This window comes from Nonomuraea sp. NPDC050202 (assembly GCF_040656115.1).
GTDB lineage: Bacteria > Actinomycetota > Actinomycetes > Streptosporangiales > Streptosporangiaceae > Nonomuraea.
Genome location: NZ_JBFALF010000052.1, coordinates 1 through 55024 on the forward strand (window position 1 = coordinate 1; position 55024 = coordinate 55024).

Sequence of the window (55024 nt, forward strand, 5' to 3'; positions counted from 1 at the left end):
CGGATTACTGGACGCCCCTTCACGGCCGGCATGGCGGGCCTGGTCGAGGGGCGATGTGGAGGGCTGCGAGCGCCACGCCGAGACCTTGTCCGGCCTTTCCCGGGATCACCTGCTCTTCCTGTGTCACTCCGTGAAGCAGTCCTATGAGAAGGCGTTGTCCCACTACGACGCCCTCGCCGCGGCCGGCCGCGCGCCGAGGGCACTGGACGAGCCGGTCGTCGCGGCCTGGCTGCACCTGGGCCGCCCCGATCGGGCCGTCGAGCACGTACGGCAGCGCCATGACGCCCGGCCACGGGCCGCCGAGCAGACGCTGCGCGTGCTCGACTCGAGGCTGACCCGCCCGCTGGAGGTGCGACTCGACGGCACCACCACGCTTCCGTTCGCCGACCACGAGCTCGCGCCCTACCTCCCGGCCGTGGCGGCGACCATCGACGGCATCGACGTCCTGGCGCACCTCGACACCGGCGGCACGTTCGTCGTCATGGGACCACGAAGCGCCGCAGAGACAGGCGTGGTGACCACCACGAGCGCCACCGGCTCTCACGGGCTGCAGCGCGCCGAGCTACGTCACGGCACCATCGCCGAGCTGCGCCTGGGCGCCGCGTCGCTGACCAACGTGCCGGTCGAGGTGCTTTCCACCCTCGTCGGCCCCCAGGACCTGGTGATCATCGGCACCAACGTCCTGGAACAGTTCCTGTCCACCCTCGACCACCCCGGCAACCGCCTCATCCTCTCCCCGAGACATCACCCTGACGCCGCCACCGAGCACTCCCGCCTCCTCGCGGACAGCCCCGTGGCGGCGGAGTTCGGCTTCTACCTCTGGGCGGATCACTTCATGTTCGCGCGCGGCGGCTTCGGCCCTCGCGACGACCTCACCTTCTTCATCGACTCGGGCCTGGTCCACGTGGACGACGCCGTGGAGCCGCCACGGCAAGCCTGCCTGCTGGCCACGCCCCGCCACTACCGCGCCTGGGGCGTCCCGCGCCACCTGACCAGCCGCCCGCACTTCGACAGCTCCGAGCCGGTGTCACTCGGCCCCCTCACCCGGCAGGACCCGCTCGTGGCCGTCGCGAAGTCCCGGACGACGCCGTGGCAGTCCTTCGGCGGCGTACGCATCGACGGCCTGCTGTCGCACGACTTCCTCAAGGCGTACGCATGGACGCTGGACTTCGACAGGGGACGGTACGTGTTCCGATCAGCGCCCGGCGCGGGCGAATAGGCAAGCCAAGTACGAAAAGGGGTGAGCGATGGAGCAGGGCGCGCTCAAGAACGGCCTGCCGTACAACACGGCGGGCGCGGGAAAGCCGCTGCCGCTGCGGTGGTCCAGCACGGAGCACGTCAACCCCACGGGATAGGCGCTCACCATCGAGCGCGGACGAGGGGAGCCCCCGGGCGGCATCTTCCTGGCGTACGCGGTCAACCGGGCGCCTGGGATGGCCGCGGGCACGACCACGGCCGACATCGCCGCGCAGCACGCCGTGGGGCTGAGCATTCTGCCCACCAAGATCGGAGCCGAAAGCGGGATCCGACAACTCACGCTGGACACCGACACGAGCACCGACAACAACACGCGTGTTGGGCGACAGGAGAGTGTCCGCGGCCACGACACCGCGTGTCAGCAACAGAGTGTGATGATCGACTCGAGCGTCGACGGATCATCCCGCTGCCTGCGTCGCTCCCACCCAGTCCTGGTTACTTCCTTGGCGCTGAGTGAAGGTTCGGATCGTTGGTGGACCTTCTCGGTCTCGGGCTCGCCGGGCCGGCTCTCGCGCTCCCTTGATGACGAGGGGAGCGTTGGTGCAGACTGCTGTGCGCAACCACCACAACAAGCTGTTCGGGGATCCCCACGGGCAGTCGCCGCCATGCGTGTCGAAGCTCGGCCTCATCGCAAGCCTCGCAGCCGATTCCGATGCGGTCTACCGCGCCACGCTCCGCACCGGAGGGTGATGAGCAGGCCAGACGCTCCTGACGGTGCACGATCCGAAGGGTTAAGTACGAACAAAGTAGCGCCGGTGAACCGTGGTTTCGAACCAGTCGACATCCAGTCGGTGTCCTGCAAGCATGAACGCGAGTTCCAGGAAGGCTCCCTGCCGTTCCTCATAAGGATGCGGTGGGAACAGCGGCAAGTCCCCCAACTGGTCGTCGAGACCGTGGGGATCCTCACCTCCAGCCAATCGCGGACCACCGCTGTCGACCACGGTCAGGATCCGGCCGTCGAACGCCCGCCTGAGGCTGAGCCGCGTATTCAGGTTGGCGAACAGGTTGAGGACTTCGAGCCCATCGGCTGAGATCTGCTCAATCTTCCTTTTGCCGTGCCAGCCCATGTCGCTCCATCACGACGACACGGTCACGTGGAGGTGACGGTGATGCGCAGTACACCGCCCTGGTCGAGAAGGTCGCCGGTCATCGGGGTCTGGTCGACCTGGGTACCGGTGACGTACAGGGTGATGATCGTGCCGTTGTAGGTGACGGCCAGCACGGTGCGCCAGCCGTCCTCGGTCGCCGGCTTGACCCACGCTGAGTACGTCAGCGCGTTTTCAAGCGCAGCGTTTCGGCGTGCGGCACGGTGACCCAGCTGCTGGTGCCGTTGAAGGACAGGGCCTTGCCGTGCTTGCCGGTCGTCGTCCAGGTGGTGTCGGTGGCGGCTCCGGTGTTGTTCTGCCCGGAGGCGCCCACGGTCGCGCCCGTGCCCTCTTCCATGCCGTAGGCGGCCACCAGGCCCGGGTTCGTCGGCTGGGCCGTGACGATGGCCGAGACCTCGTTCGAGGACGGGCTGAGGTTGCCGGCCGCGTCGGCGGCGCGGACCCGGTAGTAGTACGTCCCCGCCGCGAGACCCGCGTCGGTGAACGTAGTGGTCGGTGACGAGCCGACCTGGTTCGCGCTTGGGTCCGGCGCGCCGACGGTCCGATGACCGCCGGCGTGATTTCCTGAGTACCCACCATGCGAGCACTTGGCAAGTCCTGGAGGAATGGAAACACGTCCAGGCTCTCGCCCGGCCCGCGACATGCAGACGCTACTCCCCCGGCTGGCCGAGCATCACGGTGACAGGCCCCCCTGAGGCGGCGCGAGGGCCGCGTCGGGCAGGCCGAGGTGCTGGCGGAGCGCGGCGCGACCGGCCGTGGTGAGCGTGATGATCCGGCTCGGGCCGGTCTCGGACAGCCATCCGGCGGTGACCATGTGGCGGTAGAGCGCCGCGCCGAGGGCTCCGGCGAGATGAAGGCGCTGTTCGGTCCAGTCGAGGCAGGTACGGATGTGCGGATGCCAGCCGGGAGGCGGTGTGCCCTTCGCGATGTCGGCCGTGACCAGCCAGGCGATCCCCCGGTCCGTGAGCCTGGGATCGTCCTGCCAGGTCAGCAGGCCGCTGGCGGTCATCCCGTCGGTGATCGCGACCGCCAGCGACCCGGCCAGATGGTCGTAGCAGACCCGGGCGTGGGCCAGCGCGCGCCGGCGGTTGGCGTCGGTCAGCGACCGCACCGGTGAGGGGCACCGGGGAGCGCGGGCGGCGAGGTTCTCGATCAGCTCGGCGGTGTCGGAGCCGGCGAGCCGCAGGTAGCGATGGCGGCCTCGGCGCTCCTCGGTCAGCAGGCCGCCCTCGACGAGCAGGTTGAGGTGCCCGGTGGCGGTCGAGACCGCCACGCCCGCGTATCGGGCCAGTTCGGTGACCGTCCAGGCGTGGCCGTCCAGCAGGGCCAGGCAGAACGCGGCACGGCTACGCTCGGCCAGCAATCCGGCCAGTGCGGCCACGTCCGGATGACCGTCGGGCATGTCTCGGCTGCTCACCCGCCCATCCTCGCAGAGCGACAGTTCGGGCTTGACCGAAACGTCCGGCACCTACGGTTGCCGACCATGACCCTTGAAACGGACCGCACCGCGGAAGAGCACCTGGTGATCGCCCCGAGCATCCTCTACTTCGGGACGCCGGTCGCCCTGCTGACCACCGAGAACGACGACGCCACGGTCAACCTCTCGCCGATGTCGTCCGCCTGGGCTCTGGGCCAGGTCGTGGTGCTCGGGCTGCTCCGGACAGGACAGACCGCGCACAACCTGTTCGCCCGTCCCGAGGTGGTGATCAACCTGCCCGCGCCGCATCAGTGGCAGGCCGTCGAGCGCCTGGCCCGTCTCACCGGCCGCGATCCGGTGCCGCTCGAGAAGCAGGAGCTCTACCGGTACGAGAACGCCAAGTTCGAAGCCGCCGGCCTGCGTCCCGAGCCCTCCGACATGGTCCGGCCGCCGCGGGTGGCGGAGTGCCCGCTGCAGCTGGAGGCCCGGGCCGAGCGCGTCAGGACGGACGCGACCGGCCGGTTCCTCATCGTCGAGACGCACGTGCTGCGGGTGCACGCCGCTCCGTCCATCGTCGTTCCCGGAACCGACCATGTGGACCCGGCCGCCTGGAGTCCGCTGATCTTCAACTTCCGGCACTACCACGGCCTCGGCTCCGAACTCGGTCACAGCTTCCGTTCGGAGACGGCGGACCCGGCGGCGCGCCGGCGGTGAGGGCGATGGCGCCGGTTCGCGCGCCCGGGCGCACCGGCCCCTCTTGGGGATCGAGCGGCAGCGCACTGCGGAGGAGGTTATGTCGTAGGGGACGCTGTGGTCGAAGTGGATGACGGACGTCGCCAGGGCGCCTCAGCGCCGAAGAGGATCGCGGCCGACCACGTGGGCGACCGCGGCGTCGACGCTGCGCCGGGCGTAGCGCTCCAGGGAACGTACGGAGGCGCGCCGGGAGCGGGCCAACAGGGCTGGGGTGTTGGTGCCGTCCCCGGCTTCGTGCGTCAGCGCGGAGTGGCGCAGTTGACGCAGCGTCCATCCGCCGCGTGCCTCGAGTTCGGCTGGGTCGGTGATGCCCGGATGGGCGAGTGGCCGGGTGAGGGCCTCGAAGAGCTCGGCGGCTCGCCGATAGGACAGGCGGGCGCGCCCGGTAACCGGGCATGGGTCACGCGTGGGGGACGTGAGTGGGCACCCGGCGGTCAGTGAGGAACACGGGCCCGCGGGTGCGGCCCACGGTTGACGGTGTCGGCGTCGACCAGGCGGGCCCGTGGCGCGAACGCCTCGGCGAGCACGTCGGCCGACGCTTCGTCGAACGCGGCGAACACCATAGTGGGGGTACGGCGCCCAGCGCGCGTCGCGCCCGGCGGTCCCCAGAATGAATCCGATCGGGTGGTGAGAGATCGTCGGCTGGGACAGCTCGAAGGCAGGGGTGAGCTCGGGCCCGCGCACCTTGTGGCCGGGATGCGATCACTCACAGCAGCTGCGGCCGGACCGGATCATCGACTGCCTTGACCGCGACCGCGATGGGTCGGCGGCCAGCAGGTGGTCGTCGCCCGGGGAGGCAGAGACGCACCTCACACTTGGCTGCCGTCACAGGCCTCCGGGCTGATGTGTCTCAGAGGGGCGACAGTGAACAACGACAAGGAGCCCACGATGGATGCTCGTCTGAACCTTTTCGGCAACCCGGTCGCAGGCAAGTCCCTGAAGCACCTCGTCGCGGCGGGCAAGGCGCTGGCGGACTCGACGCTACCGGCCGCGACACGCGAGCTGGTGCTGCTCCGCGCCAGCCAGATCAACGGCTGTGCCGTCTGCATCGACATGCACACCAAGGACGCCACGCACGCCGGGGAGACCTCCACCCGCCTCAACCTGGTCGCCGCCTGGCGCGAGGCCACGGTCTTCACCGAGGCCGAACGCGCCGCCCTGGAGCTGGCAGAGCAGGGCACCCGCATCGCCGACGCCGCCGGTGGCGTCAGCGACGAGGCATGGGCCAACGCCGCCAAGCACTACGACGAGGACCAACTTGCCGCCCTGGTCGCGTTCATTGCCCTCATCAACGCCCTCAACCGCTTCAACGTCATCACCCAGCAGCCCGCCGGTGACTACCAGCCCGGCCAGCACAGATAACGAGCAAGACACGGTCGTGCTGCTGCCTGGCGTCAGTAGCACGACCCGGGCACCCATCGCCGCTCCTGTTTCAGAACCGGACTCACCCCACGACCCTGATGGAAAAGGATCTCATGAACCTCGCGCTGTGGATCTGCGCCGGACTGCTGGCCGTTGTCCTCCTCACCGGTGGCGTCGGCAAGCTGATCGTACCCCGGGAGAAGATGGCCGCCATGCGCGGCGCGGGATGGACCGCGGACTTCAGCGTAGGATTCCTGAAGTTCCTCGGGGCCGTCGAGGTCCTGGGAGCGGTGGGACTCGTCCTGCCCGCCGTGACCGGCATCGTGCCCGTTCTGGTGCCGGTGGCGGCGGTCGGCGTGGTGGTGCTGATGATCGGCGCGATGGTCACGCACGTGCGCCGTGGTGAGGTCATGTCGGCCGCGGGGAATCTGGTCTATCTTGCCCTGGCCGCCTTCGTGGCGTGGGGGCGCTTCGGCCCTGAGTCCTTCATCGGCTGACCGCTACGGCGGGCGGCAGAGGCGGTACCGGATCAGATCAATCCCGCCGGTCCGTGGCGGAAGTGATCAGCAACCGGACCATCCGGCATCAGTGCAAGTCAGGCAACGGCCTTCTGGGCACGCATCCTGCAGGAGAACCCGCTCATGAACGTCATGAACGACGGCGCCCGCCGGGCTCTGGTGGTCGGGCTCGGCATCAGTGGGATCGCGGCAGCGCTACGGCTGCGGCAGATCGGCTGGACGCCGATCATCATCGAGCGAGCCACCGGGCGGCGGAACGGTGGGTACTTCATCGCGCTGTTCGGCGCTGGCCGTGCCGCCGCCCAGCGCCTGGGCATCCTGGACAGGATCACCGATCGCGGTGCGGACGGCGTCAGCTATGACATCGACCGGGTGGGCAGGCGCCGGCCCGGACTGGGCTTCAAGGACTTCCCCGGCCGGCCATGGATGATGACACGGGGAGACGTAGAAGCAGCCGGTTTCGCCGCGCTGCCGTCCGATGTCGAGATCCGGTACGCCACCGTGCCGACCCGTATCGAGCAGGACGCCGACGGGGTGACCGTCACGCTGGCTGACACCGACGGCGGGGTCTCGGTGACCGAACGCTTCGATCTGGTCGTCGGCGCGGACGGACTGCGCTCCACGGTGCGACGGCTGGCGTTCGGGCCGCACGAGCAGTATCTGCGCCGGCTGAACTACATGGCGGTCGCCTTCCACATGCCCGGCGCGCTCCCGGGTTACGACCAGCGCGATTCGGTCATCCTGGCCGAACCTCAGCGGTCGATGTGGACCTTTCCGTTCAAGGACGGTCCGCCGACCGTGTTGCTCAGTTACCACACTGACGATGCGCAGGCAGAGTTCACCCGGCCCAAGGCCGATCGGGTGCGCGAGGTGTTCGGCCCGGAGCCAACCGGCCCCGCTCTGGGCGCGGCGCTGGACGCGCTGGAGTCGGCCGAGGATGTGCTGTTCGACTCCGTCGAGCAGGTGCACATGGACACCTGGCATCGCGGCCGGGTGGTACTCGTCGGTGACGCGGCCTGGTGCGTAACCCTGTATGCGGGGATGGGCGCCTCGACCGCGATGGCCGGAGCCGACCTGCTGGGCACCATGCTGGCCCGCCATCCTGGCAGCGTGACCGAGGCGCTGACGGGCTGGGAGCAGCAGTTGCGCCCCTTCATCAAGTACCTGCAGGGCAACGGAATGCACATGCGCAGCCTGTTCGTCCCGGCCACCCGCTTGGAACTCGCACGGCGCAGGATAATGCTGCGAGTGAGCAAGATGCCGCTGACCTCCCGATTGTTTCTTCGGTGGCGGGCCAGGAGCAAGGTGGCCCGGATGAAAGACGGAGACTTCGCTCACCCTGACTCGGCTGTGCCCGTCCGCGTCCATGCGTGACGGCACGATCGGTGGCCTAGCCTTCAGCAGCGCGGGCGAAACGCCCAATACCGGCCGCGCCGCCCGGGGACCGGGACCTACTAGCCGCCATGAACGGATGTTCGAGCAGGTGGGCGCGGGCTGCCACGCGAGGCTGAGGGTGTCGAAGCGCCAGACGGGCAGCCAGATGGGCCAGCCAGAGTCTCGATACGCGAGTTAGGAAGGATCTCATGCCGGAACCAATGAATGAGACAGACGCTGTCGGATACCGGCCGCTGCTGTTTTCCATCGCCTACGGAATGACCGGGTCCGTGGGCGACGCCGAGGACATCGTGCAGGACGCGTTCCTCGCCCTGACCCGGGCGCATCAGGAAAAGACCGTGATCGTCGACCCGAAGGCGTACCTGACCACGGTGGTGACGAGGCTCGGCATCAACTACCTGCGTTCGGCGCGGGTGCGGCGGGAGACCTACGTGGGCGACTGGCTACCCGAGCCGATCGTCATGCCCGCCGACAGCGCAGGACCGGCCGAGCACGCCGAGCTGGCCGACTCTCTGTCGATGGCGTTCCTGGTGCTGCTGGAGGCACTCTCGCCGGCGGAGCGGGCGGTGTTCATGCTGCGGGAGGTGTTTGGATACGGCTACTCGGATGTGGCGCGGATCACCGGCAAGACCGAGGTGAACTGCCGGCAGATCTTCGCCCGCGCCCGGCAGCGCATCGCCGCCGGAGGGCAGGTGGCCGCCAGCGCGCCGCCCCCCGGGCGACGGGCGGAAGGCCAGGAACTCGCCCGCAGGTTCTTCGAGGCCGCCGCGGGCGGCGACATGGACGCGCTGCTCGGCATGCTCGCGCCCGACGTGGTGCTGCACGGGGACGGTGGCGGCAAGGTGCAGGCCTTCGGAAAGCGGCTGGCCGGGCGACTGCCCGTCATGCGGCTCATCCTCGGTGTTTTCCGCCGGGCCGGGATCCTGGGGGTTTCCCTCCGGCCGGCCTGGGTCAACGGCTGGCCGGGCGCCGTCAAGTTCGACGCCGAAGGCCGCGTGATCGGCGTGATCCAGCTGGACATCGCCGACGGCATGGTCCACACGATCCACTCGGTAGCCAACCCCGACAAGCTCACCCATATCAGAATGAATTCAGCGTGAGCCCGGCACACGTGTGCCTTGCTCGAATTCGGCTTCGAAGCCCGCTGGTCCGCATGCGGCCCGCAGCGCCGTGGTGATCCGGTCCACGTCTCCGCGCTCGGCCGTCGGCAGCGGGGCGCCTGCCGAGGCACGGGCCGCGGCCGCCGCACCGAGCAGCCGGGCCGCCCGGGCGGGGTCTCCGGCGAGGGCCCGCGCCCCGGCGATCCCCTCCAGCGCCAGGGCGATCGCCCGTGGGTCGCCGGTGTCCCCGGCCGCGGCATCGGCCAAACCGGGCAACGACTCCCGGAACGTCTGCCGCGCACACCCGACCGTCACACACCTCAACCGCCGAAACCGCAGCCGCGCCGTAGTGGGACAGCAGGTGGTAGGGGGTCTCGACGGCCTCCTCCGGCTCTTCGACTGGCCGTTCCAGCGCGAGCTGGGCTTTGAACGGGGTCCGGCTCGCGCTGGAACGGCAACTTCAGGCGGTCGTGATGGAGCCGGCGTAGTGCTCGGCGATCTCGTCGCTGGTGGTCAGCCATACACCCTCGTGGCCGGCGATGTAGGCCAGCGCCTGGTCGAGGTACTTGGTGCGGAACGCCTGGCCGATGACGAAGGGGTGCAGTGCCAGGGCCATGACCCGGCCGCTGTCGGCGGACTCGGCGTAGAGCTGGTCGAACTGGTCGGTGACCATCTGCACGAAGTCGGCGCCGCTCATGCCGTGCATGGTGAAGATGCCCAAGTCGTTGAGCTCCAGCGAGTACGGCACGCTCAGCATGCCTGGCACGTTCAGCCGGTACGGCTGGTCGTCGTTGGTCCAGTCCAGCACGTAGTCCAGGCCGAGCTCGGCGAGCAGGGACGGCGTCTGGAACGTCTCGCTGAGCGCCGGGCCCAGCCACCCGTGCGGCCGCCGCCCAGTCGCCTTCTCGATTGTCTCCACCACCTCGGTCAGGTACGCGCGCTCGTCGTCGACGTCTGCCTGCAGGGTGGAGTTGTTCTTGCCGTGCGCCAGCCAGGCCCAGTCGCGGGCGTTGCCCGCCTCGACGATCTGCGGGTACCGCTCGCACACGTCAGCGTTGAGCAGCACGCTCGCGCGGATGCCGTGCCGGTCGAGGACCTCCATCACCCGCCAGATCGCCACGCGCGGCCCGTAGTCGCGCCAGCCGTAGTTGAGCGGATCCGGCACCAGGGCCGCGGTCGCCTCGTTGAGGCTGGTGGAGGGCCGATCGATCGTGAAGTGCTCGACGTTCAGACCCACGTAGAAGGCCACACGGGCCCCACCCGGCCACCGGATCGGCTCACGCCCGACGATGGGGCTGTAGCCGAACAGCGTGTTCTCCATGAGGTGTCCTCTCATCAGGCTGCGATGACCCCGTCTTGGGTCCTGTCCGGTTCGACGATAGGGATCACCGGTGTTCGCCGGGAGGGCCGCAAGCGTCACCGAGAGGGCCGAACGCGCCATCGTCACGGCGCTACGTGCTGAGGGACTCATGGCAGTGCGCAGGCTGTGGTGGTGTCGCGGCTGGCCAGATGGCCAGCCGGCCGTCGATCAACCTGGGCGAGGTGCTCCTCGCCCCTGCTTGTCGGCCAGGGCATTCCTCAAGCGGTGTCGGCAGGGCAAGGCCCCGTGCGCCCTCTGTTGAGGCGTTCGTCAGGACAGGGCGCCCAGCGCCGCGAGCGCGGCGGCGAGTTGCGGGTCCGCCTGTCCTTCCTCCTTCAGGGCGTCGCTCAGCGTCTCTTCGTAGGTGCGGCTCGCCTCGGCGTATTTGGCCCGGCCCGTGTCGGTGATGACGGCGTAGACCCCGCGTTTGTCGTCTGCGCACAGGTCGCGGTAGGCGAAGTCCGCCGCGTTCAGCCGTGCCACCAGGCGGGTGACAGAGCTCTGGTTGAGCCCGACCTTGTCGGCCAGTTCCTGCATGCGCAACTCGCTGGTGGGCGAGGCGACCAGGTGGCCGAGTGCCCGGTACTCCGACAGACCGATGCCGTGCCTGCGCTGGAGCACGGCGGCGAGCTTGTTCTCCACGCGGGCGGTCAGGAGCAGGATGCGCTGCCAGGTTGCGGCGACGTCCGCGACGGGTGGCACGTGCACCGGCGTGGGAGCTGGGTGGGCCATGGCACTCCTCGTTCCTGCGACCTTCCCGATCCATGGTGGGACCGGCTTGACAGAAGAATACATGTACATGCATCATTCTGGCGATATCACTTGCACATACATACAAATAAGGAGTGGTCATGGCCTGGATCTACCTGCTCATCGCTGCTGCGTTCGAAGTCGTCTTCGCTTTGGCCACCAACGCCACTGACGGCTTCACCCAGTTGTGGCCGTCCCTGCTCACCGCGGCTGCGGCGGCCGGCGGGATCTTCTTCCTCAGCCTGGCCCTGAAGACCTTGGACGTCGGCGTCGGCTACACCATCTGGACCGGCATCGGATCCGTCGGCACCGTCGTCCTCGGCACCGTGATCTTCGACGAGGAAATCACCCTGGGGAAGGCCCTGGCCTTCGTCCTGATCATCGGCGGCGTGCTGGGACTCAAGCTCGCCGACCGCCTGTCCGCACGCAAGCCGTCCGCCGCCTGACCACCACCTGCACCACTGGAAGGAACGTCATCATGGCCTGGATCTACCTCTCCATCGCGATCGTCTTCGAAATCGCCTTCGCCCTCGGTACCAATGCCACCCAGGGCTTCACCCGCCTGTGGCCCTCGGTCTTCACACTCCTGGCCGCCGCCGGCGGCATCTTCACCCTCAGCCTGGCCCTGAAGACCTTGGACGTCGGCGTCGGCTACACCATCTGGACCGGCATCGGCTCCATCGGCACGGTCATCCTCGGCGCCCTCATCTACAAGGAGAAAATCACCCCGGCCAAGCTCGCCTCGTTCGCTGCGATCATCGGCGGCGTCGCTCTCCTCAAGATCACCACAGGGATCTGATCCGCGATGCAGAACGCCACCAGGCCCGCCTGGCTCACCGAACGCCTCACCCAAACCGTCGCCCTGGCCACCGCCGAGGTCAAAGCCGGCGGCATCCCGTTCGCCGGGCTCGTCGTCGACGACACAGGAACCGTGCTCGGATCCGGCGTCAACCGGGTCAGAGCGCACCGCGACCCGACCGCGCACGCCGAGATCGTCGCCCTGCGCGAGGCGACCCAAACTCACGGGCCCCACGCCCTCGCGGGAGCCACGCTGCTCGCCTCGGGCGAACCATGCCCGCTGTGCTACCTGACCGCCCTGTGGTCCGGCATCGGGTGGATCGCCTTCGCCGCCGACCGGCACGCCGCCGCGACAGCCGGCTTCGACTACGCCTCCTCCTACGACCTGTTCGCCGTCCCCGTCGAGCAGTGGCCGCTGTCCCCGCTGCACCTGCCCGTCGAGGACGCGCAAGAGCCGTTCCGCGCCTGGCTCGCCCGCTGATCAGGAGCCTGCCCATGACCGTACGCATCAGAGCCTGGTCCGACTACGTCTGCCCGTTCTGCCTGCTGGCCAAGCAACCGCTCGCCGAGGCCATCGCCGGTCGCGACGTCGCCGTCGAATGGATGCCGTTCGAGCTACGCCCCGAACCCACCCGAACCCTGCGCCCCGAGGGCGACTACCTGCGCGGCGTCTGGTCGCGGGTGGTCTACCCGATGGCCAGGAGAATGGGCGTCACCATCCGGCTGCCGGACATCTCACCGCAGCCGTACACACGCCTGGCCTTCGAGGGCTACCAGTTCGCCAAAGAGCACGGCCTGGCCGACGCCTACAACGACCGCATGCTGCGCGCCTTCTTCGAAGACGGGCTCGACATCGGCGACCTGGACGTCCTGGAGCAGCTCGCCACCGAGCTCGGGCTGCCCGCCACCGCGTACCGCGCCGCGCTGGAATGCGGCCAGTACACCCAGGCCCACCGAACGGCACTGGCCGAGGCCGCCGCGCACCGCATCACCGCCGTCCCCACAATCCTCGTCGAGGACATCAGGATCGAGGGCATGCCCACGCCAGGCGCGCTGTGCGAGGCCATCGACCAGGCCACAGCAGAGCGAGGCGAGCAGTCCCTCCCAGACCTGACCTGCTCGATCGACGGTTGCTGAACGGCCAGGCCAGCCGCCTGGCACGCGGCAGAGCAGATCGATGAACGATGGCCTTCGGCGGAGCCGTCATGCGCATCGCCGACCTGTTCCGGGTGACTGCGTGCTGTGGGCCGAGGTCCGACCGCCGCACCGGACGTCGTCGCCCGCTATCGGACGGGCGCAGTGCGGGCGTGGGGTCACGTCCCGTGGACGTGGCCCCACGGGCCCCTTCGGACTCTGACCTTGGCGCAGGCCCGCATGAGGCTTCCCGCAGACCGCCTGCGCGTCGGACGCCGGTCGTCTCCGGCAGGTTGAAGATCGAGTCCGTTACCCTGGCCGACAGCTCGCCCAAGTAGCCGGTCAGTGGCCGACGCCCCTGCTGCTCCAGTACCTTGGCGGCCGCACGCCTGGACTAGGTCGGACCGCTTGCGCGAATCGCCGCCGGGCCGTGGCCGTACCAGCGGTGGACGGCGCGCCGCAGCGATCTGGAGTCGGTGAAGCCGACCCGCGTGGCGATGGACTCCACGCTGAGCGAGGTCTCCCGCAGCAGGTGCTCCACCCGGCGCTGCCTGAGCTTCTCCAGCTCTGCTCGCCAGGTCGTGCCCTCCTCGCGCAGGCGCCGCTGAAGGGTCCGGGGGCTCATCGCCAGACGGGAAGCCACCTCATCAAGACCCGGCGGGCTCTGGGCGACCGCGGACTCGAGGGTGGCATGGAACCGGTCCAGCCACTTCCACACCGGTCGGGCGACCACCGTGGAAAGACGCGCATGGTCCTCCAAGATCGCGGCCAGCGCAGGGTCGGCGCGTGGCAGGGAAACGTCAGTGTCCGCCTCGGCGAAAGTGATCGACGGATGATCGGCCTCGAACTCGACCTCCGTGGTGTTATACAGCTCGGCGACGTGCCGAGCGGCTGTGGACGCGCGCTGTGGCAACCGCACGCGTACCGGCGCCAGCCGTCGCCCGGTTGCCGAACTCGCCACTACGAGCAGCATGTGCGGCACCAATTCGCCGATCAACGGATACTGCGGGTGATCCCGGTAGGGTCCCTGATACGTGACCGTCACCCCGTCGTCATCACGGATGGTGAGAAACCGGTCGGCGGGATCGGCGATGGCCGTGAGATGGCGGCCGGCGGCGTCCAGCGCGTCGCCGAGGGTGCCGGAGACGCGGAACAGGTAGTCCCACACGCCCAGCGCGCCCGGCCGCCACAGCTCCATGACCCGCTCGCTGCCCCCCGCCTCCCATGCCACTCCGGCCACCAGCTCCCAGACCCGCAGGCAGGTGGCGGTGGGGATACGGATCCCGTTCTGATTCAGCACGGCCAGGCCTGGGACGCCGGCCAGGCGTGACCGGTCCAGGCCTGCCGCGAGGCCGGCACGAACCAGCAGGCGGGTCAGGTGTGGCGAGACGGTGCCTTTTGCACCGTCCACTTCCATGCCGTCCTGCATCGCGTTGCTCACCATCGGAATGTCCTCCGGGAGGAGAATGCCCCTGTAGTCGACGTGTCGCTGCCCCAAGCGATCACTGGATCCTCCCTCCTGCGCGCGGAGGGGCTGAGCAGGGCCAGGTCGAGCGAAGTCGATGTCCTTCATCCGGGCCGTTCCTCCCTTTGGTGCGCCCTCGGACAAACAACGCTGAGGTCAGCGGCATCTTGCTGACGGGCAGCATCACACTGCGCAGCGCGAGTTCGAGCCGGGTGGCCGCGACGAACAGGCTGCGCATTCGAACCTGAGTGCCATGCAGCTCATCGATCGACAGGCCCAGTTGCCGCTCCCATCGCATCAAGGCTCCGGTCACGTGGTCTCCATGGCGGGCCGGCATGGTGCTCAGCAGGTCGGCGCCTGCCACCCCGGTCGATGGCGTATCTGGCGCCGTCAGAACCGCCATCGGTCAGCCGGCCCAGCATGCCCAGACGGCGGGCGGCGGCACTGCCCACGCCGACCGCAGGGGCGAGCAGAGTAGGGAAGGTGAGGTGGGCCACCTGCTCAGCGCCGGTGAGGACGACCTTGGCACGAGCAGGGCACAGCCCCCATGACCAGCCGGACGCTGCCGGCCAGGATGTTCTGGCATCCGACGGCCCCCTCGTCGGACCCGCTCCAAGAAGCTCGGGCACGTGTTGATGAGCGTCACGCACACGTCCCGGCGCTGAGTCAGGCGATTGCCCGCCGGCCCGCCGGCGTATTCACCGACGATCACAACCACGTTGGTAGTCCTGGTCATGATGTGCCCTTCGTCTCCAGGGTTCGAACATAAGACACAGCCCCAGCGCAGGTTGTGACAGGATGTGAGGCAGACCACTCCTCATCGATCGATCCATGCCCAGGCTCTCGCCTGCCCCCTCTCCGAGGTCTGCGGCGTCGGCCCGGTCCTTGCGCTGCGACTGCTGGTCGAAGTCGGTGACCCACAGCGCTTTCGGACCGAAGCGCAGTTGCATACTGTGCACGTCACCCAGGTACGCTGCCATCCACCGGCCAAGGCCTACCTGGCCAAGAAGACGGCCGAGAACAAGAGCAAACGGGAAGCCCGGCGGAGCCACAAGCGTCAACTCGCCAACGTGATCATCCGCCACATGTGGCGCGACGATGCCCACCGTCCGCGCCGGTTCATCGACGGCAAACTCGTCGAACGCCCGGCAGAATCACCCGTCCCCCACAGCCGCTTGGGTATTCATGATCCACAGATCTCGACCATTGCTCGAAGAGGAGGGACGGTTCGGCGGCGTCTTCAGGTCGTTCAGCGTTTCCCCGGCGCGTACCAGAGTCTGCCGGGCAGTTCGCCGCCCCTGATCACCTGCACGCGCCACGGCTCCAGCCGTAGCACGTGCAGCTTCGGGTCGCCCGGGTCGCGCCAGAAGTTGCCCAGGTTGTAGCCGGCCCCCTGCGGGCTTGTACGTCGGTAGAGGTCCCACACGTGGCGCTTGGTCTCCAGGTCGTCAGCCCAGGTGGCGACGGTGTCGATGCTCACCGCGTTCTGCCTCGGTGTCCAGTAGGAGAACGTGCTGTGCGGGTTGCCTGCCAGGTGGGCGGCCTTGACCGGTGTCTTGTAGGTGGCGAGCCAGCCAAGCGGCAGGCCGTCGACGCTCTCCCAGACGGGGATCAGCACTCGTGCTCGGGGTCGTCCCTTCTGGTCGACCGTGGTCATGGTCGCGTACACGATGTCGCCGATGTAGCTGTCGAACTGGTCCTTGATCTCGGCGAACGACGTCACGTAGTTGGTCATCGGTCTCTCCTTGCTGCTAAACGGTTGCGGCGGCGGACTTTGGGCTGGTTCGGGCACCACCAGCGGACCACCGGCGCGGTTCCGGCGGAGAGGCTGACCATGACCTGAGCCGCCCACCGGAGCGGATCCGGCCCTGGCTGATGAGGCCGGGCGATCCGCCCGGCCTGGGCAATGTCCGTGGGCTCCCTGCTGCGCAGGAGCCGGCGCTGGTGGATCCGTCGGCCTTGGTCAGATGCGCTCCAGGACGACCACGGGGATCTGCCTGCGGCTTCGGGCCTCGTAGGTCCGGTAGACCGGCGCGAGCCTGGTCATCATGTGCCAGAGCCGTTCCCGCTCCGGCCCTTCGGCGGTACGCGCTCGGGCGGTGAACCGCTCGCCGAGGATCTGCACGCCGACCTCGGGGTTGGCCACCACGTTGAGGTACCAGGCGGGATGCGTGTGGGTCACGGCCGAGCCGGACGCGATCAGGACGTAGCGGCCGTCCTCCTCGCCGAAGAACAGTCCCGTGCGCAGCCACCGTCCAGACTTCCTGCCCTTGACGGTGAGGACGAGGTTGGTCATCCCTCCTTCCAGGTAGCCGTCACGGCCGTCCGTGGCCAGGTAGCGGCGGACGTGCTCGGCGACCGAGCGGTCGGGGCTGTCGGTGGCGTCGTCCCACATGGTGGTCTCCCTCGGTGATGTCCTGGCGAATCCGGCGTCGACCGCGAGCTCACGCGCGGCGCGGTGTCCGAAGCGTGGAGCCGGGCGCCGCAGAGCGGTGGGAGGTCGAGAAATCATTTGAGCGCTCTTCGTTGAACAGGTGCGGAATCTGCACTGGTTGCAGTTCCTTGAGCTGGGTCGTGGTGTGACGCCGTTCGAAAGGCGCCGGGGCCGGAGTCGAGGGATGAAATTCTTGCTGATCCCACTCAGACCAGCTGTCCTTCTCGGCGCGAACCGTCGAGCTGGGGAGTGGTTTCCTCGGGATGCGCCGCAGCCGCGTTGGCGGGGGCCACGTGGCGGAGCATGGTGAGGGCGAGGATCGTGAGTGCGGTGACCAGAATCGCTCCGACGACGGCGACGACGTTGAGGCCGGACGCGAAGGCGTCGCGGGCGGGTGTGATGATCTGGTCGGCCATTGATCCGGGCAGGTCACGGGTGGCTTCCAGGGCTCGGGCGAGGGTGTCGCGGCTGGCGTCGGCCACCTCGGCCGGGGCGTCGGCGGGCAGTTCGCCGGCGATGCTGTTGCGGTAGACGGTGGTGCCGAGGCTGCCCAGGGCTGCGATGCCGACCGCGAGGCCCAGGTCACTGCTGGTCTGTTGCAGGGCGGAGGCTGCGCCGGCCTTCTCGGAGGGCGCGGAGCCGACGATGAGCGAGACGCTCAGACCCATGACGGGGCCGATGCCGGTGTAGATGAAGCTGAAGCCGATGACGACATGGGCCAGCCCGGTGTTGCCGGCGTCGGCCTGGGTGAGAATGACGTAGCCGATGGCAGACAGGATCAGTCCGATGGCGGTGACGGTGCCGGGACGGATCCGGCGGGCCGCGATCGGGGCGAGCATCGATGAGGCGATCAGGAGCCCGGCGGCGGGCAGCAGCCACAGGCCCGCCTTCAGCGGCGAGAGCCCGGCGACCATCTGCAGGTACTGGGTGACGAAGAGGTAGATGCCGCCCATGGCGACGGCGGCGAAGAGCATCACGCCGAGGGCGATGCTGAAGGCCCGGCTGCGGAACAGGCTCAGGTCCAGCATCGGGTTGTCGAGCCGCAGCTGGCGGCGGGTGAAGACGATGCCGAAGGCCAGGCCGACGACCAGGGCGATCAGGGGCGTGCTCTGCACACCGTGCTTGGCGATCTCCTTGACGCCGTAGATGGCGGGCAGGATCGCGGCGAGGGACAGGACGACGCTGAGCAGATCGATCCGCCCGGCGTTCTTGTCCTTGTACTCGGGCAGCAGCAGCGGGCCGCTGATCAGCAGCAGAGCCATCACGGGGACGGCGAGCAGGAAGACCGAGCCCCACCAGAACATCTCCAACATGGCTCCGCCGACGACCGGGCCGAGCGCGATGCCGACGGAGAAGCTGGCGGCCCAGATCCCGATGGCGGTGCCACGCTGCTTGGGGTCCTGGAACATGTTGCTGATCAGGGCGAGCGTGGAGGGCATGAGGGTCGCGCCGGCGATGCCGAGCAGGGCCCGGGCGGCGATCAGCATCTCGGGGCTGCCGGCATAGGCGGCGAGCAGTGAGGCGGCGCCGAAGGCCAGAGCACCGCTGAGCAGCAGCTTGCGCCGGCCGATCCGGTCGCCCAGGGTGCCTGCGGTGACCAGGAAGCCGGCGATCATGAAGGCGTAGATATCGATGATCCACAGCATTTGGGTGCTGCTGGGTGCGAGGGCCGCGCCCAGGTGCGGCACCGCCAGATGCAGGAGGGTCACGTCCAGCGACAGCAGGATGCTGGGCAGGGCGAGCATCGCGAGCCCGGTCCACTCCCGCCGGCCGGCTCGCGCGCTGCCGACGGTACTACTCGAAGTCATGGTCTGACCTTTCGGTTCGTCTGTTCATGGAGGTCGCCGCCCCGCGCACGGGCGGGGCGGCGGCTGGGCAAGCGGGGGCGTGGCTCAGTGCGCGCCGCTGAGGCCTTGGGCGAACCCGCCGTCGACCGGGAACTCGACGTTGGTGGTGAAGGTCGCGTCCGCTGCCAGGAAAAGCGCGGCCGCGGCGACCTCCTCGACGGTGCCGTTGCGCTTCAGCGGAGTGGTCTCGCTGCCCTGCCGCTCGAACTCGCGGCGCTCTTCCTCGCTCAGCCCGGCGACGCCCATGGTCGGGGTCTTGATGTAGCCGGGGGCGACGCAGTTGACGCGGATCTTGCGTGGCAGGAACTCGGCCGCCAGGACGTGGGAGATGGCGCGCACCGCTTCCTTGGAGCCGGAGTAGGCGCTCAAGCCGGGGAAGATCAGGTCGTTGGCGACGGTGGTGAAGACGATCGCCCCGCCGTCGTTGATCAATGGCGACAGGTTCTGCACCGTGAAGAAGGCGCCCTTGGCGTTGACGGCGAAGTGCCGGTCCCAGGAGTCCTCGGTGACCTCCTCCAGCGTCTGCACCTCGGCGATGCCATGGTTGACGAACAGGTAGTCGATTCGGCCGAGCCTGTCGTGTACGGTCCCGGCCAGGGCGCGGATGTCGGCCATGCTCGCCGCGTCGGAGCGTACGACGTGCGCGGAGTCCGGCTTCAGCGCAGTACGCGCTTGCTCGATCTTCTTCTCGTTGCGGCCAGTGAGCACGACCTCGGCCCCGCCCTCCAGGAGCGCTTCGACGATGGCCAGGCCCATCCCGTGGGTACCGCCCGTGACGACGGCCTTCTTGCCTGCGAACCTGCTCATGGTGACTCCCTGCTCAGATGGTGCGGGTGGTGTGCCGGTTCCCACCGGCACACCAGAGCGTGCGGGACCGCGCTCGCGGTCTTCTCTCGGTCCGCTTGCGGTGCGCTGACAAGCCAGGCATGGGCCACGTGGCCGTACGGTGATTCCATGCGTTTCGGGGTGTTGGGTCCGCTTGCCGTCTGGTCGGCGGACGGTGAACCGGTGGTGGTGCCGGAGTCGAAGGTGCGCGCGCTTCTCGCGGCTCTGCTGACAGCCCGGGGACAGGTGGTCTCCGCCGACCGGCTCGTGGACGAACTGTGGGGTGACGCGCCACCGGCGAACCCCACGGGTGCCCTGCAGACCCTGGTGTCGCGGCTGCGGCGGGTGCTCGCCCGGTCCGGGGGGCAGGGCCTGGTGGTGCATCGGGCCCTCGGCTACGTCCTCGACGTGGCGGACGAGGCCGTGGACGCGGGCCGGTTCAGCACGCTCACCACACGGGCCCGTACCGCCGCCGACCCTCGCGAGCGCGCCGAGCTGCTCACCGAGGCGCTGGCGTTGTGGCGCGGCCCCGCCTACGCCGACTTCATCGACGAGGACTTCGCGCGCGCGGCCATCACACGCCTGGAGGAGCAACGCCTGCTGGCCATCGAGGAGCAGGCCGAGGCCCGCCTGGAGTTGAGCGAGCACGGTCTTCTCGCCGGGGAGCTCGGCGACCTGACCGGCCGCCACCCGCTCCGGGAACGGCTGCGCGCGGCCCATATGCGGGCCCTGTACGGCGCGGGCCGGGCGAGCGAGGCGCTGGACAGCTACCAGGATCTACGCCGCCGCCTGGAGGAGGAACTGGGCCTCGAACCGGGCCCCGAACTGGCCGCCCTGCAACAGGAGATCCTGCGGCAGGCCCCGGCCCTGCGGGCGGGCTCGGCAGCCGTCTCCACCCCGCGCCGCCACACCAACCTGCCCACCCCCGCCACCGCCCTGGTCGGACGGTCGGACTCGCTGGACGAGGTCCGCGGCCTGATCGCAGCGGGTCGCCTGGTCACGTTGACCGGACCTGGCGGAGTCGGCAAGACACGCCTGGCGGTGGAGGTGGCTTCCGGCCTGACCGGATCGCACCCGGACGGCGTCTGGCTGGTGGAGCTGGCCGCGCAGACCTCCGCCACCACGGACGACGAACTGGCCGAGGTCGTGGCCGCGACGCTGGAGGTCCGGGACGACGCCGGCCGCTCCCGCCCGTCGCGCACGCTGCTCGACCGCCTGTCCGACGTGCTTCGCACCCAGCGCCTGCTGCTGGTCCTGGACAACTGCGAGCACATCGTCGAGGCCGCCGCCGGCCTGGCCCAGGCGCTGCTGCGGAACGCGCCAGGCGTACGGATCCTCGCCACCAGCCAGGAACCACTGAACGTCTCGGGCGAGCAGGTCTGGCCGGTGCCCCCGCTTGGACTACCCGCGGACTCGTCCGATCAGGCGGTGTTGCGGGCGTCGAGCGCGGTGCGGCTGTTTCTCGACCGCGCTGCGGCGGCCTCGCCCGGCTTCGCCCTCACCGACGGCAACGCCCGTGCGATCGCCTCCATCTGCCGCCGGCTCGACGGGCTTCCGCTGGCCCTGGAGTTGGCGTCGACTCGGGTCCGGGTCCTCGACGTGAATGAGCTCGCCGAACGTCTCGACGATCGGTTCCGGCTGCTCACCGGTGGCCATCGGGGCGCTCCGGCACGACAGCAGACCCTGCGCGCGATGATCGACTGGAGCTGGGAGCTGCTCACCTCGGCCGAGCAGGCGGTGCTGCGCCGGCTCGCCATCCACTCCGATGGCTGCACCTTGGAGGCGGCAGAGGCGGTCTGCGCCGGTGCCGGTGTGAAGCCCGCCGAAGTCCTGGATCTGCTGACCCGACTGGTCGACCGTTCCCTCGTGCTGGTCGCCCACGAGGCCGACGGCACCCGGTACCGGCTGCTCGAGTCGGTGTCGGCGTACCTTCTAGAGCGGCTGCGGGAAACCGAGTATGCGCGGGTACGGCATGCTCACGCGTCCTATTACGTGACGTTCGCCGAGCGAGCCGACTCCTTCTTGCGCGGCGCCGATCAGCGGTACTGGCTGCGGCGCCTGGACGCCGAGACCGCCAACATCCGCAGCGCGCTCGACAGCGCCGCCGCCGACGGCGACGGTCGCCTGATGCGCAGGCTCGTCCACGCGACGGCCTGGTACTGGTTCCTGCGCGGCCGCCTTACCGAGGCCAAACGCTACCTCGCCCTGGCCCTCGCCCTGCCCGAGAACCCTCCCGGAGGCAGCGAGAGTGTGGCGGATCCCGCGGCCGGCCGGGTGCCGGATCGGCCGGGGACCGTGGCCTGGCACACCGGGATGAGCCTGCTGTCCGGCGCCCCGGACGGACCCGCGCGCCACAGCCAGGCCGTCCTTGAGCTGTACGAGGGCATCCGTGACCCGCACGAGCGGGTCATCGCGGGCTGGCTGCTCGCCCATGCGGTCACCAGGTTCGGCGACTTCGCGGTGGGCACCGAACTGCTGAACCGGATGCTGATGGAGTCCCGTGCGCTCGGCGACCGCTGGGGACTCGCCGCAGGCCTCAGCATTCGGGGCATGCAGACGTACGTGTGCGGCGATCTGAAGGGTTCCCGGCGCGACGGCGAGGAGAGTCTCGAGCTCTTCCGCGAGGCCGGTGACCGGTGGGGACAACTGCAGGCCACGGCCGTGCTGGGACGGCTCGCGGAGATCGAGGGCGACTATCCGCAGGCCGCCCGCCTGCACCGGGAGGGGCTGCGGATGGCCGAGGAGCTGGGGCTGTGGACCGACGCCTCGATGCGCTGGTCCGAGCTCGGCAGGATCGCCCTGCTCACCGGTGACGACGCCAGGGCCGAGGAGTTCCACGAGCGGGCCAGGCGCCTTGCCGTCGAGCAGGCAGACCAGCCGGCCGAGGAGTTCGCCGAGCTCGGGCTCGCCCTGGGGGCGCGTCGGCAGGGTCGGCTCGACCGGGCGGAGTCGTATCTGCGCCGCTGGCTGGAGTGGAACCGGCAGTTCGACGCGGAGTACGGGTCGGCGCTGATCCTGGCCGAGCTCGGCTTCGTCGCGGAGCTGCGCGGGGATGCGGAGACGGCGCTGGCGCTGCACCTGGAAGGGCTGGCCGCGGCCCGGGACACCGGCGATCCGCGGGCGTTCGCCCTGGCCCTGGAGGGACTCGCCGGGGCGAGCGCTCTCGCCGGGCACCCCCTGCGGGCTGCGCGCCTGCTCGGTGCGGCGTCCGCGGCCCGCGCCTCGGTGGACGCGCCGCTGCCGGCTGCCGAACGCGGTGACGTGGACCGGATCAGCACGGCGCTAAGCGCGGCGCTGGGGGAAGCGGGTTTCGAAGCCGGGTTCGAGCAGGGCTACTACGCGGATGAGACGATCACCGTCGCTGGTGACCATCTGGACCTGAACACCTTTATCTTGACGCGCGAGCCGTACGAGCCGTAGGCCCCGGGCGGTTTCACCGGCTGGGCTGCGGAGGGCCGGGACTTCGGAGAAGCCGCCCGGGACCTCGCTCGCGAACCGCTCCGCGTAGCCGAGCTTCTGGAACGTGTCGTCCTCGCCCCACACCAGCAGCTTCGGCACGTCCGAGGCAAGCATGGCCGGCACGAGGTCGAGGGTGTAGCGGTTGTCGGCAGAGCCGGCCAGCGCCATCCAGGACCGCGCCCAGGATCGCGCCCTTGATGGAGCCGCCGTTGTCGGCCGCGCGGGTGCTGATCGTCACCCAGACGCCGAACCCGGCAGCGATCGCGGCGTTGATGACAGCAACCGTCTCATCCAGCCACGGCAGGAAGAACGCGGTGACGATCTGGACGACGCTGGAGATGAAGCCCAGTCGCGGCGCCGGCTCGCCCGTCAGCTCACTGTTGGGGTAGGTCATGACGTGGTTGGCCGCGGACCAAGCTGTGGGCTGATACCACGTCCGATCTGCGATATGACGGTCCGGACCGATTGTCTGTCTCGCGACGCGTCCGGCTCCAGGCAAGCCGGACGCGAAGCTGAGGAGACGTCAGGAGATGGCGAGCGTGCCGTCCGCGTTACGGGCGCACGTGACGACCGTGCGGGGCGCCGCGGCGAAGGCGCCGGTCAGGCACTGACCGAGGACCGTGTGGCCCGCGGCGTTGGGGTGCCACGACTCCTGGCAGGTCTGGAAGTAGGTGACGCAGGTGTTCGCCGCCCGCTGGATACCGATCTTGTCCCAGCCGGACAGGCTGGTGATGAACGTGCCGGACGGCCCGTCCTGTACCCGGACCGGCGTCGCGAGCGCGCCCGCCGGGCTGCCGGGGTTCTCGCAGAGCCTGGCCCCGTCGAAAGCCCTCTGGACGTCCAGTACGCGCAGGTCGGCCGCCGGGCGTTCGGCTGCCAGCGTGCTATGCGCGTTCCTGACCAGGGAGCCGAGGTTCTGGGAGAACACGTGCCCGGGGGCGAGGCTCGCACGGTGGATCGGGCATCCGGCGGCGTAGCGCTCGGCGCCGAGGGCGCGGAACTTGTCGCGGGTGTCGGTGCGGCCGTCCTCGTCGTGGTACTGCGGGGCGATGTCGGGCGGCAGCGGGTTGGTGTAGGTCTGCAGAATCACCTGGTGGGTGCCGTCGGCGTCGATCTGGGCGAGGGTGTCGAGGATCTGGCGCAGGGCCGCGGTGGTCTCGGTGGTGGCGGCGGCGACCTCGGTGTCGGTGGCCAGGTCCGAGGCGGTGCAGGGCTTCTGTGGCACTTCGCCCTTCAGATAGGCCCAGAACTCCCACCAGCCTGTCCAGGCGTCGGCGATGAAGCGGTTGGCGCACAGCGTGGCCACGTCGCCGAAGGTGAACTGGGTGTTGTTGGAGCCGAGGCCGACGAGGACGACGTCGATGTCGTGCGTCCGGGCGAGGGCGCGCAGCTGATCGAGTTGCGAGGCGACGGCGCGGCCCTCGGCCCGGGCGCTTGCGGGGGTGGCGATGTCGGCGGGCTGGGCGCCGGAGCACGCGAGGTTGAAACGTTGCTGAATGCCCGGGAGCGATGCCGTGAACACCGAGGCGTTCGCCGACCGGTGACAGAAGTAGGCGTTGCTGTTGGGCGCCGACCAGCCGGGGAAGGCCTGTGCCGTACCGGAGGCGTCGACGACGGGCTGGTAGTCCCCCGCGCCCTCCCCGCTGACGAAGCTGTCGCCGAGCGCGACGGCGGCGGTGGGCAGAGCCGCCTGCGCCGGTCCACCCTGCGCGGCCTGGATGCCCGCCGCGCTCACCAGGAGCATGACCATCACGGCGGCACGCCGGAGGAACCTCATAACCACCTCATTTCCTACTAAATAAGTACGAAATACGCATGTGTGGATCACAACATGCCGCACCGGCGGCGTCAACATGCCGGCCTGACGACGCTCCGGTGGACTGCTCGCCCTCCGGCGGCCCGATGCCTTCGTGTTCACGTGCTTCGGCTGGGTGCGGCCTCAAGCGTCCCAGCGCTGGTTGGCGCCGCCCCAGCAGGTGTACTGCTGGAGACGGGCGCTGTCTGCCGTCGACTGGCCGGACACGTCGAGGCACTTGCCCGAGTGCCGGGCGACGATCTCGACGTAGCTCGTGCCGGACACGGCGCGGAGTTGCCACTGCTGGTTGGTGCCGCTGCCGCACGTGTACTGGATGACGGCCGCGTTGTTCGCGGTGGAGGCGTTGTTCACGTCGAGGCACTTGCCGGAGTGCTGCGCCACGAGGTTGTGGTAGCCATTGCCAAGATCGCGCAGTTGCCACTGCTGGTTGACGGCCCCGGTGCAGGTGTACTGGATGATCTCGGCGGCGTTCCCGGTCGAACCCTGCAGGACGTCGACGCACTTGCCGGAGTTCTGGTTGACGATCTGGGTCGTCGTTGCGCCACCGCCGCCGTCGACGGCGTCGCCCCAGCCGTAGCGCAGGCGGTTCGCGCCGGACGGGTTGCGGATCGCGAGGTTGAGGTCGGTGCCGCTGCCGCTCTTGGCGTACATCGAGTACCAGTCGTAGCCGATGTCGCCGGGCTTGCCGCCGATGGCCGGCCAGTAGGTGCCGCCCATGGCGTTGTCCCGCATCACCTGGGTGACGGCGCGGATGTGGCGGACGAAGTTGTCCGTGCTGTTCGCGTCGGCGTAGTTCAGGCCGTTGTTCATCGGAGCCCCGAACTCGGTGACGACCGCCCGCGAGGCGCAGTTGCCAAGGCGGGTCTGGACGTGGGACCGCCAGCCGTCGTACGTGTTCGCCGAGTAGAAGAACGCGTAGTGGTGGAACGAGAACAGCGTGCCGGCGAAACGCGAGTCGTTGCACAGGTCACGAAGGTCCTGGCTGTAGCCGGTGCCACCGACGAGCACCCGGTTCGGCGGAGCCGAGTAGTGGTGGCCCAGCCAGTCGGCGGCGATGGTGCGCCACTCGGCCGAACTGTAGCCGTGCGGCTCGTTCATCGGCTCGAAGTACACGAGGCTGTTCGATCCGTACTGGGAGGTCACGGTCGACCACATCGAGTTCCACGCCGACAGGTTGGTGATGCGGCCCCCGGAGGCCGCGCCGTCCTCCCAGTACGCGAGGATGACCTTCCACCCGCGCGCCGTGGCGGCGTCGACGGCGCCGCGGTAGGCGTTCCACCAGGTGGTGCCGACGGTGTGGGTGTTGATCGGCAGCCGAACCGTGTTCACGCCGAGTGTCGACTGCATGTCGTCGTACAGCGCGTTGGCCTTGGCCTGGACGGTGGCGTAGCTGTCGGAGCCGCTCAGCCCGTCGACGACGAGCGGGCCGGTGCTGAAGTTGTCGCCCAGCACCGCCCAGTTCATGCCGCGGAACTGACTGGTCGCGGCCGCTGCGGGCGTCGTCCATAAGCCCACTGCGGTGATCGGCAGGAGCACCAGGGCTGCCAGCCCGGCGAGCAGCCGCCTGGCTCGGGATGTGTCCATGGGGGAACCCTTCTCGTGCGTCGTCGCGGTGGTCTGCTCGCGGGCCGGAAGGTCGCGTCGGCCGGTCCGGCCGAGATGGTCCTGGTACCTGGCGTGGTCGCGCGCGGTCGAGCGGGCGCGACGAGACGTGGGGCTTGACATGGTTCTCTCCTTGAGGGCATGCACCATGGGCCGGCGGCACTGCCGGTTTGCGCACGCTTATCGCGTGATCGTTGACGCCCGCCCGGAGAGGAATCCGTCTATCAACCCCAAGTTAGCGCTAACACATCGCCGAGAAAAGATCGTGCGAGAACCAGCTGGCAGGAGAAGCCCTGGCCGGGAGGAGGCGGGAGCACCTGCCGGCGGGATTGCGAGCCGGAGCAGTCAGGAGCAGCTACGGGCCGAAGGGGCCCGCCGAGACGGCCCGGCGGGATCCCGCTCACCACGCGGAAGTGACGCCCCTCAGCCGGGGAGATCGGGGGAGCCGGGCGCGGACGGCATGCTGATGCCCTCGGCCGTCTCCCACTCATCGAGGTTCATGAGCAGCAGCTCGAAGTAGTCGCGCAGCTTGCCGCGGTATTCCTGGTTCGCGGTACGCAGCCGGGCGGCCTCCCGCTCCCAGTTCTCCGGCCCGGGAGTGGCCTGCTCCTTGCTGAGCAACTCCGACCTGCGGTAACGCGCGTCTTCGACCAGCTCTCGCGCGTACCGCTGCGCGTCCTGAATGTACTGGTCAGCGGTCTGCTGGGCCTGCGAGAGCAGTTGGGCCGCGTAGACGTGCGCCTCCTGCATCCGGCTGGCCACCGTCTGCGACTCCACGTGTCCCTGCTGCTCCACCCGCGCGAGCCCGGTCCCCCGCCGCGTCGGCGCCGCGGGCGCGGCAGGCGTGACCGACGCTGCCGATGCGGCGGGCTCCTCCTGCTGCGGTCCGGGGATCGCCGAGGAGTCGGAGACGTACCCGCGCAGCAGTTCGACCTCGGCCGCAAGCGCCTTCTTCTCCTGGGCCAGCCGGCTCAGCTCCTCCTCGACCCGGTCGAGCAGGTTGTTGACCTGGTCCTCGTCGAGGCCGCGGCGCCCGAGCGGGGCGCGGCGGAAGACGACGGCCCGCAGTTGGGCGGGGGTGAGCCGTTCGGCGGAGTGGTTGCCGTTGGACGAGGCCGCCCGCGGCTCGTCCCACTGCGGCTCCTCCCACGAAGCGCCGGTCGTCTCGCCGGGCTCCGACCACCCCGTGCTGCCGTCCTGCTCCTGTGAATATGTGGCGTGAAACTGCTCCACCGGGTCATTCATGAACGAACCTCTGTGACGGGGTGATCTTGCTGGCGAACCTTTCCAGGCGGATCCGGTTGTCGCTGAAACCATTTCCGCGCAGGATCTCGACCGTGCTGTCGACCATGGCGGGCGGGCCGCAGACATAGGCGTCGTACGCATCCCACCGGCCGTATCCGGCAATCACTTCGCTGACCGTTCCCGAGGCCGCCAGTTCCGGCTTGTGAATGTCGGAAAGCGCGGCCCTGACGCTGAGCCAGGAATATTTCTCGGACCAGGTCCGCAGAATGTCGAAATCGTAGAGCCCGTCCGGTTCCCGGGCTCCGACGAACACCGAGACCCACGGCGGCACCGGCAGCCGGGTCACATGTTCGAGAATCGCTTTGATCGGTGCGAAACCGGTGCCGCCGGCGACCAGCAGGAGATTCCGGCCGGTGGTGGGGTTGAGGGTCAGCGTGCCGATCGGCGCGCCGAGGCGGACGATGTCACCCTCCTGGATCTCGCGCACCAGGGTCGCGCTGACCGCGCCGTCGGCCTTGACGTGGATCTCGATGGTGTTGTCCTGCCGGGGCACGTTGGCCATCGAGTAGTAGCGCCACAGGTTCGCCCACTGCGGCACTTCGATCGGCGCCGACTGCCCGGGTACGTAGGGGAAGGGCCTGTCGACGAGCAGGCGCAGCACGGCCGTGTCGACGGCCCTGCGCTCGTGGCTGATGACCTCGGCCGTCCACCGCGCGGGCCGCTTCATCGCGTCCTGCCTGGCGCCGTCCACCAGCACCGTGGTGAGCGCGGTGAGGAACTCGCGCCATTCGCGCTCGAGGTCGTCGTCCCAGAGGTTGCCCGAGAAGCGGTGCATCGTGTTGACGACGCTGGCGCACCATTTCGCGTAGTGCTCGGCCTGCACGCCCATTTTGCGGTGGCTGCGCGCGAGTTGGTGAAGGTAGGGCGTGATCTCGTGCAGGGCGCCTGCGTGTTCGACCGCGAACGCCAGTGCCTCCATCAGCCGCTCCCGCTGGTTCCGCATATTGACGGGAAACAGCTCGCGGTAGCCGGGGACGTTCAGGAACAGGTCGGAGAACAAATACAACGGCACGCTGTCGCCGTATTTGGCGACCAGTTCGAAACTGTCTCGGAGTCGTGTGAAGTTCAAGCGGATCCCCCCGTGCCCCATGCATCGGGAATAGCTGTCGGCCAGTCTAGGTAGTGCTTGTCGGAGTGTCCATAAATCTCGCGACATAATCGGGTTCCTGCGCCGCGTAATGCGCTATATGAACAGCCGGAGCCGGATATGAACGGGTGCCCGGTCACTTCGAGCGGAAGATTCGTCATTGGGCCGTCAGCGCCACGGTCGGAGGGACACGGGCGGCGCGCAGCGCGGGATAGATTCCGGCCAGCGCGCCGATCACCACGGTCATGCCGAGCCCACCGCCGAACGCCCACATCGGCACCACCGTCGGCAGCGCGTTGAACTGCGCGTAGCCGAAGGTCGCCAGCGAGCCGAGCAGCACCCCGGCCCCGCCGCCGAACAACGACAGCAGCAGCGCCTCCACCAGGAACTGGTCGCGGATCTGCCCCCGGGTGGCGCCGAACGACCTGCGCAGACCGATCTCCCTGCGTCGCTCCAGCACGGCGACCACCATCGTGTTGGCCACCCCTACCCCGCCGACGAGCAGGGCGACCGCGCCGAGGCCCAGCATGAGCCCGGTGAACGCGCCCGCCGCGGCGGCCTTGGCCTTCAACGCGTCCGACGGCCGGCTGACCTTGGCCTCGTTCGGGCTCTCCGGGCTGACGGTGCGGGCCAGCATGGCGCGGACGCTCTCCACCGCCGCGTCGGTCGAGCGTTCGTACACGGTGGTGGGATGGCCGTCGTGGTCGAGGTACTCCTTGGCGGCGGGGAACCCCATCAGCGCCGACCGCTCGATCTCCTCGGCCAGCGGCATCTTCTCCAGCACGCCGATGACGGTGAACCACCGGTTGTCGATCCACACCTGGCCCCGCGGGATGACCAGGCCGAGCCGTTCGGCGGCCACCGCGCCGAGCACCACCACGGGCTGGCGTTCCGTGGCGGCGTTGAGCCAGGTGCCGTGGCGTACCTTGCCGTCGAGGGTGGCCAGCAGGTCGAGGTCGGCGGCCTGCACCGTGATGCCCAGGGAGATGCCGCTGGGGATCAGGTCGTTGCGGCGGACGGTCGTGCCGGTGTCGGCGGTCTGGCCGGCGTTGGTGACGCCGTCGAGGCGTTTGACCATGGCGGCGGCGTTCTCCGGCAGCTTGACCGGGTCGCCGAAGAGGCTGTCGCCGGGCGAGACCCTGAGCAGGTTGGTGCCGAGCTCGTCGAGCTGGCGCAGGAGCTTCTCCTGGCTGGAGGCGGAGATGCCGACGACCGTGACCATGGTGGCGATGCCGATCGCGATGCCGAGCGCGGCCAGGATCGCCCTGGCGGGCCTGGCCCGCAGACCGGCCGTGCCGATCCTGGCCAGATCGGTCGGCCGCAGCCGGGCAGGTCGCAGCGCCGTCATGAGACCTCGGATCTGACCAGCCCATCGCGTACGCGCACGCGACGCGGGCAGGCGAGCGCCACCTCGGAGTCGTGCGTGATGATCGCGATGCTGATCCCTCGTGCGTTCAACGTCCTGAACAGCGACAACACCTCTGCCCCCGCCTCGGAGTCGAGATTGCCCGTCGGCTCGTCGGCCAGCAGCAGCGGCGGCCGGCCCGCCACCGCGCGGGCGACCGCCACCCGCTGCATCTGCCCGCCGGACAACTGGTGCGGCCGGTGCCCCAGACGGTGCGACAACCCCACCAGATCGAGCGCCGCCGCCGCGCGTTCCCTGCGCTGCCGCCTGGACAGGCCGCTGTAGAGCAGCCCGTCGGCGACGTTGTCGAGGGCGGTCAGCCCGGGCGAGAGGTGGAACTGCTGGAAGACGAAGCCGATGTAGCGGGCGCGCAACGCGGAGAGCTGGCTGTCGGACAGCCGGCTGACGTCGTGCCCCGCAACCCGTACGGTGCCCGCGGACGGGCGGTCGAGGGTGCCGGCGATCTGCAGCAGCGTGGACTTGCCCGAGCCGGACGGGCCGACGATGGACAGCATCTCGCCCTTGCGGATGGTCAGGTCCACGTTGCGCAGGGCATGCACCCGGCCGTAGCTCTTGCTGACCCCGCGGATCTCCAGGATGTTCATCGGCCCGACACCGTGACCTTCATGCCCTCGGCCAGCCCTTCGGCCTCCACCTCGATCCGGCCGTTGCCGAACGCCCCCGTCTTCACGTGCACCCGCCTGGCCGACCCGTTCGCGTCCACGACCTCGACGCCGTAGCCGCCCTCCGGGACCGCCAGCAGGGCCTCCACCGGCACGGTGAGCACGTCCTCGGCGCGCTGCCTGGTGAGCTCCACGGTCACCGGCGCCTCGTCGAGCGAGCCCGCCGCCTTGGCCGAGACCGAGATCTCCACCTCGACCGTGGCGCCCTTCTCCTGGTTGTCGGAGCGGTCGGCCACCGTGGCCACCTTCGCCACACTGATGATCTTGCCGCTGACGTTCTTGCCGTTGGCCATCTTGACGGTGACCTTCTTGCCCTTCTTGGCGATGTCCTGCTTGTCGGCGTCCAGGTTGATCCGGACCAGCCGGTCGGTGGAGGTGACGTCCAAAATGGGCCGTACGGAGCCGACCTGGTCGCCCACCTCCACGGCGATCTTGCCGACACGTACCGACTCGGGCAGGAACACGACGTCCGCCGGCGTCACCTCGCCGTCGCGTTCCATCCCGTTCTTCTTCTGCCACCGCTTCACGGCGCGTTCAGTCGCGTCGGTGAAGCGGTTGTCCACCGTGACGCCGCGGGCGTGGCCGAGTGCCCGCAGGTTCTGTTCGAGCTGCTTGACGTCCGGGCCGCGCTTCACGCCGTCCTTGAGCGTCCGGTACGCGGGAATCTTGCCGTACATGAGGATGCGGGCCCGGCGGTCCACGCTGTAGAGGCTCTTGCCGCGCTTGATCTCCTTGCCCTCGGCGGGCAGGCTGGTGATCGTCCCGGCTGCGGCGGACTTGATCGTACGGCTGTCGGCGTAGGTGAGCTTGCCGTCCACGCTCTCCTGGTCCGCCAGGTCGCCACGGGTGATCGTTTCGGTGGCGGCGGAGACCGGCCGCGCGGTCGGCGTGGGTTCCGGCTTGGCGTGCGGGCCGGTGCCGAACAACGCCGCCGAGGCGAACACGCCGCCCGCGGTGACCGCGCTGCCGACGACCGTGGTGCCCAGCGCGGCGACGACGCCCTTGAGCCGCCCGTTCATCCGGTGCCTCCCTGGCCGGGCAGCAGCTTGACGCAGCTCTGCGCCGCCTTCTGCAGCTTGGGATCGTTCGGGTCGAGGTTCTGGTTGACCGCCGGCGGGTCGGGCATGTCGATGCCCTGCTCACGCATGCAGCGGGCGTACTTGATGACCGCGTCCCTGGCCTTCGGGTCGTCGAAGGGGTTGGGGATCTGCGAGGTGTACTGCTCGCAGGCCTTCATCGCCCGCTGCAGGGTCGCCTGGTCCCCCTTGTACTGGTACGTCTTGTCCTCGGGCGAGCCGGGGTCGGGCACGTCGATGCCCTGCTCGCGCAGGCACTGGGCGAGCTTCAGCAACGCGTCGTCGGGATCGACCGTGGCGGCGGCCTGCGCCTGCTTGGCCGGCCCGGCCTGACTCCCGGTCTGCTTCCCCGCCTGCGCGGGCGGGGTGCCGGCGATGGCGATCGCGATGGGGTGCTGCTCGTCCCGCGCGGCGCACCCGCCGGCCAGCAGGGCGAGCGCGACCACGGCCAGGATGACCGCTCTCATTTCGTACCTTCCCAGTTGAAGACGCGCCTGGTCACCAGGTTGACCACGATGGCGGTCGCGACCAGCCCGGCGGCGGCCGGCCAGGTCTCCGACAGCCGCCCCACGTACGCGCCGAAGACGAAGTCGTTGAGCTGGGCCAGCGGGTTGACCGTGGTGACCTGGTAGAACCACGGCGCCACGCCCTCCCAGCCCTCGCGCGGCACGCCCAGCCCGCTGCCGAGGAAGAGCAGCACGAAGCAGAGCGGCGCGGCGATCCTGGCGCCGGCGCGGGGCATCCGCAGGCCACCCAGCAGCAGCCCGGCACTGACCGAGCAGTAGGTGACCGCCAGCAGCGCGGCCACCAGGCTCAGCGGCTGCCAGGTGCGCGGCGGTCCGTAGAGGACGAACGTGACGGCCATGAACAGCGCCGTGGACGCCGCCACCAGCACGACGGCCACGATCGCCTGCGCCAGGATGTACGCCCCGTCCCGCATGGGGCTGCGCCGCAACCGGCCGAGCAACCCCGTGTCCCGCATCTCCGACAGGTGCAGGGTCAGCACCAGGATCCCGGCCGAGGCGGCGACCGTACCGGCCGTCTCGGGCAACAACCGGTCGATGACCCTGACGCCCGGCATGGCGCCGAACTCCAGGGCCGGAAAGGAGAAACCGATGAACAGCATCAGGGCGAGCAGCATCGCGAACGGCAGCGCGAGCACGGCCAGCAACGCGAGCGGCGTGCGTGACAGCAGGGCCAGTTGCGCGCGTACGAGGGTCCAGACGGTGGCTGCCATGCTCATACCTCCAGGGCGGCGGGTTCCGGCACGGCCGACAACGTGAGGTAGGCGTCCCTGAGCGTGGGCCGGCGGATCAACCAGACCCGGTCACCGCTCATGGGCGCCAGCTCCTGGACGGCCGCCTCCAGCGCGGGGCGGGAGCCGTACAGGTAGGTCGCCGCGGCGCAGGGCAGCACGCGTACCTCCGAGAGGCGGTCCACCCGCAGGTGCGGCGGCACGCTCAGCACGTGGACGGAGCCGAGCAGCCCGATCAGCCGCGAAGGGCTCCCCTCGGCCAGTACGCGGCCATCGCGCAGCAGGACCACCCGGTCGGCCAGCCGCTCGGCCTGGGCCAGGTCGTCGAGCAGCACGCACACCCCGCCGTAGCCGGAACGCAGCTCGTCGATCACGTGCTCGACCCGGTTCCTGCCGCCCTCCTTGAGCCCGGCGGTCGGGTCGTCGAGCAACACCAGCTCGGGATTGCCGACCAGGGCCAGGCCGATCATGACCAGCCTGCGCTGGCCGTCGCTGAGCACGCCGAAGCGCTTGGTCAGCAGCGGCTCCAGGTCCAGCAGGTCGGTCAGGCGGCCGGACAGGCCGCGGGTGCCGTACAGGCGGGAGAAGAGACGTACGGCGTCGCCCACCCGCATCCGGTCGGGGAGCCGTTCCCCGCGCAGGGCGGCCCCCATGCCCGCGGGCCGCCGATCTCCCGGGCCGACCGTCGCGCCGAGCATCTCGATCTGGCCCGCGTCCGGCTCGGCCTCGCCGGCCAGGCACTCCATCAGCTTGCCCGCGCCGTCGCCCGGCGGGCCGACCACGCAGACGACCTCGCCGCGCTCGACGGTGAAGGAGACCTCCTCCAGCGCCGGCGACAGAGACAGGTCGGTGACGTTGAGCAGGGCCGTCATGACGCCACCCCCGCGTTGAAGCGGTCGGCGATGGTGGCGGCCACCTCCAGGTACATGTCCCTGGTGGAGGTGCGCAGCAGGTCGAGATCCACCTCGGAGCCCTGCTCCAGGTGCGGGTCGAACGGCACGCCGATCACCGCGCGGCAGCGCTGGGCGAAGTGCTCCTTGAGCTCGGTGACGTTGACGGCGTTCCTGCGCGGGTTCTTCACCGCCGACAGCACCACGACGGCGCTGACGGCCAGGTTCCCGTGCCCGTGGGCCTGCAGCCAGTCGAGGGTGGCCGAGGCCGACCTGGCGCCGTCCACGGTGACCGGGCTGACCAGGACGATCTGGTCGGCCATGTCCAGGATCGCGCTCATCGCCGAGTGCAGCATGCCGGTGCCGCAGTCGGTGATGGCGATGGAGTAGAACTGCTCCAGGATCTGCGCGACCGCGCGGTAGTCGTCGGCGTTGAACGCCTCCGAGATGGCCGGGTCCCGGTCGGAGGCCAGCACCTCCAGCCGCGAGGGGGCCTGGGAGGTGTACGAGCGCACGTCGGCGTAGCGCCACAGGCCGCCCCGGTCGTTGAGCAGGTGCCGTACGGTGGCCGGCGACTCCATCCTGAGCTTCTCCGACAGGGTGCCGCGGTCGGGGTTGGCGTCGACGGCGATGACCCGGTCGCCCCGGTTGTGCGCGAGCGTCGAGCCCAGGCCGATGGTGGTCGTGGTCTTGCCGACCCCGCCTTTGAGGCTCATCACCGCGACCCTGAAGTGGCCGGCGGTGACCGGCTGCCTGATGCGTTCGATGAGTTCCTGGCGGCGGCGTTCGGCCTTGGAGTCCCCGAGGTGGATGAGGCCGCCGCTCATCGTGTAGACGGCCTTGCGCCAGCCTCCCGTGGGCGGGCGGCGCCTGGTGCGCAACAACCGGTCCGGTCGCAGGCTGTCCGCGGTCGTCGCCGCCACCGGCATCCCGGTGGCGGACCGCGGGGAGTCGGGCTGCGGGTAGCCGGGCTGCGGGTAGGCGGGTTGCCACGTCTGGTTGGCCTGCGGCGAGGCCGCCTGGTCCGCCGGCGCCGCCTCGGGCCCGCCGCTCCGCGGCGACGGAAGGAGCGGCGCTTCCTGGCCGCTCCAGGGCGGCGGGAAGACGGGAGCTTCTGTGCCGCTCTGGGGTGGCGGGAAGACCGGCGTTTCCGGGCCGCTCTGGGGCGGCGGGAAGACCGGCGTTTCCGGGCCGCTCTGGGGCGGCGGGAAGACCGGCGTTTCCGCGCTGTTCTGGGGCGGCGGGAAGACCGGCACCCCGGGGCTGCCGCTCCGCGGAGGCGGGAAGACCGGCACGTCAGGCGCGGAAGGCTCCCAGACCGGCTGGCCGAGCGGGTTCGGCGGCGCCTGGAAGGCGTTCAGCCCCGGCGGCGGCTGGATCGGGCCCGGCGGCGGCCCCACGGCAGGCCTGCCCTTCCCTCCTGATCGTTCCTGCGGGTCGCCCGGCGCGACCTGCCCCGCCTGCCGGTCGTCGCCCGCGTCCGGCTCCCACCACTGGGGAGGTTCGGGAGGCGGGCGTTTCACCCCCTTGGGCAGTTTCGGCGGCGGGAAGCGTATGGTGCGCGTGGCGTCCGGATCCACGCCGAGTTCTTCCCCGTTCACTTCCACCGTGACCTCGTCGTCCTCGCTGTGCATGATCCACCCGTTCGCGATCGCTACGTTCGGTCGTCGGATTGCGTCACAACCGGCCAGGCCGCCATCCGGTAGGGGCGGCTTCCCGCGGGTTGTACGCGCTGAACTTGACCAACGCGCTCGCGACTGACCAGCGCGCGGTCGCCCCATGCGCACGAAACTCGGTCGTCCGCACCGGGCCTGCGCCTCCGGGCGGGCGCGGGGAGCCGCGCTCGTCCCCGGGGCCGGAGTCCGGCGAGGCGGCCCGCCCGTCGCCGGGGAGCCGGAAGGCGCCGCGCCCGCCACCGGGGAGCGGGTCGTCCCCGATGGCCATGGAGGCGACGGACAGCTCGGTGTCCAGGTACCGGCCGCCTGCGGCGACCTTGCGGATCGCCGCGGCCAGCTCCTCGGCCGGCGCGTCCTTGCCGAGGAAGCCCCGCACGCCCACGGCCACCGCCCTGCGCAGGTAATCCGGCCGGCCGATGCTGGTCAGGACCACGATCGCGCAGTGGGTGCCGATCCGCGGAGCGGCGGTCAGACCGTCCACCCCGGTCAGTTCGGCATCGAGTACGGCGACGTCCGGCCGGTGCCGGCCGACCGCCTCGGCGATCTCATCTCCGTGGCCGGCTTCCGCGACGACGTCGATGCCCTCCTCCATGGCGAGCAGGGTGGCCAGCACGCGCCGGATCTGTTCGTCGACGGCAAGTAAGACGCTGATCGGCGACGCGGTAGGCATACGACGAGTCTGACTCCGCGACATTTGCCCCGATAGGAGCCTGTGTCATCGAAGCGATGTGACATCTATCATGCCGCTAATACGACGAATAGGAATATTTCGTACATTAAGGGATGAATAACGTGACACCCCTTGCAAAGGTCCCTCAATTTATGGCAAGCCGAAAGTGTGTTGCAAGTTGGTTCAGTCACACTCGCGATGGCCACGATCAAGACGCCCACCCAACCATGACGAGCTGTCCGTACGACTGATCGGGAAGCGGCAAAAGGAAGCAGGTGCGGTTGATGCACTTCGGAATCCTGGGGCAACCGGCCATCTGGCGGCAAGGCAACGAGATCAGGCTGAACACCCGCAGGTCACGGGCGGTGCTGGCGCACCTGCTGCTGAGCCCGGGCCACTCGGCCTCGGCCGAGAACCTCATGGACGCGATCTACGGCGACAACCCCGCCAAGAGCGCGCGGAACCAGGTGCATCGCGGGGTCGGCGAGCTGCGGCGCTGCGGCGTCACCATCGACGTGCAGGACAACGTCTACCGCCTCGACGCCACCCCTGACACCATCGACGCCTTCGTGTTCCTGCGCATGTACGACCAGGCGGGCAGGCAGACGAGTGAGGGCGAGCACGCCAAGGCCGCCGAGACCCTGGGCGCCGCGCTCGAACTGTGGCGCGGCCCGGCCCTGTCCGGCCTGGACAGCGAGGCGTTCCTGACGGAGGCGGCGCTCTGGAACGAGCGCCGGCTGGCCGCCGTCGAGGCCCGCATCGACGCCCTCCTCGTGCTCGGACGCCACCGCGAGCTGATCGCCGAGCTCCAGCACCTGACGGACCAGCACCCCTTGAAGGAGCGCTTCCACGCGCAGCTCATGATCGCTCTCTACCGCTCCCACCGGGCCAGCGAGGCGCTGCAGGTCTTCACCGACATGAAGGAGCGGCTGCGCGGCGAGCTCGGCACCGATCCCAGCCCCGCGCTGAGCGACCTGCGGCTGCGCATCCTGCGCCAGGACGTGGTGCTGGGCTCGGCAGACCTGGACGCCGACGTGCCGCGGCAGCTTCCCGCCCGCCCGGGCGTGCTGCCCGGCCGCGCGGGCGAGCTACGGGGGCTCGTCGAGGCGCTGACCGAGCGGCCGACCAGCCCGCTCGTGGTGATCACCGGCTCGGCCGGCGTCGGCAAGACCGCGCTCGCGCTGGAGGCGGCGCACCGGGTGTCCGGCGGCTTCCCCGACGGGCAGTTATACGCCGACGACCTCGGCGACCCCGCGGAGGTGCTGGCGGGCTTCCTGGCCGCGCTCGGGGTGGCGGCCAAGGAGATCCCGGAGGGCGCGGGGGCGCGTGCCGCGCTGCTGCGCAGCGTCCTGGCCGTGCGCCGGGTGCTCATCGTGCTCGACGGCGTGACGGAGGCCGGGCAGGTGCTGCCGTTCCTGCCCGGACGCTCCGGTTCGGCCGTGCTCGTGACCAGCGGCTCTCCGCTGGCGCTGCCCCGCGACGCCGTCACGGTGACCGTCGCCGCGCTGGACGCCCGCGCGGCCAGGACCTTGCTGGCGACCGGGGCCGGAGCGCGCCGGATGCGGGCCGAGCCCGCGGCGGCCGACCAGATCGTGGAGTTGTGCGCGGGGCTGCCCGCGGCGCTGAACATCCTGGCGGCCAAGCTGGCCGCCCGGCCGCAGCTCAGCCTGCGGCGCCTGGCCGACCGCCTCGCCGAGCCGTCGCGGATCATGGGCGAGCTGCGGCACGGCGGCAAGGGCATCATGTCCACGCTGATGCGCGGCTACCACGAGCTGCCCGCGAAGCCGCGCTCGCTGGTGCGCAGGATCGGCTACTACGGCATCCCGGAGATCACCACCACGACGGCCGCCGCGCTCGCCGACGTCTCCCTGGACGCCGCCGAGGTCATGCTGGAAGAGCTGTCCGAAACCCATTTCGTCCAACCCCTTCCCGGCGGCGAACGCTACCGCTGCCACGAGCTGATGCTCGGCTTCGGCCACGCCCGCGCCAGGGCCGAGGACGGCCAGTGCGACCTGGACGCGGCCGTCGAGCGGGCCTTCGGCAGCTGGCTGGCCCTGACCGACGCCGCCCACGAATCGATGCGGGGCAAGGACGGCTCCATCCCGCGCGGCACCGCGCCCCGCTTCCGCCCCACCGGCGCGCCCGCCTGGACGGGGCAGGGCTCGGCCTGGTTCGAAAGGCACATCGACGCCCACGTCGCCCTGGTACGACGGGCCGCGTCCAAGCCGGAGACCTGCTGGGAGCTGGCCGTGGCGCCGCTGGCGCTCTTCGAGAGCGGCGCCCATCTCGACAAGTGGCTGGAATCGCACCAGATCGCCCTGGCCAGCGTCGCCAAGGGGTCGAACGTACGCGGTCAGGCCGTGCTGACGTACTCGCTGGGTTATCGCGCGCTGCTGGTGGGCGACCACATCGGCGCGGCGCGGCAGTTGCGGGAGGCGCTCACGCTCTTCCAGCGGCTGGGCGACGAGCAGGGCAGCGGGCTGACCCTCAACCTGATCGGCGACCTCGACCGGATGCACCGTACGCCGGCCACCGCGCGGGAGACCTACCAGGAGGCGGCCGCGGCGCTGCACCGCAGCGGGGACACGATCGCCGAGGCCGAGTCCCTGGTGGGGCTGGCGACGGTGTTGCAGAGCACCGGTGACGAGGCCGGTTCGCAGAGCTGCCTGGACCGGGCGCTCAGCCTGTGCAGGGAGGCGGGCAGCCTGCGCAGCGAGGCCAGGATCAGGCGGGCGGTGGCCATGCACGCGACCAAGGCCGGCACGCCGGAGAAGGCCTGCCCGGAGCTGATCGAGGCGCTGGAGATCGCCATCCACATCGGCGACCGGGTGGTGCAGTCCGACATCCTCCTCGATCTGGGCACGACCCGGATCCTGCTGGGCGACCCCAAGGCCGCCTTCGACGACCTGGCGACCGCCGAGGAGATCGCCAGAGTGGCCGGGATGGAGCGTACGGCCCGCCGCGCGAAACTGGCCCGCGCCTTCATCAACGGCGGCGGCCTGGGCATCCACCCCACCTCGTAGTCACCCGGGACGGGCACCGTCAGGGTGTCAGGGCCGTTCCGGGTGACGGACCGGGCATGGGGGTCACTCCTGCTCGGCGTCGGGGGACGACCCGGCCAGGAGGTTCGTGGCGGTGGTGGAGACCATGGGCGGGCCGCCCTCCTCGGTGAGGGCGAACAGCGCGATGCCGGCGTCGCGAGCGATCCTGTCGAGCTGAGCCGAGACCAGGCCGTTGATCAGGACCCGCTGCCCGTTGATCTCCAGAATCTGGCCGCCGGCGCCGTTCACCGCGGTGGCGAGCTCCTGGGGCTGGTCGGACAGGACGCTGAGGGTGTGGGGCTGGAACCGGTCGACGAAGGCCGCGGCGGAGCCGCTGCCCACGATCTCGCCCTGCGCGATCACCACCAGGTCGTCGACCAGGTCCTCCAGCTCGGCCAGCAGATGGCTGGCGATGAAGACGGTGCGGCCCTGCCGGCGCAGGTCGCGCAGGACGTCCTTGATCCAGGTGATGCCCTCGGGGTCGAGGCCGTTCATGGGCTCGTCCAGGATGACGATCTCCGGATCGCCCGCCAGGGCGATGGCCAGCGCGAGGCGTTGCAGCATGCCGTGGGACAGGGAGCCGGAGCGCCGGCCGGCCACGTCGGCGAGGCCGACCCTGGCCAGCAGTTCCTCGGCGTCGGCTGTCGTGCCGGCCAGCCGGGCGGCCCAGCGGACGCTGTCGACGGCCGGCCTGGAGGGGTGGGCGCACTCCCCGTTCAGCACCGCGCCGACCTTGCGGGCGGGAACGGGCCATTCGTGCAGGGGTCTGCCGTCGATGAGCGCGGCGCCGGAGGTGGGGCGGACGAGCTGGAGAAAAAGGTGGAGCGTCGTTGTTTTGCCCGCGCCGTTGGGCCCGAGAAAACCGGTGATGGCGCCGGCCCGCACCGAGAAGCTCACACTCTTGACGGCCTCGAGTGAGCCGAATCGTTTCGTGAGGTTCTCCGCCTGCAGAATCGCCCCCATGCGCGACGGAACCCCACTTCCTCTGCGACGGGAAGCCGGGACGTCAAGGACACGGTCAAGCCCCCACAATTCCCCGTAACAGTGCGATTACCCAAAAGCAGTTAGCTTTGGGCACATATAAACACCAAGGTCAACATAGTGTCAACACTGGGAGCGGGCCTGGGGCCGCGCGACCTCGGGTGAGGTCCCGCGGCCCGATCACGATCAGCCGAGGTCACGACGCTGGTGGAGGTACAACGCCAGGCCCGCCGCGATCGCCACGTACAGAGTGAACATGCCGAGCCCGGGCAGCGCGCCCAGGCTGAGGTTGGCCGCGGCGGCGCCGACCGTCTTGAACGGCAGGAACGCCACCACCTCCGCCGGGATCGTGTAGACCAGCACCGCCTCGGCGGCCAGCGCCCAGATCAGCAGCGCGGAGATGGCTCCGGCGGTGTTCCTGAGCAGCATGCCGACCGCCGCGCCGAGCACGGTCGCCAGCGGCACGGCCACCAGGTGGGTGAGGATGAGCATGAGGCCGTCACCGGCCATCGGGTCGAACCGGCCACCTCCGGTGATCAGCCCGCCCACCCAGGCCGCGGCCAGCGCGATGATCGTGACGACCAGCGCGACGGCGGCCGCCGCCGAGAACTTCGCGGCCACGACCCGGTTGCGCCACGGCGCCATGACCGAGGTGATGCGGAAGGTGCCGCTGCGCATGTCGCCGGTCGCGACCAGCACGCCCAGCACCAGCATCGCGTAGATCACCACCTCCATCGGCAGCGTGATGACCTGGACCGAGGTGCCGAGCCCGGGAATGTTGCCCTGCTCGTCGATCGAGCCGCCCATGATGGCGCCCCCGAGGCCGGCCACCACGATGGCCGCGGCCGCGGTGATCAGGTAGCTGCGCAGGGTACGGAATTTGATGATCTCAGCGGACAACAGATCGGCGAAACCCATGGTTCAGCCCACCTCTCCCTTGATCTCGGCCTTCTCGGCCGTGGCCATGCTGAACGCCTTCTGCAGGCTCCGCTCCTCGCGCAGCTCGTAGATCGCGACGCCGGTGCTCTTGGCGAGCTGGCCCACCGCGTCGGGCTCCAGCCCGGTGACCTGCAGGCGCTGCGCGTCGGCCATGCTGACGAGTCGGCCGCCCGCGCTGGTGATGGCGGCGCTGAGCGCCTGCGGGTTGTCGCACTGCACACTGACGGTCTGCGTCTGGAAGCGCTGGATGAACGCCTGCGCCGCGCCAGCGCCGACGATCTTGCTCTGCGCGATGACGACCAGGTCGTCGACCAGGTCCTCCATCTCGGCCAGCAGGTGGCTGGAGACGAACACCGTCCTGCCCTGGTCCCTGAACTGCCGCAGCAGCCCCTTCATCCAGGTGATGCCCTCGGGGTCGAGCCCGTTCATCGGCTCGTCCAGCATGACCACCTCGGGGTTGCCCACCAGGGCGATGGCCAGCGCCAGCCGCTGCCGCATGCCCAGCGAGAAGCGCCCGGCCCGCTTGCCGGCCACCGCGGACAGGCCCACCCGCTCCAGCAGCACCTCGGCCTGGTTGTCCTTCACCCCGGCGAGCCTGGCCGCCCACCGCACGCTGTCGATGGCCCGGCGGCTGGGGTGCGCGCACTGCGTGTCCAGCACCGCGCCGATCTTGCGGGCGGGCACCGGCCACTCGTGGATCGGCTTGCCGTCGATGTGGGCCGAGCCGCTGCTCGCCCGGTCCAGGCCGAGGAAGAGCCGCATCGTCGTCGACTTGCCGGCGCCGTTGGGCCCCAGGAAGCCGGTGATCGCGCCGGAGCGCACGGCGAAGCTGGCGTTGCTGACCGCGAGCACGGGTCCGTACCGTTTCGTGAGGCCCTCTGCCCTCAACATCGGTTTCATCTGATCTCCTGTTGTGTCGTTGTGCAGGTGTCGTGGCGGGTGGCCGCGGGTTCCAGGAACGGGAGACCGGTGCCGCCGCCCAGGGCGGTGTGCAGGGCGAGGAGCACGCCGGCCGAGCCGGTGGCCAGGTCGGTCGACAGCCGCAGCGCCTGCTCCCCGATGAAGGCGATGTGACCGTCCCGCGGCACGCCGTGCCAGGCGAGGTGCTTCAGGTGGCGGGCGAGCCTGGGCGAGTCCGGCCGCTCGCCCAGGCGGGCCAGCGCCAGCATGACCCCGGCCCTGCCCGCGAACAGCCCGGCGCCGGTGACGACGTGGTCGCCGAGGGCGCGGTGGAGGTCGTCGAGCACCTCCAGCAGTTCCGGGTCGGGGTAGTGCTCGATCAGCAGCCGCAGCGCCATGGCCACGCCCGCGCCGCCCAGCTCCAGGACCGGCTCGCGCCACGGGGCGCCGATCGGCGCGGGCAGGCCCGTGCCCACGCCCATCACCGCCAGGTCGCGGCGCAGCGCCGCCTCGGCGTGCCGCAGCAGTGCGGGTTCCCTGCTCTCGGCGTAGAGCCGCAGCAACAGCAGCGCGGCGCCGCTGGCTCCGTGCATCAGGCCTGGCGGCGGCCCTTCCGACTTCAGCGGCAGGCGCTCGATGAGCAGTTCGGTGACCGCGCCGCAGTCCCGCCCGAAGTGCCGCAGCGTCAGCCCGGTCCCGGCCAGGCCGGAGTACAGCCCGATGCCCGGCACCCGGTCCAGCGGGATCGCGGCCGCGCGTTCGAGTGTCTCCAGCGCTTCCGCGGTGCGGCCGAGCCGGTCCAGGGCGTAGGCGACGCCGCTCAGCCCGTCGTAGAAGCCGGGCCGTGTCACGCTCCCCTCGCGCGAGCGGCGCACCAGCCAGTCCACCTGCTCCGCCGGTACGTCCGCGCCGGCCTGGGCGAGCGTCCAGAGCACACCGGCCGCGCCGTGGGCGAAGGCGGCCCCCCCACCCGGGAGGTGGAACTGCGCGATGTCGCCGGGAAAGAGCCGGTCCGTACGCTCCGGCGTGGCAGTGACCGCGATGCCGTCCGCGATCGCGGCCCGCAACCCCGGCCAGGCCGCGGGCCCAGGCTCCGGCCAGTCCAGCGGCGGCCGGTCGGCGGGCTGGGCGACCAGGTCGTTCCAGTGCGGGGCGGGGCCGAGGTCGCGGCGTACCTGCTCGGCGAAGTCCGCGGGAACGGGGAAGTACGTGGTGATGAGGTCCAGCAGTTGCCCGCCCTTGTCGGCGCCCCAGGGCAGCAGGGCCGTCATGGGGCAGAACAGGGCCAGCCGGATGCAGCCCAGCCCGAAGCGGTCCACCTCGACGCCGGTGTAGCTGGGCGGCGCCACGAAACCGGGCGCGGCCATGACCTGGACCAGGTTCTTGTCGGCCTCGGTGGCGCCCTCCAGGTCGATGAAGGCGATGCTGTCGTCGGCGCGGACCAGGATGTTGGCCGGGTGCAGGTCACCGAAGACGACGCCCCGCTCGTGCATCGCGGCCACGGCCTCCTCGGCCTGCCGCAGGATGTTCAGCGCCCACTCCGTGTAGGTGGCGAAGTCCGCGGCGGAGCGGTCGGGCCGCAGCAGCGGGTTGCGGCGGGCGATCTCCCGGCCCAGCGGCTCGCCCTCGACGTGCTCGCGGGCCAGGAAGTAGTGCTCGTGGCCGATCCGGTAGTCGATCACCCGAGGGATCCAGGGCAGGCCGGCGAGCTGGTCCATGGCCCAGTGCTCGCGCTCCAGGCGGGTGACGGCGTCGCGTCCCTCCTGGTCGAGCCCGGCCAGCGGCCTGGCCTCCTTCAGCACCACCACCTCGCCCGAACGGGTGTCGGTGGCGTAGTAGACGCCGCCGCCGTTGGAGAAGTGGAAGGCCTTGGTCGCGCGGAAGGGGAAGTCGCGCAGCGTACCCCGGTTGCGCGCGGCCAGCGCCTCGGTCAGGCAGTCGGGCAGCTCGGCCCACGGGGGCGGGCGGAAGGACGGGCCGCGGACGTCGGGCACCAGCTTGCCCTCCGGGTCCTCGATGCAGTAGACGGTCTCGCCGTACTCGTTCTGGATCGTGCGCTCGACGAAGGCGCCGTAGCGGACGTACAGCGGCCCGGAGCGCCAGCGCAGGTCGCTGAGGATGTGCGGGCCCCGCTCCCCGTCCAGCAGGTCGCCCAGCTCGTTGAGGATCTTCTCCAGTTGCTGGTCGTCACACGGGTACAGGGTGGCGAACTTGCCCGCGCTGCCGCGGTCGGCGTACTTGCCGTTGCGCCGCCGCAGCACCGTCTCCGAGCGGAGGTACTTGAAGCTGACGCGGTGCGCGACGCAGTAGTCCCAGACCTTGGCGAGGATGCGGGCCGCGTTCTCCATGGTCGCCGAGACGTGGATCTTCCAGCCCTGCCGCTGTACGCGCTCGACGGGCGCGTTGAAGATGATCCAGTCGGCGTTGTCGTCGCGTCTCCAGTCCGCGGGCATGGGTGTGGCCGCGTCGTGGGAGAACTCGGCGGCCGCCGGCGGCTCGACGACGTCGTAGAAGGGCTCTCCCGGCGGGCAGTGTCGCAGATACTCGATGAACTCCATCGCTCTTCTCTTCTCCCCGTCACCAGGTGAGCGGCAGGTACGTCGCGACGAGCCACTCACCGAGTGGCCTGGACCCGGCGTCGACCCGCGCCGCGCCGCTGCGTTCTCCCGGTGTCTCCCGCACGGTCAGCGGGTAGGCGGACACGGTCATCGGCAGGGTGCCTTCCGCGCGGATCGGAAGCAGCGCCGAGATCGGAACGGTCGTGCTCGACGCCGTGGCGGAGGCGACCACGGCCGACCCCACCTGCTCGCGCAGGACCACGCCGTTGCGCAGCAGCCGGACCTGCGCCCCCCGCGTGATCGCCTCGTCGCCGCCCGGCACCACGAGTTCGAGCTGCCCCTGCCGGTAGTGGTAGCCGCCCGAGATCACGTACGGCACCTGCACCGTCATCAGCACGGCGGTGAGCCCGCAGGCCAGCACCGCGATCACGCCCCCGATCCGCCACACCGACGCTCCCGACGTCCTGGCCTCCTGTACGCGCAGCAGGAACCCGACGAGCAGCCGGCCGAGCAGCAGCAGCACGACGACCGAGATGGCCACCGTGCCGAGGAGGCCGAGGCCGCGCAGCAGCTCGCCCCAGAGGGACAACGCCAGCACCCCGACGAGGTAGACGGGGAAGACCAGGCAGGCCAGCCCGTACGGCACCGCCCACCGCAGCCCCGGCAGCTCGACCGGGTAGGTGCCGCCGAACAGCAGCCTCGTGACCAGCCGGCGGGCGTCGATCATCGCCCGCTTGCGCAGGTCCGAGATGTCGAGGTGGCTCATCAGCGCCAGGTAGCCGTCGAGCTTGATGAACGGCAGCAGGTTGAGCAGCCCGCTGGTGTAGGTGACGACGGAGAAGACCAGCAAGGCCGCCTCACCCGTCGGCAGCGCCACGACGGCCACCGCGCCCGCCACCACGAACTGGGTGGCCACCCCGGCCAGCGCCACCCGCACCCGCCGCTCCTTGTGCCCCAGCCGCCAGCCGTCGGAGACGTCGCAGAAGAACGCGGGCAGCAGGTAGAGCAGCATGACGCCCATCCGGCTCGGCCGCCCGCCGTAGTGGCTGAGCACCGCGCCGTGGCTCAGCTCGTGCACCACCATGACCAGGTACGAGCCGGCCGCCACCCACGCGTAGACGCTCAGCGGCAACGGCGATCCGAGCGCCTGCGCCAGCGCGCCACCGTTCAGCGCCAGGCTCACCGGCCCGGCCAGCGCGATCACCACCGCGACCACCGCCCAGAAGCGGTTGGCCAGCGCCGCCAGCAGCGGCCGGCACCAGGCCAGCAACCGGGCCGGACGCAGCAGGGTGATCTGCAAGGTCAGCGGGGGCACGTACTTCACCCAGGGGGCGGTGGCGCTACGGCCGCGGCTGCCGTCGTCCAGCAGTTTCATCCGCTGCAGCTCGCCCAGCGCGTAGCCGAGCGCCTGCGGCGTCCACTTCGGCCCCAGGTCGGCCATCAGCTCGGCGTGATCCCGGTCGCCGTCGAGCGCGCGGCCCAGCCGCGCCATGTCCGCGCCCACCCGGATGTAGCGGCCGGGGCCGCGCTGGATGATCCACGGGGCGCCCTCGTGCTCCGGCGCGTGCACCTGGACGTCGTCGGCCAGCCGGGGACGGGCGGGAATGGCCGGGTCCAGCTCCTCCCGTTCCCTCCTGCCGAGCTTCACGGTCACCGCCCGGTCGCATTCATGACCAGGAGCGCGAAACAGACCAGAGCCGCGACACCGAGCACGGCCAGCACGACGATCTGCGTGATCCCCGCCAGGCTGCTGTTCGCGACCAGGGCGAACGCGACGACACAGATTCCAGCCGCGATGATCAACCACACCGTGGACACGTTGCTCATTCCTTTCCTTCTCCGAGCGGGAATTCCTTCTCCGAGCGGGATCGAGGGCGGGCGGTGGCGGCGGACGACCGCCGCCACCGCTGTGTGCTATGCCGCTACGTCCGCCTCGGGCTCCTGCATCTCAAGCTCGAGACCGAGTGCCGCATCCAGTGATCAGCGCGCTCAGGTGATGACGCTGATGCTGCTCATCACGGCGGTCACGCCGTACGAGACCGCCGTGCCGACGACACTCGTCACGGAGACGCCGGTGACGACTCCCCAGAAGGTCCCCCAGCCGGGAGCCTCCATGGCTTCGAGCTCCTGCATGCCCAGCTCAAGCGGGGCGTTGGCCAACTCGTTCATGTGCATTCCTCCTCTCGGGAAAACCGGATGTCAGGTCGCCGCGGCCGCGCTGGCGACCGCGCTGGCGAAGGCGAGGGTGCCGAGGGTGATGACGACCCCCTGCTTGAAGCCGGACCAGAATCCGGGGGCGTCCATCGCCTCGAGCTCCTGCATGCCCAGCTCAAGCGGGGCAATCGCCAGTTCGTTCATGTGCCTCTCCTTCGATGTCAGGTCGCCGCCGCGCTGGCGACCGCGCTGGCGAAGACGAGCGTCCCGAGGGTGATGACGACCCCCTGCTTGAAGCCGGACCAGAATCCGGGAGCGTCCATCGCCTCGAGTTCCTGCATGCCTAGCTCCAATGCGGGAGTCAGGCTGGAGGTCGCCGCCATGTCCATCGCCACACCTCCTCTCCTTCCTGTCAGCCCGCGGCCTGTCCGCGGGAGCCCTTGGTGGGCAGGGCGGCCACGGCATCCGGTGTGCGGATCACCTCGGCCAGCAACCGCCGTACCTCGTCCTTGGCCAGGCCGCCGAGCATGGGCAGCCCGGCGCCCCAGGCGCGCACGATGCGCGCGGCGATGGCGTCGAGCGCGTCCTCGCCGGCGCTCAGCCGCCGCTCCACCAGCCACGAGTCGATGAGCGTGGCCATCCCGTCGGCCGGGTCGCCCGGCAGTCCCGCGGGATCGACGGCCCGCAGCACCGGCCAGAGCCTGGCCAGCCGCCTGGCGGAGCCGAGCCGCCGCTCCCCGCCGGCGATGGCCCGCCACAGCGGCGGCAGCAGGGCGGCGACGGCGCGCATCTTGCGCACGCCGAGCACGCCCGAGACCTCGTTGGCGATCAGCCAGCCCTTGTTGGCGAACGCGGTGCGGCCCAGGTGGATCCACTCCTGGTGGGTGAGCCCGCTCAGCTTGGCGATCTCCAGCCGCAGCGCGCGGTCCACCGGCCGCCCGCTGCTCCGCGCCCGCCGCACCTGGTGCCCGGCCGTGACCAGCCGTACGGCGACCGCCTCGGCCAGCGCGTCCTCGGTGGGCAGGTCGGCGTGGTCGCCCGCGTACAGGCTGACCAGGCGGAACAGCGCCTCCAGCACGCCCTCGGAGATCAGCTCGGCCGGCAGGGTGTCGGTGGCGACCGGGTCGAGCACCGCGATGTCGGGCCGCAGGCACTCGCCGGAGACCAGCCGCTTGCCCTGGGGGTATTCCAGGCAGGCCACCGTGCTGAGCTCGGCGCCGGTGCCCAGGGTCGTGGGGACCGCGACGAGTCGTACGGCGCGCTCGGTGCCCTGCGGCAGCACGGTCATGCCGCTGCGTTGCGGGACCGAGAGCCTGGCTCGCGCGGCGGGGCGCTCGTACAGCAGGGTGAGCAGTTTGGCCTGGTCGAGCAGGGAGCCGCCGCCGACGCCGACGACCAGCTCGATCCCCCGCAGACGTCCGGCCAGGTCCAGGACGCCGGCCAGGGTGCCGGGGCCGGGCAGGACGGTCAGCTCCGCCTCGCGGCCGGCCTTGACGACCTGGCGGCGGACGCGGGAGACGATCTCGCTCTCCAGCACGCCGGGATCGACGAGCAGGCTCACCCGCCGCCCGGAGCCCGCGGCCAGCCACGGGGCCAGGCCGTCGGCCCCGAAGAGCGTACGGGTCAGGCACTGCGTGCTCTGCTGTGTCATGCCGGGACCTCCCTGCCGCTGTAGGCCGACAGGCCGGCGCGCAGGCAGCCGAACAACTCGCTCAGGTCGGCGTCCGTGTAGGTGAGCGCGGGCACGAGCTGCACGCCGTTGACGCCCGGGTGCACGATGGCCCCGGCGCGGCGGACCGCCGCGACCACGGCGGGCACCTCGGCCTGCGGCAGCTCCGCGCCGTCCGGCGTACGCAGCTTGATCGCGCGGAAGCAGCCCACGCCGGAGGTCCCGGCGACCATCGGGTGCCGCAGTGCGGCCAGCTCCTCATCGAGCCGGTCGGAGACCCGCCTGCCCAGCGCCACCGCGTCCAGGCGGCGCATCTCACCGATGGTGGCCAGGATCGCCGCGCAGGTCAGCGGCGTGCCCGCCTGCGTCTCCGCGTGCGCGAGCACCGCGCCGGCCTCGGTGAACGCCGCCGCCACCCGCCGGGAGGCCATCACCACGGCGGCGGCGCTGACCCCGTTGGTCAGGCCTTTGGAGGCGAGGAGCAGGTCCGGCGGCTCAGGCCAGCCCTGGGAGGCGAAGAAGCTGCCGGTACGGCCGAAGCCCGTGGCCACCTCGTCGGCCACCAGCAGGAACCCGTGCTCGCGGCGCAGCCGCAGCAGCTCGGCCACGTACTCGCCGGCCAGCGGGACGGCCCCGCTGCCCAGCACCGGTTCGACGACGACCGCCGCCACCTGGGCGCCCTGGCGCTCCAGCAGCCGGGTCAGCTCGCCGGTGTCGTTCGGCGTGACGTGCCGGACCAGCCGCTGGTCCACACCGTAGAGCCGCTGCCCGAAGTCCTCGCCGGTCAGGGCGAAGGCGCCGAACGTCATGCCGTGGTAGCCGCCGTTGAGCCCGACCACGAGCTTGCGCCGGTCGTTGCCGCTCAGCGCGTGGTAGTGCCGGGCGAGCTTCATCGCCAGGTCGTTGGCGGCGCCGCCGGAGGTGGAGAACACCGCCCTGGCGTAGTGGTCGGCGCCGCACAGCTCGACCAGGGCGGCCGCGGCGCGGCGCGCGTAGTCGTTCTCGTAGCGGAAGACGTTGAGGTAGGACGCCTCGGCGAGGGCCTCGGAGACGGCCGCCGCGATCGCGGGGTTGCCGTAGCCGAGGTTGGTGTTCCACAGCCCGCTGGTGCCGCAGAGCAGCTCGCGCCCGTCGGCGAAGCGGATCCGTACCCCTTTCGCGGAGACCGCGCAGAGCTCGTCGAGCCCCTGCTGGTCCGTCGTCAGCAGCGCGGGCCACAGCGGCGCGGTCACTGGCTCACCTCCGCTTCCAGGAGGATGTCGCGGTGTCTGGCACCGGCGTCGCCGAGGGCGTGCCGGGAGAGCACGGCCAGGCCCGCCTGAGCCAGCTCGGCCTCCAGCCGGTCGGCGGGGACCACGGCGACGGTGCTGGTGGCCACGGTGACCGGGCCGTCCAGCGGCTCGGCCGGGCAGATGGCCACCACGCGCCGGCCCGCGCCGGGGTCCCAGCGCTCGAAGAACCGGTACGACGTGCCGCTGACGCCGACGAAGGGCACCTCGACCTCGTGGCCGTCCACGGCGTCGAGCTCGACGGTGGACAGGACGAACCGGCCGCCGGGCGCCAGGTGCTCGCGGACCGTGCCGTACAACGCGGCGCGGCCGTCGGCGTCGAGCAGGGAGATCGACGACGTGCCGAGCACGATCACGGCGAAGCGGCGCGGCGAGGTGAAGGTCCGCATGTCGGCCCGGACCAGCGTGCAGCGCTCCCGCAGGCGCGCGGGAGACTCCTCCAGGCGGGCGGCCAGCAGGGCCAGCATGCCTTCCGACAGGTCGACCGCGGTCACCTGCCTGCCCAGCGCGAGCAGCGGCAGCGTCAGCCGGCCCGAGCCGGCCGCGAGGTCGAGCACCGGGCCGGGAACGCGGCGGACGAGGGTGATGAGCTCGCGCACCTCGTGGGTGTCGGTGCCGGCGACGTCGTGGTAGACGGCCGAGCCGGTCAGGTCGTACATGTCGCACACGACCGCGCGCTCGCCCAGCTCCGTCACCAGTTCCCGGGCCTGACGTGGCAGGTCTGTCCGGAGCATCACGTCAGCCGCACCCCCGCCTTGGCGAAGTAGTCGGTGACGGTACGCAGGCCGGCCGGGTCCGCGTGCTCGGCGGCGGCCTCGATCGAGCCGCACGCCAGCAGCGCCTCGGCCAGCTCACCCGCGCGGTGCTCCACCTCGAACGTCCTGGCGGGCCACGGCTGATGGACGTAGGCGGCGTCGTCGGTCCACAACAACAGCGGCAGGTCCGGCCTGGTCAGGTCCGCCGGGGCGGCCATGGGCTCCAGCGCGGTGGCCAGCCGGCCGCCGAAGCCGGAGACCCGCACGCCCGAGGCACCACGCAGGGTCAGGTCCCGGATGGCGGCCAGGGCCGCGAGGTAGCGGCCGAGCCAGGGGCGGGCGGCCAGTTCCGCGGCGCGCGGCTCCTCAGGGACGGCCGCACCCAGGCAGACGGCGCAGGGCCGGTCGCTGCCCGCGTTGACGCGGTGCCACGCGGCGGTCAGGACGGCCAGGTCGTCGCCGACCTTGCCGAGGGGCAGTCCGGTCGGGGAGGTGGACAGCTCGCCGTCGGGGCCGGCGTACAGGCGCAGCCGCGGCCCGTCATGCCCAGGGCCCGCGGCCGGGCCGGGACCGGCGCCGAGGGCGGGGGCGTCGGCGAGGCGGACCGTCGGGTGGATGAGGAACTCGGCGAAGTGGCCCTCGGCGAGGGCCCGGTCGGCGTCGGACAGGTAGAGCTCGAAGTCCTCCTCGCCGAAGACCCGGATGGCGGTGGGCCCGATCACGGACATGTACTCGCTGGTCGCGTACTCCTGCGTCTGCAGGAAGAACGACTCCGACAGCGACATCTCCGCGCCGGGTTCGCTCAGCGAGCCCTCGTACGGCACCACGACCGGCCCCGAGGCGTCCCCGGGCCCGTCAGGAACGAAGATCACGGTTTCCGGGCCGGCCAGGCCGGACTCGATGACCGTCGTCAGGTGGTCGGAGTTCTCCAGAACAATCGCGGATACCTCTTCTGGCAGCGCGGCGGTCCCCGCCTGCCCCGTCGCCCACTGCATCAGCAGGCGCTTCGTCCCGGCCAACGTCTTCCCCCGTCCCTTCTGTTGAACGGTTGCTCAGTTGAACGTGCCACCTACCAGCGCCCCGAGCAGGGCCTTCAGCTCGTTCATGGTTTCTTTCTGGCCCTGGAGGTTGAACACCCCCGTGAGGTTGAGGATGATCTCGTCGGCGCCGGCCCGCTCGTACTCCTTCAGCGCGGCGACGAGCTCGTCGAGGTCCCCGCTGAGGAACGCGCCACCGGCCACGGCGGCCTTGGCGTCGGCGGCCGGGTCCTTGCCCGTGACGTCCAGCCCGGCCTTGCGCAGCATGTCCACGTAGTGGGGGGCCTGAAGGTGCAGGGCGTTGCTGGCCATGGCCTGCTCGGCGGGCGTGCGATCGGGCCTGGCCACCGCCAGGGGCACCATGGCCGCCAGCCGGGGCGCCGGGCGTCCCGCCTCCTCCGCGCCCTCGCGCAGGGCCGGCATGACGGTCTCGGCGAGGTAGTCGACCGGGGTGAGCCAGGTGATGGCGACGTCGGCGAGCTGACCCGCGAGCTTGGCCATGTTCTTCCTGAGCACGCCGAGGCCGATCTCGATGGGCGGCGACACGGCCGGCGGGAGCATGGCCTTGCACTGGACGTACTCCCCGTGCACGTCCACCACGCCGCCGTCCAGCAGCCCGCGGACGGCGGTGACGTACTCGCGGATCGCGCCGAGCTGGCTCGGATAGCGCTCGCCGAGCAGGCTCTCCTGGAAGGAGATGGGTCCCGGGCCGAAGCCGGCGACCACGGGCTCGCCGGTGGCCATCGCGAGCGAGCGGACCTGCAGCGCCGCCTCGTACGGGTTGCGCAGCGGCATCAACGTCACCCCGAGCCCGGTCGGCACCCGGAAACCGGCGCCGGCCGCGTACACGAACCCCTGGTGCGGCTCGACGAGGGTGGCCTGCCCCTGCCACAACGCGTGCGCGGCGGTCCACTCGACCAGTGCCGCATAAGGAAGGATCTGCTCCGGCCGTCGCGGAACAAATGGGATCATTACCGAATACTTGGCCACTTGCGCTCCCCGTCGTTTTCACGTCGTGACCGAGCTCTTGTCTTACTCCGCGGCCTCTTCCCCGAGGCTTCCCCGGCCGCTTCCACGGGCCGGTTTCCCCTGTTCAAGCCGGAAGTGACCGAGGAACATGACAGATGTCACACGGGACCGGTGACGACGGCGACTACGGCCCGCCGGCCGCGTGGACGAGGCTGGCAGCAGCGGACGTCTACCATTGTTCGATGTACGGCTGGTGCTCGGCTCCTGCATCGTCCGGCGCCAGCCGTACTTCCCGGGCCGAGGCCCCCAGGGAGGTCAGGATGCCGATGCCATCCCCCGTCGTCTGGTCATGGGTGCTCGCGGGCGGCCTGATCAGCTATCTCGCCGTCGTCGCGCCGCTGCTCGGCCGCCGCTCCTATGAACGGCTGGAGAAGGGCATCACCCCGCTCTCGCGCGGTCTCGCCCTGAGCATCGTGGAGCTGTGGGCGCTGGCCGCCGTCGCCCTCCTGGTGGTGGGGCTGTCGCCGTCCCTGGATCTGGCGGGTGTGGGCATCAGGCAGCCCGACGACCCCAGCCTCACCTACGGCATCGCGGTCGCGCTGCCCGTCGCGATGGTGCCGATGGTGTTCTTCATGCGCTGGCTGGTCCGGAACGGCGGGAAGGTACCGGGGTCCGGCGCCTACTCCGCCCTGCTGCCGCGCACGCCTGGGCAGCGGTGGCTGGCCGGCGGGGTCGCGGTCTCCGCGGGCATCTGTGAGGAGCTGATCTACCGGGGGCTGTTCATCGCCCTGGGGCTGGCGCTCGGGCTCAGCCCGCTGGCCGCGGCGGCCGTGGCGGTGGCGGTGTTCATGCTCGGGCACCTCTACCAGGGCCTGTCGGGAGCGCTGCTGTCGCTGCTGGCCGGGATCGCGTTCACCGGGCTCTACCTGCGTACCGGCAGTCTGATCGCGCCGATCGTGGTGCACGTCCTGGTCGACCTCAGGTCCCTGGTGTTCACGCCGCAGCCCCAGGCGCAGCCCGCGCGGGTGGAGTCGTGAGGTTCTCGGTCATCTGCCCCACCTACAACCGCGGGCCGGCCATCGCGGCCACCGTCGAATCGGTGATGGCGCAGTCGCTGCGGGACTGGGAGCTGCTGGTCGTCTCCGATGCGAGCGACGACGACACCGACGAGGTGGTCGCCGGGTTCGCCCGCGCGGACGACCGGGTCAGGTTCATCAGGACCCATCGCCACGGGCACCCCTCGGGGCCGAGGAACATCGGGCTCGCCGAGGCCCGCGGCGAATACGTCGCCTACCTCGACCACGACGACCGGTGGGCGCCGGAGCACCTGGCGGTCCTGGCGCGGGCGCTGGAGGGCGAGCGGTTCGCCGCCACCGGGGCGACGCGGGTGGACGCCGCGGGCAACGTGCTGCACGTGACTCCCCCGCTGACGCTCTGCTGGCACCCAGAGCTCCAGGTCATGAACGCGATCTTCCAGCCCTCGCAGGTCGCGCACGTCGCGGGGCTGGCCGAGTCGGTGGGCGGCTGGCGTACGAGCGAGAGCGGGCTGGAGGACTGGGACCTGTGGTTGCGCCTGACCGACGCGGGCGTACGGTGCCGCACCGCGGCCGAACCCACCGTGATCGAACTGGTCGACCCGTCCACCAGGCAGAGCCGGGTGACCGCCCGGCACGGGTGGGAGGTGGCCAGGTTCCCCGACGGGCGGGCGGCGCGGGCCGCGTACCGGTCGCTCAAGGACACCCGCCGGGTGGACGCCGCGCGCTCGGCCCTGGAGACCGACCTGCGGGCCTGGTACGCCGCCCTGGTGGAGAGCGGCCTGCTGGTCATCCCGCGAGGCTGGCGGGCGGACGCGCAGGAGGTGGACCAGGCGCTGCGCGAGGCGGTGGCCGCCGCGCCGATCGGCGGCCGCGAGCTCTGGCCGGACCTGGCGATCGTCCCCCGCGAGGATCACGTCGCGCTGGTGCACCTGATCTCCTGCGTCACGCAGGAGCACGCGGACCGCATCGGCACGCTGAACCGCCGGATCATGCGACACCAGCTGGAGATGTACGCCGACGTCCTGACCTAGCCGGCCCCTTCTCGCCTCCGGCGTCCTGGCCTAGCTGTCGCTCGCCGCGATGATGTTGCCCATCCCCATGGTGGTGCTGACCCGGACCGCCGTGTGGATGGCGTGCATGATCTGGGTGATGGCCTCGCTGACCGTCGGGCCGGTCCACTGCCCTTCGGTGATCTCCACAACCCGTTCAGGGCGGGCGTCGGGGAACAACTTCTGGCCGAGCCCGCACGC

Annotated in this window: 55 protein-coding genes and 1 pseudogene (1 of these 56 cut by a window edge); 16 read left to right on the plus strand and 40 right to left on the minus strand. The window is 70.6% G+C overall.

Annotated elements, in window-relative coordinates:
• Positions 1-130 precede the first annotated feature (130 nt).
• On the plus strand, positions 131-1219 hold the full coding sequence (locus AB0I79_RS57200) for a retropepsin-like aspartic protease (protein ID WP_357893403.1): 1089 nt from the start codon (positions 131-133) through the stop codon (positions 1217-1219).
• Positions 1220-1988: 769 nt separating this feature from the next.
• On the opposite strand, the gene AB0I79_RS57205 is transcribed toward AB0I79_RS57200, so the two are convergent.
• The 4 genes from AB0I79_RS57205 to AB0I79_RS57220 are packed head-to-tail and all read right to left on the minus strand — an operon-like array spanning position 1989 to position 3780.
• On the minus strand, positions 1989-2324 hold the full coding sequence (locus AB0I79_RS57205; RefSeq protein WP_357893405.1) for a hypothetical protein: 336 nt from the start codon (positions 2322-2324) through the stop codon (positions 1989-1991).
• Between the two features lie 23 nt (positions 2325-2347).
• Positions 2348-2479: a hypothetical protein gene (locus AB0I79_RS57210; protein WP_357893407.1), complete on the minus strand. Its 132-nt coding sequence runs from the start codon at positions 2477-2479 to the stop codon at positions 2348-2350.
• Positions 2480-2526: 47 nt separating this feature from the next.
• Positions 2527-3006: a hypothetical protein gene (locus AB0I79_RS57215; RefSeq protein WP_357893409.1), complete on the minus strand. Its 480-nt coding sequence runs from the start codon at positions 3004-3006 to the stop codon at positions 2527-2529.
• A 30-nt stretch (positions 3007-3036) separates the two neighbouring features.
• Positions 3037-3780, minus strand: coding sequence for a helix-turn-helix transcriptional regulator (locus AB0I79_RS57220; protein ID WP_357893411.1), 744 nt, complete (start codon positions 3778-3780; stop codon positions 3037-3039).
• Between the two features lie 66 nt (positions 3781-3846).
• On the opposite strand from AB0I79_RS57220, the gene AB0I79_RS57225 reads away from it, so the two are divergent.
• The 5 genes from AB0I79_RS57225 to sigJ all read left to right on the plus strand — a co-directional run bounded on the left by AB0I79_RS57225 (position 3847) and on the right by sigJ (position 8908).
• The gene (locus tag AB0I79_RS57225) at positions 3847-4494 is read left to right on the plus strand and encodes a flavin reductase family protein (protein ID WP_357893413.1); all 648 of its coding nucleotides are present in this window, start codon (positions 3847-3849) and stop codon (positions 4492-4494) included.
• Positions 4495-5421: 927 nt separating this feature from the next.
• On the plus strand, positions 5422-5895 hold the full coding sequence (locus AB0I79_RS57230; RefSeq protein WP_357893415.1) for a carboxymuconolactone decarboxylase family protein: 474 nt from the start codon (positions 5422-5424) through the stop codon (positions 5893-5895).
• Between the two features lie 113 nt (positions 5896-6008).
• Positions 6009-6392 carry a DoxX family protein gene (locus tag AB0I79_RS57235; protein ID WP_357893417.1) on the plus strand — a complete coding sequence of 128 codons (384 nt, stop codon included), beginning with the start codon at positions 6009-6011 and terminating at the stop codon, positions 6390-6392.
• A 144-nt stretch (positions 6393-6536) separates the two neighbouring features.
• Positions 6537-7787 (plus strand): FAD-dependent monooxygenase, encoded by a 1251-nt coding sequence (locus AB0I79_RS57240; RefSeq protein WP_357893419.1) that lies wholly within the window; start codon positions 6537-6539, stop codon positions 7785-7787.
• A gap of 221 nt (positions 7788-8008) precedes the next feature.
• On the plus strand, positions 8009-8908 hold the full coding sequence (gene sigJ / locus AB0I79_RS57245; protein ID WP_357893421.1) for an RNA polymerase sigma factor SigJ: 900 nt from the start codon (positions 8009-8011) through the stop codon (positions 8906-8908).
• Here sigJ and AB0I79_RS57250 read toward each other — a convergent pair.
• From AB0I79_RS57250 to AB0I79_RS57260, 3 genes are all read right to left on the minus strand, one after another.
• Positions 8900-9223, minus strand: a complete 324-nt coding sequence (locus AB0I79_RS57250) for a hypothetical protein (protein WP_357893423.1) — start codon at positions 9221-9223, stop codon at positions 8900-8902. The two genes, sigJ and AB0I79_RS57250, sit on opposite strands and share 9 nt — an antisense overlap.
• A 145-nt stretch (positions 9224-9368) precedes the next feature.
• On the minus strand, positions 9369-10229 hold the full coding sequence (locus AB0I79_RS57255; protein ID WP_357893425.1) for a polysaccharide deacetylase family protein: 861 nt from the start codon (positions 10227-10229) through the stop codon (positions 9369-9371).
• A gap of 309 nt (positions 10230-10538) precedes the next feature.
• Positions 10539-11000: a MarR family transcriptional regulator gene (locus AB0I79_RS57260; protein WP_357893427.1), complete on the minus strand. Its 462-nt coding sequence runs from the start codon at positions 10998-11000 to the stop codon at positions 10539-10541.
• A 119-nt stretch (positions 11001-11119) separates the two neighbouring features.
• Between AB0I79_RS57260 and AB0I79_RS57265 the strand changes: the two genes are divergently transcribed.
• The 4 genes from AB0I79_RS57265 to AB0I79_RS57280 are packed head-to-tail and all read left to right on the plus strand — an operon-like array spanning position 11120 to position 12953.
• A complete protein-coding gene (locus AB0I79_RS57265; protein WP_357893429.1) occupies positions 11120-11464 on the plus strand; it encodes a multidrug efflux SMR transporter in 345 nt (114 codons plus the stop codon).
• Positions 11465-11496: 32 nt separating this feature from the next.
• The gene (locus tag AB0I79_RS57270) at positions 11497-11817 is read left to right on the plus strand and encodes a multidrug efflux SMR transporter (protein WP_357893431.1); all 321 of its coding nucleotides are present in this window, start codon (positions 11497-11499) and stop codon (positions 11815-11817) included.
• Positions 11818-11823: 6 nt separating this feature from the next.
• Positions 11824-12297 carry a nucleoside deaminase gene (locus tag AB0I79_RS57275; protein WP_357893433.1) on the plus strand — a complete coding sequence of 158 codons (474 nt, stop codon included), beginning with the start codon at positions 11824-11826 and terminating at the stop codon, positions 12295-12297.
• A gap of 14 nt (positions 12298-12311) precedes the next feature.
• A complete protein-coding gene (locus tag AB0I79_RS57280) occupies positions 12312-12953 on the plus strand; it encodes a DsbA family oxidoreductase (RefSeq protein WP_357893435.1) in 642 nt (213 codons plus the stop codon).
• 391 nt (positions 12954-13344) lie between these two features.
• Here the strand turns inward: AB0I79_RS57280 and AB0I79_RS57285 are convergent, their stop codons facing one another.
• Together AB0I79_RS57285 and AB0I79_RS57290 are read right to left on the minus strand one after the other, a co-directional pair.
• Positions 13345-14394 carry a helix-turn-helix domain-containing protein gene (locus AB0I79_RS57285; RefSeq protein WP_357893437.1) on the minus strand — a complete coding sequence of 350 codons (1050 nt, stop codon included), beginning with the start codon at positions 14392-14394 and terminating at the stop codon, positions 13345-13347.
• A gap of 58 nt (positions 14395-14452) precedes the next feature.
• On the minus strand, positions 14453-14728 hold the full coding sequence (locus tag AB0I79_RS57290; RefSeq protein WP_357893439.1) for a hypothetical protein: 276 nt from the start codon (positions 14726-14728) through the stop codon (positions 14453-14455).
• A 487-nt stretch (positions 14729-15215) separates the two neighbouring features.
• On the opposite strand from AB0I79_RS57290, the pseudogene AB0I79_RS57295 reads away from it, so the two are divergent.
• A pseudogene (locus AB0I79_RS57295) lies at positions 15216-15350 on the plus strand (transposase); the annotation flags it as partial.
• Between the two features lie 314 nt (positions 15351-15664).
• Here AB0I79_RS57295 and AB0I79_RS57300 read toward each other — a convergent pair.
• The 4 genes from AB0I79_RS57300 to AB0I79_RS57315 all read right to left on the minus strand — a co-directional run bounded on the left by AB0I79_RS57300 (position 15665) and on the right by AB0I79_RS57315 (position 19503).
• A complete protein-coding gene (locus AB0I79_RS57300) occupies positions 15665-16150 on the minus strand; it encodes a pyridoxamine 5'-phosphate oxidase family protein (protein ID WP_357893441.1) in 486 nt (161 codons plus the stop codon).
• Between the two features lie 228 nt (positions 16151-16378).
• Complete coding sequence (locus AB0I79_RS57305; RefSeq protein ID WP_357893443.1) at positions 16379-16810, minus strand: nitroreductase/quinone reductase family protein; 432 nt, start codon at positions 16808-16810, stop codon at positions 16379-16381.
• Positions 16811-17055: 245 nt separating this feature from the next.
• Positions 17056-18657 carry an MFS transporter gene (locus AB0I79_RS57310; protein ID WP_357893445.1) on the minus strand — a complete coding sequence of 534 codons (1602 nt, stop codon included), beginning with the start codon at positions 18655-18657 and terminating at the stop codon, positions 17056-17058.
• Positions 18658-18741: 84 nt separating this feature from the next.
• A complete protein-coding gene (locus tag AB0I79_RS57315; protein ID WP_357893447.1) occupies positions 18742-19503 on the minus strand; it encodes an SDR family oxidoreductase in 762 nt (253 codons plus the stop codon).
• Positions 19504-19650: 147 nt separating this feature from the next.
• Between AB0I79_RS57315 and AB0I79_RS57320 the strand changes: the two genes are divergently transcribed.
• Together AB0I79_RS57320 and AB0I79_RS57325 are read left to right on the plus strand one after the other, a co-directional pair.
• On the plus strand, positions 19651-22941 hold the full coding sequence (locus AB0I79_RS57320) for a BTAD domain-containing putative transcriptional regulator (RefSeq protein ID WP_357893449.1): 3291 nt from the start codon (positions 19651-19653) through the stop codon (positions 22939-22941).
• A 233-nt stretch (positions 22942-23174) separates the two neighbouring features.
• Positions 23175-23369 carry a hypothetical protein gene (locus AB0I79_RS57325; protein ID WP_357893451.1) on the plus strand — a complete coding sequence of 65 codons (195 nt, stop codon included), beginning with the start codon at positions 23175-23177 and terminating at the stop codon, positions 23367-23369.
• A gap of 134 nt (positions 23370-23503) precedes the next feature.
• Here AB0I79_RS57325 and AB0I79_RS57330 read toward each other — a convergent pair whose 3' ends face one another.
• From AB0I79_RS57330 to AB0I79_RS57385, 12 genes are all read right to left on the minus strand, one after another.
• A complete protein-coding gene (locus AB0I79_RS57330) occupies positions 23504-24757 on the minus strand; it encodes a hypothetical protein (protein ID WP_357893453.1) in 1254 nt (417 codons plus the stop codon).
• 162 nt (positions 24758-24919) lie between these two features.
• Entirely contained in the window at positions 24920-26521 is a 1602-nt protein-coding gene (locus AB0I79_RS57335; RefSeq protein ID WP_357893455.1) for a ricin-type beta-trefoil lectin domain protein, read from the minus strand.
• A 300-nt stretch (positions 26522-26821) separates the two neighbouring features.
• Positions 26822-27643 (minus strand): DivIVA domain-containing protein, encoded by an 822-nt coding sequence (locus AB0I79_RS57340; RefSeq protein WP_357893457.1) that lies wholly within the window; start codon positions 27641-27643, stop codon positions 26822-26824.
• Positions 27636-28772, minus strand: a complete 1137-nt coding sequence (locus AB0I79_RS57345; protein ID WP_357893459.1) for a globin domain-containing protein — start codon at positions 28770-28772, stop codon at positions 27636-27638. The genes AB0I79_RS57340 and AB0I79_RS57345 overlap by 8 nt, the downstream gene beginning before the upstream one ends.
• Before the next feature lie 175 nt (positions 28773-28947).
• Complete coding sequence (locus AB0I79_RS57350) at positions 28948-30138, minus strand: ABC transporter permease (RefSeq protein WP_357893461.1); 1191 nt, start codon at positions 30136-30138, stop codon at positions 28948-28950.
• Entirely contained in the window at positions 30135-30800 is a 666-nt protein-coding gene (locus AB0I79_RS57355; RefSeq protein WP_357893463.1) for an ABC transporter ATP-binding protein, read from the minus strand. Before AB0I79_RS57355 ends, AB0I79_RS57350 begins: the two co-directional genes overlap by 4 nt.
• Positions 30797-31897, minus strand: a complete 1101-nt coding sequence (locus AB0I79_RS57360; RefSeq protein ID WP_357893465.1) for a peptidoglycan-binding protein — start codon at positions 31895-31897, stop codon at positions 30797-30799. The genes AB0I79_RS57355 and AB0I79_RS57360 overlap by 4 nt, the downstream gene beginning before the upstream one ends.
• On the minus strand, positions 31894-32421 hold the full coding sequence (locus AB0I79_RS57365; RefSeq protein WP_357893467.1) for a hypothetical protein: 528 nt from the start codon (positions 32419-32421) through the stop codon (positions 31894-31896). Before AB0I79_RS57365 ends, AB0I79_RS57360 begins: the two co-directional genes overlap by 4 nt.
• A complete protein-coding gene (locus AB0I79_RS57370; protein ID WP_357893469.1) occupies positions 32418-33191 on the minus strand; it encodes an ABC transporter permease in 774 nt (257 codons plus the stop codon). The genes AB0I79_RS57365 and AB0I79_RS57370 overlap by 4 nt, the downstream gene beginning before the upstream one ends.
• Before the next feature lie 2 nt (positions 33192-33193).
• Positions 33194-34081, minus strand: a complete 888-nt coding sequence (locus tag AB0I79_RS57375) for an ABC transporter ATP-binding protein (RefSeq protein ID WP_357893471.1) — start codon at positions 34079-34081, stop codon at positions 33194-33196.
• On the minus strand, positions 34078-35733 hold the full coding sequence (locus AB0I79_RS57380; protein WP_357893473.1) for an AAA family ATPase: 1656 nt from the start codon (positions 35731-35733) through the stop codon (positions 34078-34080). Before AB0I79_RS57380 ends, AB0I79_RS57375 begins: the two co-directional genes overlap by 4 nt.
• 43 nt (positions 35734-35776) lie before the next feature.
• The gene (locus tag AB0I79_RS57385) at positions 35777-36445 is read right to left on the minus strand and encodes a response regulator (protein WP_357893475.1); all 669 of its coding nucleotides are present in this window, start codon (positions 36443-36445) and stop codon (positions 35777-35779) included.
• Between the two features lie 284 nt (positions 36446-36729).
• Here AB0I79_RS57385 and AB0I79_RS57390 point away from each other — a divergent pair, with 284 nt between their 5' ends.
• Entirely contained in the window at positions 36730-39468 is a 2739-nt protein-coding gene (locus tag AB0I79_RS57390) for a BTAD domain-containing putative transcriptional regulator (protein ID WP_357893477.1), read from the plus strand.
• 63 nt (positions 39469-39531) lie between these two features.
• Here the strand turns inward: AB0I79_RS57390 and AB0I79_RS57395 are convergent, their stop codons facing one another.
• The 14 genes from AB0I79_RS57395 to AB0I79_RS57460 form a co-directional block, all read right to left on the minus strand.
• Positions 39532-40449, minus strand: coding sequence for an ABC transporter ATP-binding protein (locus AB0I79_RS57395; RefSeq protein ID WP_357893479.1), 918 nt, complete (start codon positions 40447-40449; stop codon positions 39532-39534).
• A gap of 204 nt (positions 40450-40653) precedes the next feature.
• On the minus strand, positions 40654-41385 hold the full coding sequence (locus tag AB0I79_RS57400; protein ID WP_357893481.1) for a hypothetical protein: 732 nt from the start codon (positions 41383-41385) through the stop codon (positions 40654-40656).
• A 3-nt stretch (positions 41386-41388) separates the two neighbouring features.
• Positions 41389-42306 carry an ATP-binding cassette domain-containing protein gene (locus AB0I79_RS57405; protein WP_357893483.1) on the minus strand — a complete coding sequence of 306 codons (918 nt, stop codon included), beginning with the start codon at positions 42304-42306 and terminating at the stop codon, positions 41389-41391.
• On the minus strand, positions 42303-44864 hold the full coding sequence (lanKC, locus tag AB0I79_RS57410; protein WP_357893485.1) for a class III lanthionine synthetase LanKC: 2562 nt from the start codon (positions 44862-44864) through the stop codon (positions 42303-42305). The genes AB0I79_RS57405 and lanKC overlap by 4 nt, the downstream gene beginning before the upstream one ends.
• Before the next feature lie 19 nt (positions 44865-44883).
• Complete coding sequence (gene mpaP / locus AB0I79_RS57415; protein ID WP_357893487.1) at positions 44884-46518, minus strand: daptide biosynthesis intramembrane metalloprotease; 1635 nt, start codon at positions 46516-46518, stop codon at positions 44884-44886.
• On the minus strand, positions 46515-46691 hold the full coding sequence (locus AB0I79_RS57420; protein WP_357893489.1) for a hypothetical protein: 177 nt from the start codon (positions 46689-46691) through the stop codon (positions 46515-46517). Before AB0I79_RS57420 ends, mpaP begins: the two co-directional genes overlap by 4 nt.
• A gap of 162 nt (positions 46692-46853) precedes the next feature.
• Positions 46854-47033, minus strand: coding sequence for a daptide-type RiPP (locus AB0I79_RS57425; RefSeq protein WP_357893491.1), 180 nt, complete (start codon positions 47031-47033; stop codon positions 46854-46856).
• Between the two features lie 30 nt (positions 47034-47063).
• Positions 47064-47222 carry a daptide-type RiPP gene (locus AB0I79_RS57430; RefSeq protein ID WP_357893493.1) on the minus strand — a complete coding sequence of 53 codons (159 nt, stop codon included), beginning with the start codon at positions 47220-47222 and terminating at the stop codon, positions 47064-47066.
• 17 nt (positions 47223-47239) lie between these two features.
• Positions 47240-47407: a daptide-type RiPP gene (locus AB0I79_RS57435; protein WP_357893530.1), complete on the minus strand. Its 168-nt coding sequence runs from the start codon at positions 47405-47407 to the stop codon at positions 47240-47242.
• Positions 47408-47430: 23 nt separating this feature from the next.
• Positions 47431-48669: a daptide-type RiPP biosynthesis dehydogenase gene (gene mpaC / locus AB0I79_RS57440; protein ID WP_357893495.1), complete on the minus strand. Its 1239-nt coding sequence runs from the start codon at positions 48667-48669 to the stop codon at positions 47431-47433.
• Positions 48666-49919, minus strand: a complete 1254-nt coding sequence (mpaD, locus tag AB0I79_RS57445) for a daptide-type RiPP biosynthesis aminotransferase (protein WP_357893497.1) — start codon at positions 49917-49919, stop codon at positions 48666-48668. Before mpaD ends, mpaC begins: the two co-directional genes overlap by 4 nt.
• Entirely contained in the window at positions 49916-50710 is a 795-nt protein-coding gene (gene mpaM, locus AB0I79_RS57450) for a daptide-type RiPP biosynthesis methyltransferase (RefSeq protein WP_357893499.1), read from the minus strand. The genes mpaD and mpaM overlap by 4 nt, the downstream gene beginning before the upstream one ends.
• Positions 50710-51750, minus strand: coding sequence for a daptide biosynthesis RiPP recognition protein (mpaB, locus tag AB0I79_RS57455; protein ID WP_357893501.1), 1041 nt, complete (start codon positions 51748-51750; stop codon positions 50710-50712). Before mpaB ends, mpaM begins: the two co-directional genes overlap by 1 nt.
• Positions 51751-51783: 33 nt before the next feature.
• Positions 51784-52740 carry an LLM class flavin-dependent oxidoreductase gene (locus AB0I79_RS57460; protein WP_357893503.1) on the minus strand — a complete coding sequence of 319 codons (957 nt, stop codon included), beginning with the start codon at positions 52738-52740 and terminating at the stop codon, positions 51784-51786.
• A gap of 317 nt (positions 52741-53057) precedes the next feature.
• Here AB0I79_RS57460 and AB0I79_RS57465 point away from each other — a divergent pair, with 317 nt between their 5' ends.
• Together AB0I79_RS57465 and AB0I79_RS57470 are read left to right on the plus strand one after the other, a co-directional pair.
• Positions 53058-53774 carry a CPBP family intramembrane glutamic endopeptidase gene (locus AB0I79_RS57465; RefSeq protein ID WP_357893505.1) on the plus strand — a complete coding sequence of 239 codons (717 nt, stop codon included), beginning with the start codon at positions 53058-53060 and terminating at the stop codon, positions 53772-53774.
• On the plus strand, positions 53771-54805 hold the full coding sequence (locus AB0I79_RS57470; protein ID WP_357893507.1) for a glycosyltransferase family 2 protein: 1035 nt from the start codon (positions 53771-53773) through the stop codon (positions 54803-54805). The genes AB0I79_RS57465 and AB0I79_RS57470 overlap by 4 nt, the downstream gene beginning before the upstream one ends.
• A 30-nt stretch (positions 54806-54835) precedes the next feature.
• On the opposite strand, the gene AB0I79_RS57475 is transcribed toward AB0I79_RS57470, so the two are convergent.
• Positions 54836-55024 carry the final stretch of a GPP34 family phosphoprotein gene (locus AB0I79_RS57475; RefSeq protein ID WP_357893509.1) on the minus strand. The gene runs 477 nt beyond the window's last position, so only the last 189 of its 666 coding nucleotides appear in the window; its start codon lies beyond the right edge, outside the window — the gene reads right to left on this strand; its stop codon occupies positions 54836-54838.

What these genes read in the sequence shown, in the direction of transcription:
- AB0I79_RS57265 (WP_357893429.1), top strand. Translation starts at nt 11,120, where the DNA reads ATGGCCTGGATCTACCTGCTCATCGCTGCTGCGTTCGAAGTCGTCTTC.
- AB0I79_RS57360 (WP_357893465.1), bottom strand. Translation starts at nt 31,897, where the DNA reads ATGAACGGGCGGCTCAAGGGCGTCGTCGCCGCGCTGGGCACCACGGTC.
- AB0I79_RS57255 (WP_357893425.1), bottom strand. Translation starts at nt 10,229, where the DNA reads ATGGAGAACACGCTGTTCGGCTACAGCCCCATCGTCGGGCGTGAGCCG.
- AB0I79_RS57225 (WP_357893413.1), top strand. Translation starts at nt 3,847, where the DNA reads ATGACCCTTGAAACGGACCGCACCGCGGAAGAGCACCTGGTGATCGCC.
- AB0I79_RS57465 (WP_357893505.1), top strand. Translation starts at nt 53,058, where the DNA reads ATGCCGATGCCATCCCCCGTCGTCTGGTCATGGGTGCTCGCGGGCGGC.
- AB0I79_RS57300 (WP_357893441.1), bottom strand. Translation starts at nt 16,150, where the DNA reads ATGACCAACTACGTGACGTCGTTCGCCGAGATCAAGGACCAGTTCGAC.
- AB0I79_RS57365 (WP_357893467.1), bottom strand. Translation starts at nt 32,421, where the DNA reads ATGAGAGCGGTCATCCTGGCCGTGGTCGCGCTCGCCCTGCTGGCCGGC.
- AB0I79_RS57260 (WP_357893427.1), bottom strand. Translation starts at nt 11,000, where the DNA reads ATGGCCCACCCAGCTCCCACGCCGGTGCACGTGCCACCCGTCGCGGAC.
- AB0I79_RS57460 (WP_357893503.1), bottom strand. Translation starts at nt 52,740, where the DNA reads ATGATCCCATTTGTTCCGCGACGGCCGGAGCAGATCCTTCCTTATGCG.
- AB0I79_RS57335 (WP_357893455.1), bottom strand. Translation starts at nt 26,521, where the DNA reads ATGTCAAGCCCCACGTCTCGTCGCGCCCGCTCGACCGCGCGCGACCAC.
- AB0I79_RS57370 (WP_357893469.1), bottom strand. Translation starts at nt 33,191, where the DNA reads ATGGCAGCCACCGTCTGGACCCTCGTACGCGCGCAACTGGCCCTGCTG.
- AB0I79_RS57280 (WP_357893435.1), top strand. Translation starts at nt 12,312, where the DNA reads ATGACCGTACGCATCAGAGCCTGGTCCGACTACGTCTGCCCGTTCTGC.
- AB0I79_RS57420 (WP_357893489.1), bottom strand. Translation starts at nt 46,691, where the DNA reads ATGAGCAACGTGTCCACGGTGTGGTTGATCATCGCGGCTGGAATCTGT.
- AB0I79_RS57205 (WP_357893405.1), bottom strand. Translation starts at nt 2,324, where the DNA reads ATGGGCTGGCACGGCAAAAGGAAGATTGAGCAGATCTCAGCCGATGGG.
- AB0I79_RS57435 (WP_357893530.1), bottom strand. Translation starts at nt 47,407, where the DNA reads ATGGACATGGCGGCGACCTCCAGCCTGACTCCCGCATTGGAGCTAGGC.
- AB0I79_RS57380 (WP_357893473.1), bottom strand. Translation starts at nt 35,733, where the DNA reads ATGCACAGCGAGGACGACGAGGTCACGGTGGAAGTGAACGGGGAAGAA.
- AB0I79_RS57270 (WP_357893431.1), top strand. Translation starts at nt 11,497, where the DNA reads ATGGCCTGGATCTACCTCTCCATCGCGATCGTCTTCGAAATCGCCTTC.
- mpaC (WP_357893495.1), bottom strand. Translation starts at nt 48,669, where the DNA reads ATGACACAGCAGAGCACGCAGTGCCTGACCCGTACGCTCTTCGGGGCC.
- lanKC (WP_357893485.1), bottom strand. Translation starts at nt 44,864, where the DNA reads ATGGAGTTCATCGAGTATCTGCGACACTGCCCGCCGGGAGAGCCCTTC.
- AB0I79_RS57240 (WP_357893419.1), top strand. Translation starts at nt 6,537, where the DNA reads ATGAACGTCATGAACGACGGCGCCCGCCGGGCTCTGGTGGTCGGGCTC.
- AB0I79_RS57355 (WP_357893463.1), bottom strand. Translation starts at nt 30,800, where the DNA reads ATGAACATCCTGGAGATCCGCGGGGTCAGCAAGAGCTACGGCCGGGTG.
- AB0I79_RS57375 (WP_357893471.1), bottom strand. Translation starts at nt 34,081, where the DNA reads ATGACGGCCCTGCTCAACGTCACCGACCTGTCTCTGTCGCCGGCGCTG.
- AB0I79_RS57315 (WP_357893447.1), bottom strand. Translation starts at nt 19,503, where the DNA reads ATGAGCAGGTTCGCAGGCAAGAAGGCCGTCGTCACGGGCGGTACCCAC.
- AB0I79_RS57430 (WP_357893493.1), bottom strand. Translation starts at nt 47,222, where the DNA reads ATGAACGAACTGGCGATTGCCCCGCTTGAGCTGGGCATGCAGGAGCTC.
- sigJ (WP_357893421.1), top strand. Translation starts at nt 8,009, where the DNA reads ATGAATGAGACAGACGCTGTCGGATACCGGCCGCTGCTGTTTTCCATC.
- AB0I79_RS57330 (WP_357893453.1), bottom strand. Translation starts at nt 24,757, where the DNA reads ATGAGGTTCCTCCGGCGTGCCGCCGTGATGGTCATGCTCCTGGTGAGC.
- AB0I79_RS57425 (WP_357893491.1), bottom strand. Translation starts at nt 47,033, where the DNA reads ATGAACGAGTTGGCCAACGCCCCGCTTGAGCTGGGCATGCAGGAGCTC.
- AB0I79_RS57235 (WP_357893417.1), top strand. Translation starts at nt 6,009, where the DNA reads ATGAACCTCGCGCTGTGGATCTGCGCCGGACTGCTGGCCGTTGTCCTC.
- AB0I79_RS57305 (WP_357893443.1), bottom strand. Translation starts at nt 16,810, where the DNA reads ATGTGGGACGACGCCACCGACAGCCCCGACCGCTCGGTCGCCGAGCAC.
- AB0I79_RS57405 (WP_357893483.1), bottom strand. Translation starts at nt 42,306, where the DNA reads ATGAAACCGATGTTGAGGGCAGAGGGCCTCACGAAACGGTACGGACCC.
- AB0I79_RS57275 (WP_357893433.1), top strand. Translation starts at nt 11,824, where the DNA reads ATGCAGAACGCCACCAGGCCCGCCTGGCTCACCGAACGCCTCACCCAA.
- AB0I79_RS57310 (WP_357893445.1), bottom strand. Translation starts at nt 18,657, where the DNA reads ATGACTTCGAGTAGTACCGTCGGCAGCGCGCGAGCCGGCCGGCGGGAG.
- AB0I79_RS57340 (WP_357893457.1), bottom strand. Translation starts at nt 27,643, where the DNA reads ATGAATGACCCGGTGGAGCAGTTTCACGCCACATATTCACAGGAGCAG.
- AB0I79_RS57285 (WP_357893437.1), bottom strand. Translation starts at nt 14,394, where the DNA reads ATGGTGAGCAACGCGATGCAGGACGGCATGGAAGTGGACGGTGCAAAA.
- AB0I79_RS57395 (WP_357893479.1), bottom strand. Translation starts at nt 40,449, where the DNA reads ATGGGGGCGATTCTGCAGGCGGAGAACCTCACGAAACGATTCGGCTCA.
- AB0I79_RS57215 (WP_357893409.1), bottom strand. Translation starts at nt 3,006, where the DNA reads ATGTCGCGGGCCGGGCGAGAGCCTGGACGTGTTTCCATTCCTCCAGGA.
- AB0I79_RS57400 (WP_357893481.1), bottom strand. Translation starts at nt 41,385, where the DNA reads ATGGGTTTCGCCGATCTGTTGTCCGCTGAGATCATCAAATTCCGTACC.
- AB0I79_RS57320 (WP_357893449.1), top strand. Translation starts at nt 19,651, where the DNA reads ATGCGTTTCGGGGTGTTGGGTCCGCTTGCCGTCTGGTCGGCGGACGGT.
- AB0I79_RS57230 (WP_357893415.1), top strand. Translation starts at nt 5,422, where the DNA reads ATGGATGCTCGTCTGAACCTTTTCGGCAACCCGGTCGCAGGCAAGTCC.
- mpaM (WP_357893499.1), bottom strand. Translation starts at nt 50,710, where the DNA reads ATGCTCCGGACAGACCTGCCACGTCAGGCCCGGGAACTGGTGACGGAG.
- AB0I79_RS57390 (WP_357893477.1), top strand. Translation starts at nt 36,730, where the DNA reads ATGCACTTCGGAATCCTGGGGCAACCGGCCATCTGGCGGCAAGGCAAC.
- AB0I79_RS57350 (WP_357893461.1), bottom strand. Translation starts at nt 30,138, where the DNA reads ATGACGGCGCTGCGACCTGCCCGGCTGCGGCCGACCGATCTGGCCAGG.
- AB0I79_RS57385 (WP_357893475.1), bottom strand. Translation starts at nt 36,445, where the DNA reads ATGCCTACCGCGTCGCCGATCAGCGTCTTACTTGCCGTCGACGAACAG.